Here is a 55410-nt window from a genome sequence, read left to right as displayed (position 1 = left end):
CCGTGTCGCCGACCCGGATGAACCATTCGGCTTCGTCCTCGCCGGCGCCGATCTCGATGGTGCCCGGGCGGCGGGTTGCCTCGATCGCCTGGCGGGCGTTGCGCACCAGGTTCGACAGCACGCGGAACATCTGGTCGCGGTCGGCCCGCACCATCAGGCCGGGCGGCACGTCGGTCAGGAACTCGATCGGGGCGGCGCCGTCCTGGGCGGCGCCCTCGGCGGCCAGGGCCTCGGCCTCGGCCACCTCGGCGACCAGCGCCGCCAGGTTGAAGCGCGACAGCGACGGCGCGGGCTCCTCGGCCTTGCCGAAGGCCAGGGTGGTCTCGCACAGGTTCACCGCGCGGCTGATCGAATTGACCAGCTTGGGCGCGGCGCGGCGCACGGCGGGGTCGGCGCTGGTTTCCAGCCGGTCGGCGAAGATCTGCGCCGTGGTCAGGATGTTGCGCAGGTCGTGGCTGATGCGCGCCACGGCCTGACCAAGCTGGGCCAGCCGTTCCTTTTGCTTCAGCGACGACGTGACGGTGCGCTGCATGGCGGCCAGCGCCGTCTCGGCCTCGTTCAGTTCGCTCAGGCGCGCGGTGGGGGTGATGATCAGCCGCGCGTCCTCGGGCGCGCTGGCATAGGCGGTCATGTGGTTGATGACGCGCCGGATCGGCACCAGCAGCAGCCGCTGCGCCGCCACGTTCAGCAAAAACGCCGTCAGGATCGAGAAGGCGGCCGAAATCAACAGCAGGCGCAGGCCATAGTCGATCATCTCGGTGCGCAGCCGGGCGGTGTCCATGGTGATCTCGATCAGCTGGCCGGCCTGGTTGACCGGCGCGCCGATCACGCGGATCACGCGGTTCTGCGGGTCCATCAGCTGCGCCAGGGCATCGCGCGCCGAGGTCAGGAAGGGCTGGTCGCGCAGGTCGTAGGTGGCCGCGATGGGCCCGGGAATGGGCGAGGACAGCACCAGCTGGCGCACGTCGTTGCGCCGCAGCACCACGTTGAACACGCCCGCGTTCTCCAGCAGCTCCGATTCCAGGTCCGAGGCCAGCGATTCATCGGTCGCCAGCAGCGCGAGACTGGCGATCTGCGCGCGTTCCAGGCGCGATTCCAGGTAGTCCTGGCGATAATTCGCAAGCGAGGGCAGCAGAATCAGCAGTTCGGCCAGAATCACGAAGATCCCGGTCAGGACCGCAAAGCGCCCGGAGAGGGTATTCAGGGACATGGTGACCTTATGCAGTTCTTCTCCAGGGCCGTGCCTTTGCCAGACACATAAGGCGTTGCAGGCCGCAGTTCAAACATTCGTGACCGGCCCAGGGTTCCGTGCCGGGCCGCCGCGCCGGCTCGCGGCCGGTCCGGCGCCGGCATTTCCTTCACGGTCATGAACACGCGCAGCCCGGCGTGGTCAATGTGGTTGACTTGCGGGCGGGGCGGGACTATGCAGCGGGCCTCGAATAGACCGGCGCGTCTTGCGTGGGCCGATGGCCCATACCCCGTACGCGCCTTGACCCCGGAGTTTGAAGATGTCGAAACGCACTTTCCAGCCGTCGAACCTGGTTCGCGCCCGCCGTCACGGTTTCCGCGCGCGCATGGCGACCAAGGGCGGCCGCCGCGTTCTGAACGCCCGCCGCGCCAAGGGCCGCAAGGTTCTCAGCGCATAAGCGCCGACGCGCCACGGCGCGGGCCGACGCTGATGCCAGAGGCAGCCGAAAACGCCGCCGCTGACCGGAATGCTCAAGAGGGCGTGCCGGGCAGGGCGGCTTCCGGCATTTCCGGGGACGCCGGCCGGCCGAAGCTTGTCACCCTGCGTCAGCGGGCGGATTTCCTGCGCGCGGCCTCGGCCCGGCGGCAGGGAACGGCGGGCTTCCTGCTGCAGGCGCGCTATCGCGACGACGGGTCGGACGCGGTGCGGGTGGGCTTTACCTGCTCGAAGAAGATCGGCAATGCGGTGGCCCGCAACCGCGCCAAGCGCCGGCTGCGGGCCTTGGCGCGCGAGATCCTGCCCGCGCGGTCCCGACCCGGCTGGGACTATGTACTGGTCGGACGGCCCGAGGCCACCATCGCCCGCGACTTCGCCGAGCTGCGGGGCGATCTGGAACAGGCGCTGGCCCGGGTGCACGAGGCGCGTGCCGCCGCGTCGCGCAAGGGATCGCGGTCGTGACGCCGCTGGCCCATCTGCTGGCGCTGCCGGTCCGGGCCTATCGGCTGGCCGCAAGCCCTTGGGTTGGCCACGCCTGTCGGTTCCAGCCGACCTGCTCGGCCTATGCGCTCGAGGCGCTGGAGCGGCACGGCGGGTTGCGCGGCGCCTGGCTGACAACGCGCCGCCTGTGCCGCTGCCACCCCTGGGGCGGGCAGGGCTTCGACCCGGTGCCGGAACCCCGGGGCTGCGGGCGGGACTGACGCCCCGGCCATCCACGCCATCAGACCCCAAAGGATGCACCGATGCGGGACGACACCCACGACCAAGACGAGCCGGCCGAGGACATCCACCCGCTGTTTCGCGGCGCCCCGTCCTCGACCGAGTTCCGCAAGCTGAGAAAGCGCCTGGTGCGCGAGACCCGCGCCGCCATCGAGACCTATGCCATGGTGCGCCCTGGCGAGCGCTGGCTGGTCTGCCTGTCGGGCGGCAAGGACAGCTACACGCTGCTGGCCGTGCTGCACGAGTTGAAGTGGCGCGGCCTGTTGCCGGTCGATCTGCTGGCCTGCAACCTCGACCAGGGCCAGCCCGGCTTTCCCGCGACGGTCCTGCCCGAATTCCTGACCGAGCGCGGCGTGCCCCATCGCATCGAATACCAGGACACCTATTCCATCGTGAAGGAAAAGGTCCCCGAGGGGCGAACCTATTGCGCGCTGTGTTCGCGGCTGCGGCGCGGCAACCTGTACCGCATCGCGCGCGAGGAGGGGTGCCAGGCCGTCGTCCTCGGCCATCACCGTGACGACATCCTGGAAACCTTCTTCATGAACCTGTTCCACGGCGGCAGGCTGGCCTCGATGCCGCCCAAGCTGCTGAACGAGGACGGCGACCTGAACGTGCTGCGCCCGCTGGCCTTCGTGGCCGAGGCCGATTGCGACCGCTTTGCCCGCGCGATGAACTATCCGGTGATTCCCTGCGATCTGTGCGGCAGCCAGGAGGGGTTGCAGCGCATGCAGGTCAAGCGGCTGCTGGACGAATGGGAAAGCCGCAGCCCCGGCCGGCGCCAGGTGATGTTCCGGGCGCTGACCAATGTGCGCCCGTCGCATCTGCCGGACCCGGCACTGTTCGATTTCGCCGCCCTGACGCCCGATCGGTCGGATTTTAATGAAAAACTGGGCCGTGAAGTGCCGGTGCTGCGCGAACTTTAACGGAACGAAAAGCACCCCGCCGCTAGTCTCGGGTCAGGCAACATGATTCGGATCGGACTATGGCATACGGAATCAATGCGGCGGCCGCGCGCCTTCGGCGGCTGGTCGGCAAGGCGGGCGGAGTGGTGCCGCCGCCGGCGAAAACCCGGGCCGCCCTGGTCCTGCGCATCGAGAATGCCGAGATGCTGCGCGCCAGCCTGGGCCCCCGGGCGCTGGACCGGCTGGTCGAGGCGCTGGCCCTGCGCCTGACGGCCGAACTGCGCTTTGTGCCGCAGGCCCGCTTTCCGGGACAGACCGAACTTTACGGCTTGCTGGCGGTGCGGCGCAGTTCCGCCCTACCGGGCCATCTCGCGCAACTGGGCGCGATCTGCCGCAGCCCCGTGGACCTGGGCGAAATCCGGGTGACGCCGGTCGTCAACGCGGTCATCGTCAGCGATGACGGCGGGCGGGCCGGCCAGGCGGCGCTTTACGCCTTTGGCCGCGACGCGCTGGACGCCTGCAGCCCGCTGACGCAGGGCGGGCAGTTGCGCTTTGTCGAATATAGCCGAGAGGAACCGCCGCTTCGGGCCGAGCCGCTGTTTTCGCCCGACCAGGTACAGTGCCGCTTTCAGCCGCAGATATGCTGCGACACCGGGCGGGTGGTGGGGCTGTCGGTGCTGGCCGGGGTCGAGCATCCCGAACTGGGCCCGCTGGACCTGGCCGATTTCCAGACCCGCCTGTCCGACGAAGTGCTGGGTGCGGCGCAGCGCGCGGTGCTGCGCCAGGCGCTGAGCGCGCTGCGGGGCTGGGACCGGATGGGGCTGCAGGTGCCGGTGGTCACGCTGCCCCTGGGCGACCGCGTGCTGGCCGACCCCGCCTTCACCGAGGCGGTGCTGTGGGAACTCGACCGGCTGGAGCTGGAGCCCGCGCGGCTTGAGATCGAGGTGACCGAGCCCATCGGCCGCAGCGGCGGCCGGGCGCCGGTGGTCGAGAACCTGCAGCGGCTCTGCTCGAACGGGTGCCGGATCGCGATCGGCGATTTCGGCAGCGGCCAGGCGGGGCTGGACGACATCCGGCTGCTGGGCGTCTCGCGCGTGCGGGTCGGGCACGGCTTCACCGCGGGCTGCGACCGCCGGGTGGACCAGCAAAGGATGATCCTGGCGATCCTGGCCCTGGCCGAGCATCTGCGTCTGGCGACCCTGGCGGACGGCGTCGCCACCATCGACGAGAAATCCTTCCTGTCCCAGATCGGCTTCGGCGCGATCCAGGGCCGTGCCGTGGTTCCGCCACAGACGGCGCGCGAGATGGACGAGGTCCTGACCGCGCTGGAGACGAGCCTGCCGCCCCGGTTCGGCCTGAGCCGCCGGGCCTGAGGCGCGCGCCGGCCGGCGCCCCCGGGGCGCGGACCCTCGCGGCCTCTGTCCAGGGTGGGGAAGGGCCCTGCGCCATGTCGGCCTGCGGCAAATTCCCTTGACCTTTGGCGGTCGCTTCTGTTGAAGCGGCCCGAACCCCACGGGGTCGCAGACGACGAAGGACAGGTCCGGCATGGAAGACAACAACCGCAACCTCATTCTGGCGATGGTGCTTTCGGCCCTCGTCATCCTGGTCTGGTCGATCTTCTTCGCGCCGGAACCCGCGCCGCCCGCGCAACAAACCGCGCAGACACAGACGGTTCCGGGCCAGGCCACGCCGGATGCGCCGCCTGCGGCGAACGCGCCGACGCTCGGCACGGCCAGCGCCGATCCTTCGGCCGGGGCGCAGCGGCTGCGGGTCGAATCGCCCTCGCTCCGGGGCAGCATCTCGCTCGCCGGGGGCCGGATCGACGATCTGGAACTGACCGGCTATCACGAGACGCTGGATCCGAACTCGCCCTATGTCCGCCTGCTGTCGCCGACCGCCCAGCCCGGGATCAAGGCCGACGGCTCGCCCGTGGCGCCCGGCGGCAACCTGTCGGTCACGCTGCAAAAGCCCTATTATGCGGTCTACGGATGGATGCCCGGCCCGGGCACGGACCCCGCGCTGGTGCCGGGGCCGGCGACGGTCTGGCGGGTCGAATCCGGTGACGTGCTGGCGCCCGGCAAGCCGGTGACGCTGGCCTGGGACAACGGCGCGGGCCAGATCTTCCGCCGCACCTATGAACTGGACGACAAGTTCCTGTTCACCATCAGCCAGTCGCTGGAAAACACCGCCGCCACGCCGTTCTCGGCCGCGCCCTACGGGATTCTCGCGCGCCACGGCAGGCCCGACACGCAGAACTTCTTCGTCCTGCACGAAGGCGTCGTCGGCATGACCGACGGCCAGCTTCTGGAAAAGAAATACAAGGCCATCACCGAGCTTGCCGCGACGGGCGCCGAGGGGCCGGCCCTGCTGACCGACGTGGCCGAGAACGGCTGGATCGGCTTTACCGACAAGTACTGGATGACGACGCTGGCCCCCGCGCCCGGCTCGGCCTTTACCGCCGTGGTGAAATACGCCCCCGGCGCCGACATCTTCCAGACCGAGGCGCGGATGCCGATGCAGACCGTCGCCCCCGGCGCCACCGCGAGCAGTTCCAGCTATCTGTTCGCCGGCGCCAAGGTCTGGGAAACCATCCGCGGCTATCAGGAAAACCCCGGCATCGACCGCTTCGTCGATTCGATCGACTGGGGCTGGTTCTATTTCCTGACCAAGCCGATCTTCCGCCTGCTGCACTGGCTGCACGGCTTCATCGGCAACATGGGCTGGTCGATCATCGGCCTGACCTTCATCCTGAAGCTGCTGGTCTTTCCGCTGGCGCGCAAGTCCTACATCTCGATGGCCAAGATGAAGGAACTGCAGCCCCAGATGGAGGCGATCAAGGAGCGTGTCGGCGACGACCGGATGAAGTACCAGAAAGAGGTGATGGAGCTTTACAAGCGCGAGAAGGTGAACCCCGCCGCGGGCTGCCTGCCGGTGCTGCTGCAGATCCCGATCTTCTTCTCGCTCTACAAGGTGATCTTCGTCACCATCGAACTGCGCCACGCGCCCTGGATCGGCTGGATCCGCGACCTGTCGGCGCCGGATCCGTCCAGCCTGTGGAACCTGTTCGGCCTGCTGCCCTGGGCGACGCCGGGGCAGGGCAGCTTCCTGCACAGCTTCACCCTGCCGGCGCTGGCGATCGTCCTGGGCATCAGCATGTGGATGCAGCAAAAGCTGAACCCGGCCCCCGCCGATCCGGCGCAGAAGATGATCTTTGCCTGGATGCCCTGGATCTTCATGTTCATGCTGGGCGGCTTTGCCTCGGGTCTGGTGCTTTACTGGATCACCAACAACCTGATCACGATTGCCCAGCAGTACACGATCATGTCGATGCACGGCCACCGGCCCGACCTGTTCGGCAACATCCGCTCCAGCCTGCCGGCGCGCGGCAAGGCCGAGGCCAAGCCCGCCGGAAAGCCTGCCGCCAAGGGCGGCGACAAGCCCGGCGGCAAGGCGGGCAAATGACCGGCCGCATCGCCCGGATCCGGCGCCACCCGATCAAGTCCGTCGGCGGCGAGGATCTGGGCCGGGCCACCCTGCGCGCCGCGCAGCGCCTGGCCGGCGACCGGCAATGGGCGCTGCTGACCGAGGCCGGCGAACGCCACGCCGGGGACGGTCCGCGCCCGGCGCGCTGGCTGCCGAAATCCTGCTTCGTGCGTGGCGTGGCCTCGGCACCCCTGCAGGCCGTCGCGGGCGGCTGGGACGAGGATGCGGGCCAGCTGTCCCTGACCCATCCCGACCGCCCCCCGCTGCGGTTCGACCCCGAGACCGAAGGATCGCGCTTGGTCGAATGGATCGCGCCGCTGTGGCCCGCCGACAAGCCCGCACCCACGCGGCTGGTCCAGGGCCCGACCGGCTGGACCGACGTCAGCCAGCCCTGGCTGTCGATCCTGTCGCTGGCAAGCCTTCGCGACCTTGAAACCCGGCTGGGCCTGCCCCTGGGCGTCGAACGCTGGCGCGCGAACCTGTGGATCGACGGCTGGCAGCCTTGGGCCGAGCGTGACCTGATCGGCCGCATCCTGACCGTGGGCGGGGTCGAACTGCGCGTGACCGAGACCATTGGCCGCTGCGCCGCCACCAGCGCCGATACCGCGTCCGGCTGCATCGACATCGACATGCCGCAGGCGCTGCAGGCGCAGTTCGGCCATTCCGACTTCGGCATCTACGCCGAGGTCGTCACCGGCGGCGAGATCGCCCTGAACGACGAGATTTGCGCATGAAGGTGGCCTTTCCCGTCGCCCCCGAGCCCGATCCCGACACCGCCGAGGCGGCGCGCAAGCTGTTCGCGGGCCCGGTCGATTTCCTGAAGGGCGTGGTCGGCATGGACGGCCTGCCCCCCGCCGACCGGCCCGAGGTCTGCTTCGCCGGCCGCTCGAACGTCGGCAAGTCCAGCCTGATCAACGCGCTGACGGGGCGGAACGGGCTTGCCCGCGCCTCGAACACGCCGGGCCGCACGCAAGAGGTGAACTATTTCACCCTGGGCGACCGCGCCTATCTGGTCGACCTGCCGGGCTACGGCTTTGCCAAGGCCCCCGTCGCGGTGGTGGCGAAATGGCAGGCGCTGCTGAAATCCTATCTGTCGGGCCGCCCGACGCTGCGCCGGGCCTTCGCGCTGATCGACGCCCGCCACGGCGTCAAGGATGTCGACCACGAGATCATGAAGCTGCTGGACCGCGCCGCCGTGCCCTTCCAGGTGGTTCTGACCAAGGCCGACAAGATCGGCACCCAGGCGATGGAGACGACCGTGGCCCAGGTCGCCGAGGCCTTGCAGAAGCATCCCGCCGCCTATCCCGAACTTGTGATCACAAGCTCGGACAAGGGGCAGGGCATCGCAACCCTGCGCGCCATCATCGCGGGCCTGGACTGACGGGGCGGGCCCCCGCAGCCAGATCCCTGCCGGGAATGGACCTGCGGGCGCCTGCCGGACCCATCGCGGTGCCGCGCTGCGGGCGCCCCTTGCCGCGCCGGGCAGCCCATCCCGGATGGTCTGGACCTTGGCGCCGGTGCGGCCTAGGCTCGGCCGCGACGAACAGGGGCTCTCGATGAGAAAGCAAGACATGAACCGTGACTGGACCGCCACTGCCCGCACCCTATCCGAGGCGCTGCCCTATATGCAGCGCTATTCGGGCGCGGTCGTCGTGGTGAAATTCGGCGGCAATGCCATGGGCGACGACGAGGCGATGGCCGAATTCGCCCGCGACATCGTGCTGATGAAGCAGGTCGGCATCCACCCGGTCGTCTGCCACGGCGGCGGCCCCATGATCAACGAATTGCTGGGCAAGCTGGGCATCGAAAGCCATTTCGTGCGCGGCAAGCGCGTCACCACCCGCGAGACGGTCGAGGTGGTCGAGATGGTCCTGTCGGGCCTTGTCAACAAGCGCATCGTCCAGGCGATCAACGACGCCGGCGGGCGTGCGGTCGGCATCTCGGGCAAGGACGACGACCTGATGGTGTGCGAGGCGGACGACCCCGAACTGGGCTTCGTCGGCCGCCCGGTGGAAATGAACGTCCAGATCATCCGCGACCTCTACAATGCCGGGCTGATCCCGGTGATCGCCCCCGTCGCCACGGGGATGGAGGACAACGAGACCTTCAACGTCAACGGCGACACCGCCGCGGGCGCCATCGCCGGCGCGCTCAAGGCCGACCGGCTGCTGCTGCTGACCGACGTGGCGGGCGTCAAGAACGCCGAGGGCGAGGTGGTGACCGCGATGACCCCGGCCCAGGTCCGCGCCATGATCGAGGACGGCACCATCGCCGGCGGCATGATCCCCAAGACCGAAACCGCCCTGCAGGCCATCGACGAGGGCGTGCGCGCCGTCGTCATCCTGGACGGCCGGGTGCCGAACGCCACGCTGCTGGAGCTGTTCACCGAACATGGCGCCGGGTCGCTGATCCGCTCGACCGAGCCCCGGGTCAAGCCGCGCGGCCTGCGCCAGGGCGGCAGCGAGCTTTGAGGGCGCCCCCCACGCAAAGGCTTGCCGGCCAAAGGAAAGCTGTGGCAGGCTGCCGATACACCAACCCAAAGGCCGCAAAGGCGCGCGCATGACCCCCTCTGGACATTGCAGACTGATCCTGACCCGCCATGCGAAATCGTCCTGGGACGACGCCGCGCAGCCCGATCACGAACGGCCGCTGAACGACCGCGGCCGGCGCTCGGCCCGGGCGCTCGGCGACTGGCTGGCCAGCCGCGGCTACGAGCCCGAGGAGGTGCTGTGTTCGACCGCGCAGCGCACCCGCGAGACCTGGGAGCGGGTGGCGCTTGCGCCCCTCGAGGTGCGGCCCGCCTTGCGGTTCGAGCCGGGCCTCTACCACGCCACCCCCGAACAGATGCTGGCCATCCTGCGCACGGCGACCGCGCCCACGGTGATGATGCTGGGCCACAACCCCGGCATCGCGGCCTTTGCCGCCGCGCTGCCGGCGCGCGCGCCGATGGACCCGGATTTCCGCCGCTTTCCGACCGCCGCCACGCTGGTCGTGGATTTCCAGGCCGAGAGCTGGGCCCAGATCCAGCCGGGCCAGGGCAGCGTGCTGGATTTCGTCCGCATCGACGGCCGGGGATAGCGTGGCGGCCCCCGAAAAGCCGCCCATCGGACCCGCGACGCAGCTTTGCATGTCGCTGGCCGCCCGGCCGGGGTCCTTCGGATCGCGCTTTCACAACCGGCTTTACGAACGGCTCGGGCTGGATTTCATCTACAAGGCCTTCACCACCCGCGACCTGCCGGCGGCGATCGGCGGCATCCGGGCGCTGGGGGTGCGCGGCTGCGCGATCTCGATGCCCTTCAAGGAGGCGGTCATTCCCCTGCTGGACGGGCTGGCGCCCTCGGCCGCGGCCATCGACAGCGTGAACACCATCGTCAACGATGCCGGCCTTCTGACCGGGCACAACACCGATTACAGCGCCGTGGCCCAGCTTCTGGACCGGGCGGAGATCGATCCCGGCGCGCGGTTCCTGTTGCGCGGGTCGGGCGGAATGGCCAAGGCGGTGGCGGCGGCGCTGCGCGACCGGGGCCACCGCTCTGGCGTGATCGTGGCGCGCAACGCGGCGTCGGGGCCTCGGCTGGCGCAGCTTTACGGGTTCGACTGGGCCGAAAGCGACCGGGGGCTGACGGCGCCGCTGATCGTGAACGTCACCCCACTGGGCATGCAAGGCCCCGATGCCGAGGCGCTGGCCTTTTCGCCCCAGGCCATCGACGCGGCCCTGACGGTCTTCGACGTGGTGGCCCTGCCCGAGGAAACCCCGCTGATGCGCGCGGCGCAGGCGGCGGGCAAGCGCCGCATCTCGGGCGCCGAGGTGGCGGTGCTGCAGGCGCTTGAACAGTTCGTGCTGTACACCGGCATCCGCCCCGATCCCGATCAGCTGCGCGACGCCGCAGCCTTCGCACGCGCCGCCTGAAGCGGAGGAATTGACAAAAGGGGAAGTTGGCGGAGAGGGTGGCCGCCATTATATCGTGGCGACGTGTGGCGAGCGATAAAAATTAACAAAGTGAATACAACGTTTTAAAGCGCCTTCCCTGTTGCGCCCTGTTGCTATCTGTCGCGGGCTGTTGCCATATTTTGGGCAGGCAGTTGGGTAGATAGAATCGGGGTGGTGATGCCTAAGATCGCAAAGGAACTGAAGCCCGCAGCGGTGCAGGCGTTGCGCCATGGTGGTGGGGCCGGTCATGCCTTTCATGCAGTCGGCGGGGTGCAGGGATTGCTGTTGCAGATCACCGCGACGGGCGGGCGGTCCTGGATCATGCGCGCCAGGATGGCCGGGGGCCGCAAGCATTTCGGGCTTGGCAGCTATCCCGAGATTTCGCTTGCCGAGGCGCGGCGGCGCGCTGCTGACGTTCGGGACGCGATCAAGGCCGGGGCGGACCCTGCCGAGGCGTGGCGGATCGGCGCGGCGGCGCGTGACATGATGGCGAAAGGCTTTGCGCAAGGCGAAGCATGGGCAACGGCCCGCGATCAGCGTCAAACCGTCAAGGATGGAGCGTCCGAAGCGCGCAAGATGACGTTCGCAAAGGCTATGGACGAATATCTGAAAACAAAACTTACCGAATTCAGGAATGAAAAGCACCAAAAGCAATGGCGCAGCACGTTGGATAGTTACGCGGTGCCCATTATCGGCAAGCTGAACGTGGACGCGATCACGGTTCACGACATTGAACGAACGTTGAAACCGATCTGGGAAACCAAGACTGAAACCGCGTCCAGATTGCGCGGGCGGATTGAGAACGTTCTTGCTTGGGCAACGGTCAAGAAGCATCGGGTAGGCGACAATCCGGCGCGGTGGAAAGGAAATCTTGATGCGATCATGCCCAAACCATCCAAGGTTGCCGACACGGGAAACCAACCCGCATTGCAACTGACCGATGCGCAAGCATGGTGGAAAGCATTGCAGAGGCGCGAAGGAATCGCCGCGCGCGCTTTGGAATTTCTCACGCTTTGCGCCAGCCGCTCGGGCGAAATACGCGGCGCGCAATGGGATGAATTCGAGGGGCTGGATGGTGACGCGCCCATGTGGACGATACCGGCCAACCGCATGAAGGCGGGAAAGGAACATCGTGTGCCGCTATCGCCTGCCGCCGTTGCGATCCTGAACGCCCTGCCGCGCACCCCTGAATCGCCCTATGTGTTCCCCGCGCCGCGCGGTGGGATGCTGTCGGACATGACGCTTTCTGCGGTCATGCGCAGGATGCAGGACGCAGCCGAGGCGAAGGGCGAAAAGGGCTGGTTGGACCGCGTGAGCAAGCGTCCCGCCGTGCCGCACGGGCTGCGCAGCACGTTCCGCGATTGGACGGCGGAAAACGGCGTGGACTGCGACCTTGCCGAAATCGCCCTGGCTCACACGGTTGGCAGCGAGGTTGAGCGGGCGTATCGGCGCAGCGACATGCTTGCGCGGCGGCGCGCGCTCATGGCCGATTGGGCGGCGTTCCTGAATGGCTGACGACGAACGGGCACAGGTGGACGCGGCGCGGGCGCGCACGGGCTATAAGGGGCCGATCCCCGGCGCGTCCGAGGCGCTGCGCATGGCCCAGCGACATGGGGATTTCTCGGGCGTCAGGCTGCGCTTGCAACTCGGCATTCCGCTATCGCCCGACGAACTGGACGCGCTGGAACTGCTGGACCGTGGCGCGCCCGCCAAGCGCGGCCCGAAAGACCCGTCCACAGCGGCGGCTGAAACAGTGGTGTGCTGGCGGTGGCTGGTTGAACGGGACGGCATGTCGGGACCGGACGCCCGCAAGCTGCTGGCCGCGATCATGGGAACGACCGAAACCACGATCAAGGCTAGGCTGGCGCGCGCCGATGGTCTGGCAGGGAACATCGCGGATCGTTGCTTTGACGTTCACGCGCAACGGGGCGTCGTACCTGCGCTGTTGCGCGATAGGGACGCCGAAGGGCATTGCCTGCATTGCGTGGACAGGATCGGGCGCGCCACGCATGTTGAATGCAAGTGCAATCCCCCGTCGCGCCCAGCGTTCGCTGACACGCCCGAGGGTGCCACGGTCGCGGTGCTGCTGTCGTTTTGGCAAGGCCGTTGGGCAGTCTGAAACGGCAAACCGAAAAATTTTCGTTCATTATCAATCGTGCATGGCGGACGCTATCACCGCCGTCGGAAATACCGTTCCCGCAATATTGTGGCGCGGTGTCCAAATCTGGTCATATTTGGGGGCATCACTTGATCCAGCGAGGATGCACCATGAAACGATTTGTCAGCGTAAAGTTTCTGCAAGAACGATATGAATGTTCGCGCGAAACTATCTACAAATACATGCGCGATTACAACTTTCCAAAACAAATCAAATTAACGCCCGGCGCGGCACGATGGGATTTGGCGGAGGTTGAAGCGTGGGAAGCGCAACGAATCGCAGCGGAGTAAGAAAAACGCCCCGGCTGATGAAACCGGGGCGTTCTATGCTAGATGAAACCAAGGACAGTTATGCGCGAATAATCCGGGGCGTCAAGCATTATCTGCCTTGACCGTCTATATAGAGGCGCGCTATCGTGGAATCACCGCTGATTGAGAGATAGCCGAGGCGGGCGCTACTTTCCCGAAAGGGTCTGCCGCCCGGCACCTTGAAAAACCAGTGGTCGGGCCGATGGTGGATGCCTAGGATGGTCGCCGTAATGGGTTGGATGGCCCTAAATCGGAACATCGCGATTGGTTGGATGGCCGCGCGATCAACCAACGGGTTAGCGCCCGTTTCGTCTCCAATCACACAGCGGGATTCTTCCCAATGAATACTCATGTCACGACGCCCCATGCGGGCGAACAACCGAATATTGACTTAGCAAAGTGGTTTCTTTACGAACTTCTCGGACAAAACGCGCCCGTCACAATCCGGCTCGTTTGGCAAAAAGCCGAACAATTCAAACCGGCAGGCTCCCCGAACACTCATACTTTCCACAATCCAAGCGATGCCGATTGGTGGAACATTTCGTTTCTGAACGTTCAGGGCTATTCGGTCTTTTTCTTTGTCAACGAACTGGATGGATCGGGCGGCACAAGCGATCCGAACGTGGTTCGCATCCGCGCGAACTTTGTTGATCTGGACAACATCAGCACCGCGCGCGCGATGGCGGAAATGATGATTTCGGACCTGCGCCCGTCGCTGATCGTGCAATCCAGTCCCGAAAAATTCCACCTGTACTTGCGCACGTCGCCCCATGCGGACGGGGCAGTTTCCCGGCTGACGCAACAGAAGCTTGCCGCGCGCTATGACGGCGACAGGTCTATCTGCAACCCCGCGCGCATCATGCGCCTGCCGGGATTCCTGCATCAGAAGGGCGCGCCGTTCCTTGTGCCCTGGCAGGCGTTGCAGGGCGGGCAGCACTGGACGCCCGAGGCGCTGACAGCGGCCTTGCAGGGCGTGCAGGTGGCGCAGGAAGGGGCTGACGGCGCGCGCCAGCCGCTCGGAACACTGATGCAAGCCCCGTCGCGCCAATGGCTGCAAGCTGCGATGGACGCCATAGACCCGAACGACCTGGGCCGCGACGAATGGTCCCGCGTCTATTGGGCGTTCATGCAAGCGGGCTGGGGGGTCTGCCAGCCCGAGGAACTGCGGGTCATGCTGGACGCATGGTGCGCCCGCTATGTGCGCCCCTGGGCGTCAGGCAGCGGGCAGGGAAACGACCCGAACGACAACCACGGGCTATGGCTGAACGCGGAACGCCACGGCACCAGCACGGGCCTGCCGACGATCCTGCGCGCCGTGGGGGCCGAGGCGCGGCCCGCGCTTGAAGCCGAGTTGCGCCGGTTCGACCCGGCAGCGGCCTTTGGCGGAATGCGGATTGCATTGCCCGGACAGATTGAACCGAAACGGCGATTGGATTTCTTGGACCACGACACGTCCATGAACACCCACTGCAAACCCGTATCGCAAGAAGCATATCGCATAATTCGGGATGCGCAGTTGCCGATTGGGTTTGATGAATTCAAACGCAAAGTTGCGGTGCGCGCTCAATTACCTTGGGAAAAGATAACAGCAACCAAATATCCCCGAGATTGGACGGATACAGACGATGCTTTCTTGAAAGCATATATGCAATCCGCGCCGGGTATGGCCCGAATTGCAGACAATCAAGTTCGCAACGGCCTAGTGATGTATGTTGACCGCAACAAATTCAATCCTGTTGTTGACTATCTGAACGGATTGGGATGGGACGGGATGCCGCGACTGAATGAACTATTCACGCGATACTTTAATGCGGAAAATGCGGAATTCGCGCGACTGGTTGGACCGAAATTCCTGATTGGCATGGTTGCGCGTGCGATGCAGCCCGGATGCAAGCGCGATGAAATGATTATTCTAGAAGGTGAACAGGGCGCGATGAAATCAACTGCGCTCAACATTCTTGCAGGGGATGAATACTTTTCGGACGGTTTGCCGAACCTGCATGACAAAGACGCCATGCAGCACTTGCAAGGAATGTGGCTGATCGAAATTGGCGAACTATCGGCACTCCGCAAAAGTGAAATTGAGGACGTGAAACGGTTTGTCACATCACGAACCGACAAGTTCCGTCCCGCGTATGGCCGCAACGTTGTGGAAAGCCCGAGAACGTCTGTATTCGCAGGAACCACGAACAACGACACATATTTGAAAGACCCGACCGGGGCGCGGCGGTTCTGGCCCGTTGCCTGCGGGCACATAGACCTGGACGCCCTGCGCCGCGACAGGGACCAACTGTTTGCCGAGGCGGTCGCGCGCTATCGGGCCGGGGAACGCTGGTGGCTGGACGGTGACGCGGAACAGGCGCTTGCCCGAGGCGAGACGGAACAGCGGCAAGAACGGGACGCTTGGCACGATCAGGTGACGCGGTTTGCTGAAGGAGGGGCCGCGCTCGGCTTGCCGGTGACCATGCAAGACGTGATGGCGCAATGCCTGGGCTTGGAAAGCCCGAACCTGCAAGACCGGCGCACGACCGGGCGGATTGCGGACATTCTCCGCAGCGAAGGTTTCCGACGAAAGCGATTGGTTCGTGGCGGGCCGTGGGCCTATCTCAAAAAATAGCGAAATTTCCCGCTTCGGCGGGATTTTTCATGTCTTGGACCGCGCTGCACCCACTGCACCCACTAGCACTAGCGGGTTCCTAAGAGTCAGAATCCCGTATTATGTCGTATCTCAAAAATACGGTAACTGTCACTTATCGCTATATCCCTCTTATACATTCCAGTGGGTGCAGTGGGTGCAGTGGGTGTTGCTATTGATTTAAAACGAAGTTTCTGCGCCCACTAGAAGGCAGTCCAGTGGGTGCAGTGGGTGCACCGTCCATTGGTGAAGTTGTTATAAGTTGTAGTGCTGCGCCGTTCAGCATGTAGCCTTATTGTCGGCGCGCGGCATCGTCGCCTCTATACCGCGCAAGGCGTACAGGGCGCTTTCCGCCATGAAGGGAGTGATGCGGTTACCGACGCCGCCGTCCGCGATATCGTTGAGGCGGTCCAGGATCGCGGCATCGCTGATCGGCCAGCCGTCCCGCATGAGCGACAAGGCGACAAGCCCCACGGTGAAAGCGACCATATCGCGATTCTGCATGGTTCCCCATCCGATCAACTGACGAATGCGCACCGGCTTGCATAGCTGGTCGCCGGTTGTCTGTGCCCTGGCGCACATTCGAGCCAATGGCGGTCCTTGCCTCCGCCACGATCCGCGCGCCCGCGCAGCCCGCGTTGATCGGCGCGCCTGGGCATTCCGTGCCGCCTGCTATCCCGCCTATCCAATAGGCCACTGGCGCGCTGGGGCGGGCCGTTCGAAAGGGGCGCTCCATTACAATAGGTTTGCAATTTTGTCAAGTGGTCTTGTCAGTTTTTATTAATCGTGCTTTTATTTCCGATATAGCCAAGCTGATTCCAGGATAAAAACGATGAATACCCTTAGCACAATCAAACTATCTCGCGCTGTGAACGAGCGTGGAAACATTGTCACCGCAACCGTGCCCGATGGACGAATGGGCTCCCTGTTCGTGGCGAAAGAGATTGCCGACGATCCGAAACTTGGCCCTGCGTTCAAAATGATGGAATCAACCGTAACGGAATCGTCCGAAACGTTGGTTGCACGAAATGAGGACGGTTATCATGGCAAGGCACTTGAAACCGAACGTGATACGTTCCGAGCGAAAGTTACCCCTGCTTTCCATCATGCAATCAAAGTAACGCAGGACGCGCGCTCGAACTATCATGTTCGAGTTGTTCGGACCACCGAATTCAACCGAAACGCCGAACCTAACGCATATCTGCGTCACGACCTGCGCCAACATCTGATGAAGCACGACGCAGCGACCCGCATGAAGATTCTGCTTGATTCTAACTATGACATGGCTGTGGCCGCGCTTGAAATCGGAAACGATGTGATCGGCGTTGACCAACGAGTTTGGGACGATTTCCTAGATCACGCGCGCGCCCTTATTCACATCCGGAATGCGGGAATCGACGCATCGTCGGTTCGCAAATCTACCCCTGAATTCATCAGTGCAGCGGGGACTGACCCCGATGCTGCGATGGCCCAAGCGAAAGATGCCGTCAAACGTCTGCATGAAGACGGCGAAGTTCTGGACCTTGCTGAATCCTGTCTTAAGCACGTCGCAGCGTTTATTTCCCTTTTGGCTGACAAATCAGTCGAGGAAATTTTGCCGAAATGAAAAGCGTTGTCCTAACAGCGTCCGAAACTATCAGTGCGGCACAACTTGCCGCACTGACCGGACTGTATCCGCAAAAGGCATACTATCACCGAAAAACGCGCGGCTTTCCCGCATCGCAAAATGGAATCTATCCGACAAATAGGGTGATTGCGTGGCTCCGCGCGAATGGCTGGGAAGTCAGGATTGTTTAACATGACCGATTCCACAGATGACCACATGTCAAAGGCCGTGCGAAATCCTGATGGGACTTTTGCGCGTGGACCGGGGCGAGTTCGCGGCAGCAGGAACCGTGTATCGCGTGAGGCGCTTGAAAAAGTCAAACAACTGTCCGGACAAGCGTTCGAAAAATTAGAAGAAAATCTTCAGCGCGGCGACATGCGCGCTGTCGAGTACATTCTAAATCGGGTCTTGCCTGCTGGACGCGCGTTGGAAATTGATGCAAGCGCGGAAGGAATTCGCGATCATTTGGAGCATGGCGATTTTTCCGAATCTGAAGCCCTCGCCGTCGCAAGCGTGGTTGAAAAACTGCACCGCCTCGAACGCCTAGAAATCCTAGAAGAACGCTTAAACCAGTTGCAGGCATTGCTTGAAGGTGGGTCGGTTCAATGACTCGGGCAATCGCGAAGCTGCTGGGTCGGGCCGAGGCGGCGCTTGTCGCCGCGCGGCGGCGCGTGCGGCCCGACCCGTTAGCCGGCCTAAGCCCGGTGGCCCGCCGCATGGTCCAGGCTTGGTATGCGGCACGCAGTCCTGAACAGCAGTACGCCGCATGGCTCGACGAATCTCATATTCTCTCGGGTTCGGACGTGGATATTTACGAAATCCCCGAGAACTTATCATCACGACAACTTGCAGAGTTGTACGAAAAGGTTAAAGACAATGATTGATCGCGAACACGTCATTCAAACTCCGACTGGCCAGCGTGTGCTTTATGAATTCCAACATTCGTACTGCATCGTACGAACGGCACACGGCCCGGCCAAAGGCGATATTCCACACCAGAGACTAAATTTCCTCCGTGGAATTAATAAAGCCGGATCGTCGCGCCTCCACTTCGCGCCAGATGGAATATTCCTATCGCTTCGCCAACTGTTTGCGGCAATGTATAGCTGGGTATATCCCCGCAGCGCCGCAACATTGAAAGACGCGATGGACGCCCTTTTTTGGCACCCTGTTGCAGCGCATGACGCATTCGTTCACTTGTTTGCCACCGATAATGAGTTCTTGGCAAATATGTCTCGCATGGGCGGATATGATCGTGCGAATCGCGTAATTTATAATTTCATCAGAAAGTCAGAGGTGAATTGATGCGTCCCGGCGATGGCAGGGCAGACCGCGCGCTTTGGTGCGCGGTCATCGCCACGGCGCTGAACGACGCGCTGAAGGGCCGGGCCGGATCGCTCGATCAAGTGACCGCTGATCGGTGGTTTCGTTCCGGCCCGGATTTGCTGATCGTGTGCGAACTGGCAGGGCTGGACGGTCCCGCGTTGCGTCAGGCTTATCTGGCCGGATCGGTGCGGCCCGAGTTGATGCGCGCCGAACGTCGCCGCGACATGGAAGTTGCGGAATGAGCCTGCCGCTCGGGACCAAACGAACCACCGCTAAGGGACCGCGCATCATCGTGCCCGGAACCAAGATCGCCGCGCCGCCGATCTTGAAGCCGGGCGGTTAGGACGGGGGAACGCATCGGTGAAGGGGCGTGCCTGTGCAATCTGATCGTCCGCCAGTGTCCTTGCGGGGGCTAAAGCACGCCGAAGAAGCAGAATCAACGAGTCCTGACTCTAAGTGCCCGGGGGTCGCTTAACCTGCTGCTGTATCTTTGGCATCAAGTCCTTAATATTGAAGTTTGCCCAACACTTCTGCGACAAGTGGCTACCCTTCGGCGGGAAAGTGGCATGAACAACTTTGATTCCCTTAGTTTGCAGAAACTCTGCAACTGGAACGAAGTCACGGTCTGATGAAACCAAGACGGCAACGTCATAAGCGTTAGCCCAAGCAAGACTGATCATATCGGCGACAATTCGTGTATCTACACCTTTTTCTTCGGTGCCGCGCATGTCAGCTTTGCAAGCAGCGCATTCCGTCGCTTCAGTCTGGCACTGTGGGCACTTGGGATACCCCATCTTCTTTTGACGCTCCACAAGAACGACGTGCGTCCCAGGCATTCGGTCAAGCTTGTTGGTGAACCAGTTTTTCAGCTTCACATCTTGTTGCTTGTTCGGATCAAATGACCCGTAAACATGTATCGCTTCAAAGATAGGCCGGGCTGAGGGGTCAACCAAACGTGCAGCTTCAGCCGTGAACAGCGGCCCGACTGGTCCCCAATCCACCATGAAGGTGTTGTCTTCCCGACGAAGTGAGAGACTGAAGTTCCAGAAATCTACAAAAATTCTTACGCGGAGAGGGCCAGCTTGAGCGGGAACTTGTAACGTCATGGACTTTCACAAATGAATACGGGGACGCCTGAGCGCCCCCGGGGTCATTAAGTTCGGTTACCCGTGACCGACGATGCGGGCGGGTTTCCGACGGGTCGTTATGTGTGGATAGATATCATTCGCATCGCTCTAGTCAAGAGATGGTTGAATAGAATTTTACACTCAGTCCAACGTCGGAGCACACAGATAGCATGTTGCCAGCCGTGGCGAGGCGCATTGAATCCGGGTGGATAGGCGGGATGATGCGCGGTCTGGCCGATGGGCCGTTAAGATGCTGATTTTTATGGGAAATTTTAGCCAAATGGCGGAGAGGGTGGGATTCGAACCCACGGAACCCGTGAAGGCTCAACGGTTTTCGAGACCGCCCCGTTCGACCACTCCGGCACCTCTCCGCGCTTGGGTGGTGGCGGGGATTTAGACGGGGCGGGGTTGAAGCGCAAGGGGCTTTCCGCGAAAAAGCGGCGAAATCCGTCACACCCATGTCCCGCAGGTGCGCCATGCCGAAATCCGTCCTGATCCGCTCCGTTCCGGCGGGCGCGCGATGATCTTTCTGGTGGGGGCGCTGGCCCATCCCGTGCTGCGCATGCGGCTTGCGCCCGGCGCGGTCGAGGTCGAGGGGCTGCCCGGCCATGCGCTGCAGGGCGGGCAGGGCGCGGGCATCGCGCCGGACGGCTGGCCCGCGCTGGTCCCCGCCCAAGGGCGGGTGCCGCTGTGGCGGACCGACTGGACCCCGGCGCTGACCCGCTATGCGCACATCTTCGGCCTCGAGCCGGTGGCGGTCGCCGGGCGCGACATCCTGGGCGTCGCCGCCCGCGCGCGGGAAGGCGCCGGGCGCTGGGACCCCGAGCTTGCCGCCGCGCTGGCCGATCACCTGCTCGCGCTGCCGCCCGACCGGCCGGCCGGGGCGGTGCGGGCGCGGCTGCCCCTGATCGCGGCCTGGGTCGCCTCGACCCTGCGGGCGGCGCGCGACAGCCGCGACCTGCCGGCTCTGGGCCCGGCGGGGGACGACCGGCTGCAGGTGCTGGCGGTCGAGGAGCCCTATGCGGAATTCTTCTCGGTCCAGGAAATCATCCTGCGCCACCGCCGGCACCGGGGCGGCTGGACGCCCGAGGTGCTGCGCGCGGTCTTCGTCTCGGGCGATGCGGCGGTGGTGCTGCCTTGGGACCCGCTGCGCGACCGGGTGCTGCTGATCGACCAGTTCCGCGCCGGGCCCGCCGCGCGGGGCGACCGCCAGCCCTGGTTCTGGGAAGCCCCCGCCGGCCGCGTCGATCCGACCGAGACGCCCGAGCAGGCCGTGTTGCGCGAGGCCATCGAGGAAACCGGCCTGGCCATCGACCGCCTGATCCCCGGTCCCCACAACTATCCCAGCCCCGGCCTGCTGGCCGAGTTCCTGTATCTTTACGTCGGCATCGCCGATCTGCCCGACGACGTGGCGGGCTTCGGTGGCCTCGATACCGAGAACGAGGACATCCGCAGCCAGCTTCTTCCCCGCGCCGAACTGACGCGGATGGCGTTGGCGGGGCAGGTCAGGAACGGGCCCCTGCTATCGCTTGCGCTGTGGCTGGAACTGAACCAGCAGAAGATTCGCATGGAACTTGGGCAGGATAAGCCGGGTTTGATCCCCTGACCCCGGGCGGGGCGGGGTTGCCGCCCGCCGGCGCCCGCGTGTAAACCGGGGCGACCACTTCGCGAAAGGCCACGCCATGCGCATCTGCCCCGACCTCGCCTCTGCCATCGGCAACACGCCCCTGATCCGGCTGCGCCGCGCCTCCGAGGAAACGGGGTGCGAGATCCTGGGCAAGGCCGAGTTCATGAACCCCGGCCAGTCGGTCAAGGACCGCGCCGCGCTTTACATCATCCAGGACGCCGTGGCGCGGGGCGAGCTGAAGCCCGGCGGCACCATCGTCGAGGGCACTGCCGGCAACACCGGCATCGGCCTGGCCTTGGTCGGCGCCTCGATGGGCTTCCGCAGCGTCATCGTGATCCCGGAAACCCAAAGCCAAGAGAAAAAGGACATGCTGCGCCTGGCCGGGGCCGAACTGGTCGAGGTGCCGGCCCAGCCCTACAAGAACCCCAACAACTACGTCCGATACTCGGGCCGGCTGGCCGAGGAACTGGCCAGGACCGAGCCCAACGGCGCGATCTGGGCCAACCAGTTCGACAACACCGCGAACCGCCGCGCCCATCTGGAAACCACCGGGCCCGAGATCTGGGAACAGACCGGCGGCAAGGTCGACGGCTTCATCTGCGCGGTCGGCTCGGGCGGCACGCTGGCGGGCGTCGCCGACGCGCTGCAACCCAAGGGCGTCAAGATCGGCCTGGCCGACCCCGAGGGCGCGGCGCTTTACAGCTTCTACACCGAAGGGGTCTTCGAAAGCCCCGGCTCCTCCATCACCGAGGGCATCGGCCAGGGCCGCATCACCGCGAACCTGGAAGGCCTCACCCCCGATTTCGCCTATCGCATCCCCGATGCCGAGGCGCTGCCGGTGATCTTCGACCTCTTGGAACACGAAGGGCTGTGCCTGGGCGGCTCCTCGGGGATCAACGTCGCGGGGGCCATTCGCATGGCGCGCGACATGGGGCCCGGTCACACCATCGTGACGGTGCTGTGCGATTACGGCACGCGTTACCAGACCAAGCTGTTCAACCCCGACTTCCTGCACGCCAAGGGCCTGCCCGTGCCCCGCTGGATGGCGCGCAAACCCGCCGATCTGCCCGAGGTTTTCGAGGACTGATATCCCGCATGACACGTCTGAATGCTCTGGTCACGGCGCTGCTGCTGTGCCTGTCGATGGTTCTTGGAGGCGCCGCGCTGGCACAGGACCAGCCGCAGGCCCCGAATTACGACGCCTGGAACAAGCTGGCCGACCAGACCGAGGACATTCTGGAATCCGGCCAGGCCAATGATACCCGGCTGCAATCCATCCGCGAACAGGTCGTGCAGTGGCGCGACCGCTTCAAGGCGGCCGAAGGGACGAACAGCACCCGCATCGCGACGCTCAAGGACCAGATCGCCGCCTTGGGGCCAGCCCCTGCCGAAGGCCAGACCGAATCCGACGATATCGCCGCCCGCCGCAAGGAACTGAACGACCAGCTTTCCGAATTGCAGGCGCCGGGGCTGAAGGCGGTCGAGGCCTTTGGCCGCGCCGACGCGATCATCCAGCAGATCGACCAGACCATCCGGCAGCGCCAGACCTATGCGCTGATCCGGCAGACACCCTCGCCGCTGAACCCGGCGAACTGGGCGCCCGCCGTGACCGAGGCGGTGGATATCAGCAGGAATGTCGCGACCGAGGTCAGCGCCCGCTGGGACGACTACGGCTCGGGGCCGGATGGCCGGTCGCGGATGCTGGTGACGCTGGGCTTCCTGCTGGCGGCGCTGCTGCTGTTGTCGCGCGGGCGGCTCTGGGTCGATTCCCTGCCGCAACGCCTGTCGGCGCGGGCCAGCGAACGGTCGCGGGCCGCGGTGGTCTTTGCCGTCTCGCTCAGCCAGATCGCGATTCCGTTCTTCGGCGTGCTGCTGGCGACGGCGGCGCTGGTGTCGACGGGGCTGTTCAGCGACTGGGGCCGGCCGCTGCTGCTGTCCATCCCCGGCGCGGGCCTGTCGCTGTTCGGCGGCATCTGGCTGGTCGGGCGGCTGTTTCCCGAACCCGGGGCGGGCGGCTCGCTCCCGCTGCCCCTGAACGACGACACGCGGCGCCAGGCGGCGTTCCGCGCCTCGATGCTGGCCTTGGCGATGGCGCTGCACCAGCTGTTCTCGCGCTCGGTGCTGCCGCTGGCCGGGTTCCACAGCCAGAACGACAGCGAAACCGTGCCCCAGCGCCTCAGCGAGGCCTCGGCCGGGGTCTGGCACTTCCTGATGATCCTGCTGGGCGCCTTCTTCCTGTTCCAGCTGTGCAACATCCTGCGCCGCATCCGCCCGGTCGAGGGCGAGCCGCAGAACTATCGCATCCGCATCGTGGCCTTCCTGGGCATGGCCGGGCGGATCGTCGCGCTGGCCGCGCCGATCGCTGCGGCGGCGGGCTATGTGACCGGGGCCAACGCGGCGCTCTGGTCGTCGGTCATGACGCTGGGACTGGTCGGCCTGCTCATCATCCTGCAGGACTTCATCGCCGATCTTTACGCCATGGCCACCGGGGGCGACCAGTCGGCGCGCGACGCGCTGATGCCGGTGCTGGTCGGCTTTGCGCTGGTGGTGCTGTCGCTGCCGCTGTTCGCCCTGATCTGGGGCGCCCGGCCCAGCGACCTGGCCGAGGCATGGTCACGCGCGCAGCAGGGCTTCAGCTTTGGCGGCGTGCGCCTGTCGCCCATGGCGATGCTGACCTTCGTCATCGTCTTTGCCATCGGCTATTCGCTGACCAGCTTCGTGCAGGGCGCGTTCCGCAGCTCGATCCTGCCCAAGACGCGGCTGGACACGGGCGGGCAGAACGCGGTCGTGTCGATGATCGGCTATGTGGGCCTCGCGCTCGCGGCGGTCTTTGCCATCACCTCGGCCGGGATCGACCTGACCTCGCTGGCCTTCGTCGCGGGTGCGCTGTCGGTCGGCATCGGTTTCGGCATGCAGCAGGTGGTGTCGAACTTCGTCTCGGGCATCATCCTGCTGGTCGAGCGGCCCATCGCCGTCGGCGACTGGATCGAGGTCGGCGGCCAGCAGGGCGTCGTGAAAAAGATGGCGGTGCGCGCCACCCAGATCCAGACCTTCGACCGCACCCAGATCGTGGTGCCGAACTCGAACCTCATCACCCAGCCGGTGACGAACTGGACGCGCAACAACCTGTCGGGCCGCATCATCGTGCCGCTGACCGTGGGCGTTCCCACCGATCACCGGCTGGTCGCCCAGCTGCTGCGCGAGATCGCCGAGGATCAGCCCACCGTGCTGATCAACCCCGCCCCCGCCGTCCTTTTGCGCAGCATCACGCCCTCGGGGCAGAACTGGGAACTGCGGGCGATGCTGTCGGACATCAACGGCGGGGTGGGCGTGGTCTCGGAAATCAACCAGCAGATCCTGGACCGCTTCCCCGCGGCAGGCATCATCCTGCCGGGCAGCACGCGCGGGGCGCAGGACATCTTCCTGCACCCGGCCGAAAAACCCGCCGCCCCGGCCCCCGACGACCACAAGGGCGACGATGCGGCGGCCCCGGCCGCGCTGCCGGACCCGTCCGAGGATCTGGCCTCGAACGAGGGCGCGGCCTTCGGTCCCTCGGGCCAGCAGCCCGCCCGCGACCGGGGCTGACGCCCGGCACCGCGCCCGCCGTCCCCGGGCGCGGGTGAAGTCCGGGTTCGCGCTGGAAATTCCTGCCGAGGTATGGGCAAATGCCGCCAGTGATTTCGGCTGGACGGGGCAGGCCATGCAGATGACCATCGACGAGGCGCTGGCGCAGGGGGGCGCTGGTTCGTTCCAGCGCCGGCTTCTGGGCATCTTCGGGCTGGTCTGGGCGGCGGATGCGATGCAGGTCATCGCCATCGGCTTCACCGCCGCCTCGATCGCGGCCAGTTTCGGCCTGACCGTGCCGCAGGCGCTCCAGACCGGGACGCTGTTCTTCCTGGGCATGTTCGCGGGCGCGACCCTGTTCGGCCGCATCGCCGACCGGATCGGACGGCGCAACGTCCTGCTTCTGACGGTGGCCTGCGATGCGGTCTTTGGCCTGGCGTCGGTCTTCGCGACCGACTTCACCATGCTTGTGGCGCTGCGCTTCCTGACCGGGATGGCGGTGGGCGGCACGCTGCCCGTCGACTACGCCATGATGGCCGAATTCCTGCCGCCCCGGAACCGGGGCCGCTGGCTGGTCTGGCTGGAAGGCTTCTGGGCGCTGGGCACCATCGTCATCGCCCTGACCGCCTGGGCCGCGCACAGCCTGGGTGCCGAGGAGCCCTGGCGCTGGATCTTTGCCGTCGCCGCGCTGCCCGCGCTGATCGGGGTCTGGCTGCGCCTCTGGGTGCCGGAATCGCCCATGTATCTGCTGCGCAAGGGGGACGAGGCCGGGGCGCGCCGCGTGCTCGACCGGGTGCTGGCGGCGAATGGCGCGCCGGCGCTGCAGGCCGGCACCCGCCTGGTCGCGCCGGTGCTGCCCGGCACGGGCCAGGGGCTGTTCGGCCCCGAACTGCGCAACCGCAGCATCGCGATCTTTGCGACCTGGTTCTTGGTCTCGCTGTCCTATTACGGGGTGTTCGTCTGGCTGCCCTCGGAACTGGTCAAGGGCGGCATGGGCTTCGTGCGCGGCCACGGCTTCCTGGTGCTGCTGGCCTTGGCCCAGATCCCCGGCTATGCGCTGGCCGCCCACGGGGTCGAGGCCTGGGGCCGCAAGCTGACCCTGCAGGTTTTCCTGCTGCTCAGCGCGGTCGCCTGCTTCCTTTTCACCATCGCCGCCAGCCCCTGGCTGATCGCCGCCTCGCTCATGGTGATGAGCTTTGCACTGCTGGGCACCTGGGGCGCGCTTTACGCCTTCACGCCCGAGCTTTACCCGACCGGCCTGCGCGGCACCGGGATGGGCACGGCCAGCGCAGTCGCGCGGGTGGGCGGGCTTCTGGCGCCGTCGCTGCTGGCCAGCGTGGTCGCGCGCGGCTTCGGCGTCGCCATCGGGGTCTTTGCCGCGCTCCTGGTGCTGGCGGCGCTGATGACCCTGCTGATCCGGGCCGAGACGCGCAACCAGGCCATCGGCTAGGGCGCCGCCGCCCCTTGCCTTTCCCCCGCGCGAATGGCTAGTGCGGCGCCATGACCACCGTATCCGTCCTTTACGAGGCCCGCGTCCGCGCCGGCCAGCTGGAACCCGACGCGGCGCAGCGCGGCGTCCTGCCCGCGCTCGACCGCCTGGTGCGCGACCTGGGCGCGGCCGCCCCGCCGCCGCAGCCGCAGAAATCGGGCTGGTTCGGCAAGCTCCTGGGCGGGGGCGCGTCCGATCCCGCGCCGCCGGTCCGCGGCATCTACCTGTGGGGCGGCGTCGGTCGCGGCAAGTCCATGCTGATGGACCTGGTGGCCGAAGCCGCGCCCACCCCGCAAAAGCGGCGCGTGCATTTCCACGAATTCATGCAGGAAATCCAGGCCGGCCTGAACCGCGCCCGCCAGGCCGGCCAGCAGGACGCCGTGCGCCCCGTCGCCCTGGAGGTCGCCGCCACCACCCGGCTTTTGTGCTTTGACGAAATGCAGATCACCGACATCGCCGACGCGATGATCGTGGGCCGGCTGTTCCAGATCCTGTTCGAACAGGGCGTGACCATCGTCACCACCTCGAACCGCGTCCCCGAGGACCTGTACAAGAACGGCCTGAACCGCCAGCTGTTCCTGCCCTTCATCGCGCTGATCCGCGAGCGGCTTGAGGTGATCGAGCTGGCCAGCCCCACCGACCACCGCCAGGACCGGGACGAGGGCGCGCAGGTCTGGTTCTCGCCCGACGACAGCATCGCGCGCGGGGCGCTGGACGCGATCTGGACGCACGAGACGGGCGGCCAGCCGGAAACCCCGCTGGTCCTCGACATCAAGGGCCGCAAGGTCGAACTGCCCCGGCACGTCGGCCGCGCGGCGCGCGCCAGCTTCTGGGACCTCTGCGGCAGGCCGCTCGGGCCCGGCGACTACCTGACCATCGCCCAGGCGCTCGATGTGCTGCTGATCGACGCCATCCCGCGCCTGTCGCAATCGAACTACAACGAGGCCAAGCGTTTCGTCACCCTGATCGACGCGCTTTACGAGGCCCGCGTCCGGTTGATCGCCAGCGCCGCCGACGACCCTGAACGGCTGTATGCCGAGGGCGAGGGCGCCTTCGAATTCGAACGCACCGCCAGCCGCCTGCGCGAGATGCGCGACGCCGACTGGGGGCGCTAGGGGGCCGCCAGGCCTCAGCCGTTCTCGCGCAGCACCCGTCCCGCCAGGTAAAGCGAGCCGCAGATCAGGATGCGCGCGCCGGGATGGGCGGCGGCGATCCCCGCGACCGCCGCGCCCACATCGGGCGCCGTCGTGGCAGGCAGCCCCGCCTGCGCTGCAAAACCGGCGGTCTCCTCGGCGGGCAGGGTGTTCGGCTCGCCAGGAATGGCCACGGCGGTCAGGCTTTGCGCCACGCCCGCCAAGGGGCGCATGTAACCCAGCACGTCCTTGGTGTTCAGCATGCCGCAGACCAGATGCGTCGGCCGTGCGGGCATCGCGGCCAGGGTCGCGGCCACCGCCTCGCCCCCGGCCGGGTTGTGCCCGCCGTCCAGCCACAATTCGCACCCGCCCGCCGCCTCGACCAGCGGGCCGCGCACCAGGCGCTGCATCCGCGCGGGCCATTCGGCGCGGGTCACGGCGGCCACGGCCTCGGGTTCGCCAAAGCCCAACTCGCGCAGCGCGGCGATGGCGGTGCCGGCGTTCTGGAACTGGTGCGGCCCCGGCAGCACCGGTGGCGGCAGGTCCAAAAGCCCGCGCTGGTCGAAATAGACCAGCCGGCCGTGTTCGGCGTAAGCGTCCCAGTCCTGCCGCGCGATCAACAGGGGCGCGCCCAGCGCCTCGGCCCGCGCCTCGATCACCGCACGCGCGGGCGCCTCCTGCGGGCCGACGATCACCGGCACGCCGCGCTTGATGATCCCGGCCTTTTCGCCGGCGATCTCGGGCAGGGTCTCGCCCAGGTATTGCGTGTGGTCGATGCTGATCGGGGTGATGACGCTCAGCCGCGGGGCGGCGATCACGTTCGTCGCGTCCAGCCGCCCGCCCAGGCCCACCTCCAGCAGCGTGTAATCGGCCGCCACGCGCGAGAACGCCAGGAAGGCCGCCGCCGTTGTGATCTCGAAGAAGGTGATCGGCGCGCCGCCGTTCGCCGCCTCGCATTCCTCCAGCGTGGCGGCCAGATCCGCCTCGGCGATCAGCGCGCCCGCCAGCCGGATGCGTTCGTGAAACTGCGCCAGATGCGGCGAGGTATAGGCGTGGACCTGCTTGCCCGCCGCCTCCAGCCCCGCGCGGATCATCGCCTGGGTCGAGCCCTTGCCGTTCGTCCCGGCGATGTGGATGACCGGCGGGATGCGCCGTTCGGGGTGGTCCAGCGCCGCCAGCAGCCGTTCCATCCGGTCCAGCGACAGGTCGATGACCTTCGGGTGCAGCGCCATCAGCCGCGCCAGGATCGCGTCCGACGATGTCATCGCGCGGCTCAGGCCGGGTTCGCTTCGGCCGCCTCGGGGGCGGGGGCGGGGATCGGGCCGGGCGCGGGCAGGTCGCCCGCCACCGGCGCGGGCAGGTTGCCCACCATGCGCAGGATGCCGACCAGCTCCTCGCGCAGCTTCTTGCGATGGGTCACCCGGTCCAGCATGCCGTGCTCCAGCAGGTATTCGGCGCGCTGGAAGCCCTCGGGCAGCTTTTCGCGGATGGTCTGCTCGATCACGCGCGGCCCGGCGAAGCAGATCAGCGCATTGGGCTCGGCGATCTGGATGTCGCCCAGCATGGCATAGCTGGCGGTGACGCCGCCGGTCGTCGGATGGGTCAGCACGACGATATAGGGCAGGCCCGCTTCCTTCAGCATCTCGACGGCGACGGTGGTGCGGGGCATCTGCATCAGGGACAGGATGCCTTCCTGCATCCGCGCGCCGCCCGCAGCGGAAAACAGCACCAGCGGACGGCGCAGCGCCACCGCGCGCTCGGCGGCGGCGATGATGGCGTTGCCGACATACATGCCCATCGACCCGCCCATGAAGGAAAAGTCCTGCGCCGCCATGACGACGGGGGTGCGGCCCATCTCGCCCTCGGCGACCAGCATGGCCTCCTTCTCGCCGGTGGCCTTCTGCGCGGCCTTCATCCGGTCGGGATACTTCTTCTGGTCGCGGAACTGCAGCGGGTCGGCGACCGGCTCGGGGACCTTGACCTCGTTGAACACGCCGCCGTCGAACAGGGCGGCAAAGCGGGCGCGCGGGCTGATCGCCAGGTGGTGGTCGCAGTTGGTGCAGACGTTCAGGTTCTCGGCCAGTTCGCGGTGAAACAGCATGGTCCCGCATTCGGGGCACTTGGTCCACAGGTTCTCGGGCACTTCGCGGCGCGAGAACAGCGAATTGATGCGCGGACGCACATAGTTGGTGATCCAGTTCATCCGGGGGCCCCTTGCGGCTCAGGTCTGGCCCGTGACTTAGGCAAAACCGCGCGGAATTGCAATTCCACGCGGGCCGGGCTTTGATGCGCGGATGTGGACCCAAGCGCTCGTGTTCCTTCACTACGCCGTCGCCCTGGCCGTGTCCGTGCGGGTGCTTCTGCGTCCCCGGCTGGAACCCTCGGTCCGCCTGTCCTGGATCCTGGTGATCGAACTTGTGCCCCTGGTCGGGATCCTCGCCTATGTCCTGTTCGGAGAGATCCGGATGCGCGGCGCCGAGGTCGAGACCATGGCCAACGTCCGCTCGCGCCTGTCGGGCCTGTGGAAGCCCAGCCCCGAACTGGTGCGCCACGCCCCCGATTTCGCGGCCCCGATCATCGCGGCGAATCGCGCGACCACGGGCTTCGGCGCGGTCGCCGGCAACCGCGCGGCGCTGCTGGCCGAGGACGACAGCGCCATCGCCGACCTCGTGGCCGCCATCGACGGGGCGCGCGACCACGTCCACATGCTGTTCTACATCTGGCTCGACGATGCCTCGGGCCGGGCGGTGGCGCAGGCCGCGATCCGCGCCGCCGGGCGCGGCGTCAAGGTCCGCGCGGTGATCGATGCCTTCGGCTCGCGCGCGTTCAGCTACTCGGAAAGCTGGCGGGCGATGCGGGCGGGCGGCGTCGAATGCGTCGAGGCGCTGCCCCTGGGCCTGCCCATCGTCGGCGGGCTGTCCCAGCGCATGGACCTGCGCAACCACCGCAAGATCGTGGTGATCGACCATGCCATCGGCTTTACCGGCAGCCGCAACTGCGCCGACATGGCCTTCGCGATCAAGCCGCGCTTCGCCCCCTGGATCGACATCCTGTTGCGCATCGAGGGGCCGGTGGTGCGCCAGATGCAGGCCGTCTTCCTGCAGGACTGGATGAGCTATACCGGCGAGGACCTGGGCGACATGCTGCTGATGGTGCCCCCGGTTAACGCCCCGGGCGAGATCAGCCAGGTCGTGTCGACCGGCCCGGACGACCGCCAGGGGTCGCTCTCGGACTGCATGGTGACGATGATCCACGCCGCCCGCGACCGGCTGGTCATCACGACGCCCTATTACGTGCCCGACGCCTCGCTGGACACGGCGATCCGCACGGCGGCGCGGCGCGGGGTCGACGTGACCATGATCCTGCCCGCGAGGAACGACAGCCTGGTCGTGCAGGCCACCTCCGAGGGGTTCTACTACGGTCTCGTCTCGGCGGGGGTGAAACTCATGCTGTTCCACGGCGGGCTTCTGCATTCCAAGATCATCACCGTGGACGGCCGCATGGCGATGATCGGCAGCGCCAACATGGACCGCCGCAGCTTCGAGCTGAACTATGAAATGAACATGCTGTTCGTGGGCGACGACCTGACGGCGGTGCTGGACGCCCGCCAGATGACCTATATCGAGCGTGCCGAATCGATCACCATCGGCGAGATCCGCGCCTGGTCGGTGTGGCGCCGGCTGCGCAACAACCTGCTGGCGCTGGCCGCGCCCATCCTGTGACCCGGAAAGGGGGACCCCATGACACTGGCCCGGCAACCGATCACCCAGGGCGCGCACCGGCTGGAGCCCGAAACGCTGGCCGCGCGGCTGGCCGAACTGCCCGGCTGGACGCTGACCCCGGACGGCGACGCCATCCGCCGGACCTGGCGGCTGCGCGACTTCCGCCAGGCGGCGGCCCTGGCCAATGTCGTGGCCTGGCAGGCCGAGGCGGCCAACCACCACCCCGACATCGCCTTCGGCTGGGGCCATGCCAGCGTCGCCTTCACCACCCATTCCGCCAAGGGGGTGACGCTGAACGACCTGATCATGGCCGCCCGGCTGAACCTTGCCCTGCCCGACTAGGCGGCACCCGGCCCGGGCACCCGCGCTTTCGGCGCCGGCCCCCTTGCCCCGGTCGCGGGCTCGCCCTATCCAAATGGCAGACAGCCCAAGGGAAGCCTTTGCGATGACAGACAGCCGCCCCGACCGGACACGCCCCCAGCGCCCGCCGTCCGCAGCCGTCGCGCGCGGCTAGCCCCATGGCGATCCGTCCCCGCAGGTGGCTTGACCGCAGGGCCCGCGAACGCGCGCTCGCCCAATGGGCCGAGATGGCCGAAAGCGTCGAGTTCATGGGCCCCGGCCGCATCCGCGCCCTGACCGACGAGGCGCTGGCCCTGCGCGCCAGCCTGAACCGCTTCATGATGCGCGGCGACCGCAAGGCGGCGGTGTCGCGCGCGGCGCTGGGCGCGGTGCAGCTGCCCGGCGGCACCGACTGGCGCTGGCGTCCCGGCTTCATGGCCGGCCAGATCACGCCGCGCGGCATCGCCGCGCCCGAACCCGGCACGCGGCTGGGGGACCGGGCGGCGGTCTGGCACGACTGCGCCGAACGCACGCTGATCCTCGAACAGGTCCAGAACCCCCGCGCCACCGACCTGTCGCCCTACGGCCTGCGGCTCGAGGTCTTCGGCTTCACCGGCAGCTTCCTGTCGGTCTCGATCGACCTGCCGACCGACGCGCTCGAAGGGCTGACCCGCAACCACATCATCCGGCTGGAAACCACGCTGGCGGTGGAACGCCCGCTGCCCGTCTATGCCCGGCTGAACGTCGGCCACGGTCCCAACATCGACGAGATCCTGCAGCACCTGCGCGGGATGGAGGCCGGGCTGCAAAGCCAGCAGGTCGTCGAATTCGACCTGGCCTATACCGAGATGAACGAAAGGCGGCTGGAAAAGATCTGGCTCGACCTGATCTTCGAGGCGCCCGGCATGAACGCGGTGGACATGCGGGAACTGTTCCTCTCGCGCCACCTGCGCGCCGATTTCTAGGAGAGGCCGATGGACGAGTTCGAATCGCTGGGACTGAAAAGCGGCATCTGGCAGGGCGTCCTGCGCCGCGACACCGCCCCGGGCCGCCTGCTTCTGGTCCATCTGGGCAGCCGCGTGGCCGAGGCCCGCGTCACCCCCCAGGACGACGGCCACTGGCGCGTCGCCGCCGCGATCCCGGCGCAGAAGCTGTCGGACGGGGTGCAGACCTTCCTGCTGCTCGAGGACGCGGGCGAGGGGGCCGAGCCGCCGCTGGCGACCGCGCGCCACCTGGCCAGCCTCAGCCTGGTCGCCGGGGCGCCGCTGGAACAGGACCTGCGCGCCGAGATCGACCTGATGCGCAGCGAACTCGACCTGGTGAAACGGGAACTGCGCCGCGTCGCCGCCCGGCAGGACCAGGCACGGCAGGACCAGGCTCAGCCCGACCAGTAGTCATAGGCGCCGACCTCGGCAAAGCCCAGCTTGTCATAGGCCGCGCGGGCGGCGGTGTTGGCGCGCCCCACGGCCAGCGCCAGCCGGTCCGCGCCGACCGACAGCGCCCAGTCGGCGGCCGCGCCCAGCAGCCATCCGGCCATGCCCTGCCGGCGAAAGGCGGGGGCGACCTCGATGGCATGGATCATTGCCACCGGCCCGTCCGCCGCGACGAAGGCCGCGCCGGCCGCGCGGTCGTGCAGGCGCCCCAGCAGGGCGGCGCGGGGCAGGGCGACGCGCTCCATCACCGCCTGGCGCGCCGCACCGATCCCGCCGGCGGCCCACAGGTCGCGCTGGATCGCCAGCGGCGGCCAGGTCGCGAAGGCGGTCATCCCCGGCAGCTGCCCGGCCAGCGCCGCGCAGCCGCAGACCATGATCGCGGTCGGCGTATGGGGGCGATAGCCGCGCGCCGCCAGCGCGTCCCGCAGCGCGGTGTCGCCCAGGGCCACGCGGAACAGCGGCGCCTGGTCCCAGCCCCGGTGCACCGCCTCGGCCGCGGCGATGTCGGCCGCGCTCCAGCCCGGGCCCAGCGCCCGGCTCGACCCGACCCGGCCCCCGGCCCCCAGGCCCCGGCCCGTGCGCAGCGCGCCGCTGTCCCGCGTCTCGGCGGCGGGCCAGGTGGTTTCGAAGGCGCGCGCCAGGTCCGGGGCGATGTCCGGGTCTGGGGTCACAGGTCCAGCCTCTGGCGCAGCACGGCCATGGCCTCGGCCACGCGGGCCGCGTCCAGGCCCCGCACCACCAGGTTGGTGCCCCAGCCGGTCGGGTCCTGGAACGGATAGGAGCCCAGCGACAGGTCGGGATAAGCCTCGGCCACCGCCTTCAGGTCCTCGGCCACGTCGCTTTCGCCGCGCCGCACCTCGACCGATTGCGACTGCACCGGGCGCCCGCCTGGCAGGCGCGGCACCAGCCAGGCGACCATGGCGCGGAACACCTCGGGGACGCCCGCCATGACATGGGTATTGCCGATGGAAAAGCCCGGCGCGGCCGACACCGCATTGTCGATCAGCGTCGCGCCGACGGGGATGCGCGCCATGCGCAGGCGGTTCTCGGTCATCTCCAGCCCCAGCCAGTCGTAGCGCGCCTGCAGCATGGCGCGGGCCTCGGCGTTCACCTCGACCGGGGTGCCGTGGGCCACGCCCACCGCGTCGGCGGTGATGTCGTCATGCGTGGGCCCGATGCCGCCCGACGTGAACAGCAGGTCATAGGCTCCGCCCAGCGACTTGTCGAAGGCCCGGATCGCGGCGACGATCTGGTCCTGGTCGTCGGCGACCACCCGGATCTCGCGCAGGTCGAACCCGGTCGCGGACAAGACGCCCGCCAGGTGGTGGGCATTGCCCTCGCGCGTGCGGCCGGACAGGATTTCGTCCCCGATGACAAGGATGGCGGCGGTGGGATTGTCGGATTGCATGGCACGCTCCTCGCGGCGCTGGTTCTCGGCCCAAAGGTATAGGCCCGCGCGCGGGGCTGGAACAAGTGGCCGCGCGGGACTATCTGTGGCTCAAGCAATGACGAGGATCCGATGAACGACGCACGCCAGACCCGCGAGGGCATCCGTATTCATGAGCCTCAGGATTTCGAGGGCATGCGCGCGGCCGGCCGCGTCGCGGCGCAGATCCTGGACGAGGTGGGGCCCATGGTCCAGCCCGGCGCCACCACCGGCGCGCTCGACGACTTCATCCGCGCCCGGGTGACGGAACTCGGCACGACCAGCGCCACCATCGGCTATCGCGGCTATCAGCACGCCAGCTGCATCAGCGTGAACCATGTCGTCTGCCACGGCATCCCCGGCGACAAGATCCTGGCCGAGGGCGACATCCTGAACATCGACGTGACGGTGATCCTGGACGGCTGGTACGGCGACAGCTCGCGCATGTATGTGGCCGGAAAGCCCAGCGTCAAGGCCAAGCGCCTGATCCAGGTGACGCATGACGCGCTGATGAAAGGGATCGAGGCGGTGCGCCCCGGCGCCACCTTCGGCGACATCGGCTGGGCGATCCAGAGCTATGTCGAGGCCAACCGCATGTCGGTGGTGCGCGACTTCTGCGGCCACGGGCTGGGCCGCACCTTCCACGCGCCGCCCAACGTCCTGCACTTCGGCCGCCCCGGCAAGGGGCCCGTGCTGGAGGAAGGCATGTTCTTCACCATCGAGCCGATGGTGAACCTCGGCCGCCCCGAAACCAAGATCCTGGCCGACGACTGGACGGCGGTGACGCGCGACAAGTCGCTCTCGGCCCAGTTCGAACATTCGATCGGCGTGACCGCCAGCGGTGCCGACATCTTCACCCTGTCGCCCAGCGGCGTCTTCTACCCCGACCTGGATGGCTAGGCGCCGGTCGCCGGCCCCGCTGCCCTGCCAGCCTCGGGCGTGGGCAAGAATGGGTATTTGAAAAACGGTGAAGGACCAGGCGCCGTCCTGTGTGTTCGGCGCGGCGAACATGGTGCGCGCCGCATCGGGCTTTCACCGTTTTCCCAAATACCCATGCGGCGGCCGCAACCCGCGGCAGCGCCCACCGCGGTGCACATCCTGTGTACGCCCGGTGTACACCCCGTGCACCGTCGGAACAGCGGAAAACCTCAGGTTTTCCGGCGGATGGTGTCGCCCGGGATGAAGGTCGGCGCCAGGGCGATCACCCCCCCTTCGGGCGGCGCCTCCTTGCCCGCGACGATGCGGGCGGCGCGCCGGCCGATATCGACGCGCCGCGCGTCGGTGGTGGCCAGCCGCATCGGCAGCCCGTCCAGCAGATCGACCCCGTTGAAGCCCGCCAGTCCCAGCCGGCCGGGGATGTCCAGCCCGCGCTCAAGGCACCACAAAAGCCCGCCCGCGCCGATCATGTCATTGGAATAGTAAAGGAAATCCAGGTCTGGCTCGCGCGTCAGGATGCGCTCGGTCAACTCGCGTCCCTTGCTCAGGGACGACCCGCCCTGGTAATATTCCCGCGCCGCCAGTTGCACGCCCAATTCGCCCAGCCGCGCCTCGAACCCGGCCAGGCGCTTGCGCGCGCGGTGGTCCTCGGGCATGTGCGTGCCGATGAAGCCGATGCGCCGATAGCCCGCGCCGAAGATCTCGTCCGCGATCTCGCTCCCAGCCCGGCGGTGCGAGATTCCGACAGCCGTATCAATGGGTTCGCCGTCCACGTCCATGATCTCGACGACCGGCAGACCGGCGTTGTCCAGCATCGCCCGCGCCGCCCGGCTGTGCTCCAGCCCGGCCAGGATCACCCCCGAGGGCCGCCAGCTGAGCATGTCGTAAAGCACCGCGTCCTCGCGCGAGGGGCTGTAGTTCGTCACCCCCACCACGGGCTGCAGGCCGGTATCGTCCAGTTCCGCCGAGATGCCGCCCAGGACCTCGGGAAAGACCATGTTCGACAGCGACGGGATCACCACCGCGACCAGGTTGACGCGCTGGCTGGCCAACCCGCCCGCGATCTTGTTCGGGACATAGCCCAGCGTCCGCGCGGCCGTCAGCACCTTCTCGCGTGTCGCGGCCGAGACATCGCCCCGGTTGCGCAGCACGCGGCTGACGGTCATCTCGGAAACCCCGGAAGCTTCCGAGACATCGCGCAAGGTCAAGGGGCGGCGGGGTCTTTTCGTTGTCATCGGGATTCCGGTCGGCGTCATGTTACCGTTACCGCACCTGCCCCTGCGCGGCAAGCTTGCCAATCCCGCCGCCAAAGGGCAAAAGAGGCGCGGCGGCCCCGTGGCTCAACTGGATAGAGCAGCCCCCTCCTAAGGGGCAGGTTACAGGTTCAAGTCCTGTCGGGGTCACCAGGCGTCCTTTTCTCCTTGCGCCGCGATCAAACCGGCAGGCCGGCCACCGCCCGCGCCTCGGGCGTCAGATAGGGGAAATGGCGCTCGACGGCCTTGGTGGCGGCCTCGTCGTCGATCAGGTTCATCTTCTGGCGCCGGATCCGGCCTTCGTCCAGCGTCGTGTCGTTCATCCCGTTGTGGGTGACAAGCGACATGTGCCCCGGGATCGAGATCGAGGTGAACCGCTCGGCCATCCCGTAATGGCCAAAGCCGAAGATGCTGGCGCTGGGGTGGAACAACGCCACGCCCGCGCTGAAGAACGGTGATCGCCACTGATAGACGCCGGCGTGATCGCCGCCGACCGAACAGAACAGCACGTCGCGGAAGCTGGCGGCAAAGGGAAAGGCGTTGGGCACGATCCCTCCGGCCGCCTGGCGCATGCGGCGGATATAGACGTTGCACAGCGCGTCGTCGTCATCCAGCCGGAACTGCAGGGTCTGGCGATAGTCGATTCCCAACTCCTTGAACACCTGGCCTTGGGCGATGCCGGCATGGATGACGGGGAAAAAGCGCAGCACCACCTGGGGCACGGCCGCGCAAAGCGCCGCAAGCCGGTCGCGATAGGGCTGCGGCATCAGTTCCGAGGCCAGCACGACGAAGGTGAAGTCGGGATCAGTCTGCGCCCGGATCGAGGGCAGGGTCAGGTGCTCGAAGGTGGTGAACCGCCGTTCCAGCCGCTCGGGCGCAAAGATCGAAGCCTTGCGCGCCTCGACCGCCTCGGCGTTCTCGTCGGCCTTGTCTGGCGGAATGGTCCTGAAGGCGGCCCAGTCGCCGCGGCCCAGCAGCGAAAAGCGGCAGATGCCGACGATTTGCAAGAAATAGCCCTCCGATCCGCAACCGGGGCGGGATTTCCCCGGGCGGGTCGAGTTAAGGCAAGCCTGCGTAGCAAGGCAATGGCGAAGGACGGATTTTTCCGGTCATTCCTCGGCGGGCTGGTTGCGCGCGCGCTCTTGCCGCCACAGGTCGGGGGTCGTCCCCTCGGTTTCGCGAAAGACGCGGATCAGGTGCGAGGCGTCGCAGAAACCCGTTTCCTCGGCGATGCGGGTAACGGTGCGGTCGGTGCGGGCCAGCAGCATCCGCGCCTGCGCCAGCCGGATGCGCGCCGAAGCATCCGCCGGAGGCAGGCCCAGGTCCGCGTTGAAATGGCGTTCCAGCTTGCGCCGGCCCACGCCCAGGTCGCGCGCGATGCGGGCGATGGGCAGGGGCGCATGCAGGTTCTGCTGCATCGCCAGCAGGGCGCGGCGCACCAGAGGATCGCGGGCATTCAGTTCCAGCGGCAGGCCGGGCTGGGGGCGGTCGCCCTCCATCGGCTCGTCGATCATCAGGATCGACAGCGCCTTGCGCGCGGCCGCCCGGCCCAGATGGCGGTCGATCAGGAAGGCCGCCAGATGTGCTGCGCTGACGCCCCCCGAACAGGACAGCCGGTCGCGGTCGACGACGAAGATCTGGTCCGAGACCGGGCGCATCCGGTCGAATTCGGCCAGGAAATCCTGGTGATGGAACCAGCTGACGCAGCAGCGATAGCCGTCCATCAGCCCCAGCCGCGCCAGGGCGAAGACCCCGGTGCACAGCCCGCCCAGCCCCACCTTGGCCGCCGCCTCCTTTTGCAGGAAGGCGTTCTGTTCCGGCGACAGCCCGCCGCCGCCGTCGATCAGCCCGCCCACGGTGATGATATAGTCGAAGCGGCCCGGATCGCCCAGCCGCTCGTCCGGCTCGATCCGCATGCCGCAGGACGACTGCACGGGCGCAAGGTCATGGGACAGGATCGCCCAGCGGCACCGGATCGGGCGCGAGCCGTCGCCGTCGTCGGCCGCCAGCCGCAGCACGTCGACGAACGTGGCAAAGGCCGACAGCGTGAAGCGCGGCGCCAGCAGAAAGCCGATGCGCAGGCGCGGGGCGGAGGCTTGGGCCTTGCCGGAGGCGGGGATGTCGGATGGATCGGGCATGACGCGAATCAACGATGATTTATGTCGCGATCATGACAGGTGTTGCCCCGCCACGCCATAGGCACGCGCGGCCCGGCGGGCCGCGCGGTTCGACAGGCTTCCCGGATGGTCCGGGGCGTTACAGCGGATGGTCGCCGGTGGCGTCGATCACCCGCGTGGGCAGGCCAAGCTCGCCCAGCAGTTCCAGGAAGGGACGGGCGGGCAGGTCCTCGACATTGGCCATCTTCCTGACGTCCCAGGGTCCGCGCGCGATCAGGATGGCGGCGGCGACCGGGGGAACGCCCGCGGTATAGCTGATGCCCTGGCTGCCCACTTCCTGATAGGCTTCCTTGTGGTCGGCGACGTTGTAGATGAAGACCTCGCCCGGCTTGCCGTCGCGGGTGCCCTTGACCAGATCGCCGATGCAGGTCTTGCCCTGATAGTCGGGCGCCAGGCTTGCCGGGTCGGGCAGCACGGCCTTGACCACCTTCAGCGGCACGACCTCGAGCCCCTCGGCGGTTTTCACCGGCTGTTCGGAGAGAAGCCCGAGGTTCTGCAGGACGGTAAAGACATTGATGTAATGGTCGCCGAAGCCCATCCAGAAGCGCACGTCGGCGTCCTTGTAGCGGGCCGACAGGCTGTGCACCTCGTCATGGCCCGACAGATAGGCGGTCTGCTTGCCGACCACGGGCAAGTCCCATTCGCGGCCGACCTCGAACATCCTGTTTTCCTGCCAGGCGCCATTCTGCCAGGAATAGACCGTGCCGGTGAATTCGCGGAAGTTGATCTCGGGGTCGAAGTTGGTGGCAAAATAGCGGCCGTGGCTACCGGCGTTGATGTCGACGATGTCGATCGAGTCGATCTTGTCGAAATACTCGTCCTCGGCCAGACGGGCATAGGCATTGACCACGCCGGGGTCGAAGCCCGCGCCCAGGATCGCGGTGATCCCGGCCTTGGCCACGTCCTCGCGCCGCTTCCATTCGTAATTGCCGTACCAGGGCGGGGTTTCGCAGACTTTCTTGGGGTCCTCGTGGATGGCGGTGTCGATATAGGCCGCGCCCGCGTCGATGCAGCCCTGCAGCACCGTCATGTTGACGAAGGCCGAGCCCACGTTGATGACGATGCCCGCGTCGATCTTGCGGATCAGCGCGGCGACGGCGGCGCTGTCCATGGCGTCCAGCGGATGGGCGGTGAATGCGACCGAATGGCCCTTGTCACGGATGCTCGCGGCGATCTGCTCGGCCTTGGAGACAGTGCGGCTGGCGATATGCAGCGTTCCGAATTCGCGGGCGTTCTGCGCCAGCTTATGCGCGACCACCTGCGCGACGCCGCCGGCGCCGATGATGAGCACGTTCTTGGGCAATTCGATCTCCTTTTCGGGCAGGGAAGGGGGGCGCCTGTCAGGACAGGCTGGCCTTGTAATCGTCATAGCCGAAGCGGCGCGCCTCGCGGATCGTGCCGTTTTCGTCCCGGATCGCGATTGCGGGCATGGCGACGCCGTTGAACCAGTTCTTCTTGACCATCGTGTAGCCCGCGGCATCCGCGATGCTGATGCGGTCGCCGACCTTCAGGGGGGCGGGAAAGCGCGCCTCGCCGAAGATGTCGCCGGCCAGGCAGGTCTTGCCCGCGACCTGATAGGCGTGCTCGCCCTCCTGCGGCAGCTTGGCGGTTTCGCGATAGATCAGCAGGTCCAGCATATGCGCCTCGATGGAACTGTCCACGATGGCCACGTCCTTGCCGTTGTGGATCAGGTCCAGCACCGTGACTTCCAGGCTGGCGGCCTTGGTGATGCTGGCCTCGCCCGGTTCCAGGTAAAGCTGGACGCCGAACCGCTCCTGAAAGGCGCGCAGCCGCGCGGCCAGCCGGTCCAGCGGATAGTCGTCGCCGGTAAAGTGGATGCCGCCGCCCAGCGATACCCAGTCGAGCTTTTCCAGGAAGTCCCCGAACTCGGCCTCGATCCGCGACAGCTGCGCATCGAACAGGTCGAAGTCGCGGTTTTCGCAGTTGTAGTGGATCATCACGCCGTTGATGCGGTCGAGCGCGGATTCCAGACGCGGCAGGTCCCATTCCCCCAGGCGCGAGAAGGGGCGCGCCGGGTCGGCCAGGTCGAAGCCGCTGGTCGAAAAGCGCGGGTTCAGCCGCAGGCCCATGGCGATGCCGCGATCCCTGGCGCGGGCGCCGAACCGATCCAGCTGGCCCAGCGAGTTGAAGATGATCTTGTCGGCGTAACCCAGCGCCTCGTCGATCTCGTGATCGGCCCAGGCGACGGAATAGGCATGGGTCTCGCCGCCGAACTCCTCGTGTCCCAGCCGCAGTTCGTACAGGCTGGACGAGGTGGTGCCGTCCATGAACGGCCGCATGACGTCGAAGACCGACCAGGTCGCGAAGCATTTCAGCGCCAGCAGGCATTTGGCGCCGGACTGCTGGCGCAGGGTCTGGATGCGTTCCATGTTCACCCGCAGCCGCGCCAGGTCGATCAGGTAATGGGGCGTTTGCAGATCGGGCATGGCGGTCCTCGTAAGGGGGCGGGGCGGATGAAGTGGCTCATTTAGGGGCACCTTGCGGATTTCGCAAGGAATGGTGACGTGACCATGACGGCCCGGACGGATGGCGGGCGGGTCGGGGGCGTGCTGCGGATCAGCCGGATATCGCCGGAGATGCCGGCGGGGTCGGCGCCGCGCCGCCTGCACGGGAACAACCGGCTTGAACCGACTCGGCCGATCTGGCTAGCGGGGCCGCATGACACAAGATGCACATATCAGACCTCATGCCCGCAGGATCGCCGCCGCCGCCGTGCTGGCGCTTGCCGGCCTTGTTCACCCGGCCCTGGCCCAGGACGGCGCGGTCACGCTGACCAGCACCGTGGTCGAGGATTCCGACGACAACCGCTTCTTCATGCGCACCGGCGGCATCGCCCGCGACGATGTGGCGTATGAGGGGCTGGTGCCTGGCCGGACCTATACCCTGGTCGCGCAGCTTTATCACATAGGCGAGCAGCGGCTGGTGGGCGAGCCCGCCTTTGCCGAACTGACGCCCGAGGCGGCCAGCGGCAAGACCAGCCTTCTGTTCCCGGTGCCGCAGAACCGCACCCGCTACAATATCGACTATGCCGTCTACCTGACGCTTTACGACGGCAAGGTCGATGCCGCGAACCTGGCCGATGCCACGCCCATCGCCCAGATCCGCGACACCGAAAGCGCGGCGACGGTGGTGCAGGTCCACGCGATCCAGCGCATCGCGGTGACCGCCAAGGACGCCGCGGACGGCGACCGGGCGCTGCCGGGCGAGGGCGGCAGGATCGTGGCCGAGGTGACATACGAAAACCTGGTCGAGGGCTATCCCTACACCCTGTGGGGCGAGCTGATGAAGACCAGCGGCCAGTCGACCGGGATCTATGCCGCCATCCCGGAATACAAGCCCGAGGGCAAGAACGGCACCGTGACCTTGGAATTCACTGTTCCCGAAGGGTTCGAGGGTGTCGCGCTGATGCCCTCGGTCGGGCTTTATCACCAGAAGCGCGTGGCGATCGGCCAGAATGGCATCCTGTCGATCCTGCCCGATGCGCCCAATCCGGTGATGATCGCCTCTGACCCGAACCTGAACGTCCCGGAAAAGACCGTCGCCATCGGCACGCTGTTCGAAGACCTGCCCGAACAATAGGATTGCCGCGCGCCCCCCACGGGGGGGCGCGGCCTAGTCGTCCACGATGGACAGGATCTTGGGCAGGGCGGGGCAGGGCAGCAACTGGTTCTTGGCCACGTCCGCCAGGGTGTGGTTGTGCAGGAACACATAGACATGCGCCGACAGCCCCTCCCACAGCCGGTTCGACAGGGTCTGCGCGCGCGAGCCCGAGATCCCGCCCGAGGCCCCCGCGCCGATGTGCAGCGCGCTGACGGTTTCGTCCACCGCGCCCAGGATGTCGGCCACGCGGATCGTTTCGGGGGCCCGCGCCAGGCGATAGCCGCCGCCGGGGCCGCGCACCGATTCCACCAGCCCGGCGCGCCGCAGCCGCACGAACAGCTGTTCAAGATAGGGCAGCGAGATGTCCTGGCGCTTGGAAATCTCGGCCAGCGAGGTCAGGTCGTCGCCCTTGGCGATGGCCAGATCGACCAGCGCGACCATTGCATAGCGGCCCTTTGTGGACAGTTTCATCCCGGTCTCCCTTGTTGACGCAAGACAGGGATCAAGCTAATCCGCCAGCGCCGTGCATGACTGCGTCTTGCCGGTGCCCGGTCTTGCCTGATTCAGCCGCGCTTCCCAGATTGACGATCTAGAGCCCAGCCGCCACAGGGTCAAGAAACCCGAGTTTCAAAGGAAGCCCATGCCCGAACTGATTTTCCCCGGTCCCGACGGTCGTCTCGAGGGGCGTTACCACGCGCAGGCCAATCCCGACGCGCCCATCGCCATCGTGCTGCACCCGCATCCGCAATACGGCGGGACGATGAACAACCGGGTCGTCTATAACCTGCACTATGCCTTTCACCGCATGGGTTTCACCGTCATGCGGTTCAACTTTCGCGGCGTGGGCCGAAGCCAGGGCGAATTCGACCAGGGCATCGGCGAACTCAGCGACGCCGCCTCGGCGCTGGATTACCTGCAGGCGATGAACCCCAACAGCAAGCATTGCTGGGTCGCGGGCTTTTCCTTCGGCGCCTGGATCGGCATGCAGCTGCTGATGCGCCGCCCGGAAATCACCGGCTTCATCAGCGTGGCGCCGCCGGCGAACATGTACGATTTCAGCTTCCTTGCGCCGTGCCCGTCCTCGGGGCTGATCATCAACGGCACCGCCGACCGCGTGGCGCCGCCCAAGGACACCCACACCCTGGTCGGCAAGCTGCGCGAGCAGAAGGGCATCACCATTACCCACGAGGAGATCGAGGGCGCGGACCATTTCTTCCGCGACGACGAGGTGCACATGAAGCCGATGATCGACAAGGTGCAGACCTATGTCCGCCGCCGGCTGACCGAAAGCACGCGCTAGGCCATGTCGGACCTGACGGCTCGCTTCGCCTTCCTGACCGAGGCCGACCGGCTGAAGTCGGTCGAGCGGGCGAACGTGCTGATGGACCTGTCGCGGCCCGAGAACAGCGCCGAGCACAGCTGGCACGTCGCGCTTTACGCGCTGGTCTTCGGCGGCTCGGACCGGGCCATCGCGATGATCCTGCTGCACGATCTGGTCGAGATCGACTGCGGCGACCACCCGATCCACCTGGACCACGACGCGGCCGCGGTCGAGGCGGCGGAACGTGCCGCCGCCTGCCGCCTGTTCGGCCTGCTGCCGGATGGCGCGCGCCTGCTGGCGCTGTGGCAGGAGTTCGAGGCCGCCCTGACCCCCGACGCCCGTTTCGCCAAGCGCATGGACCACGTCCAGCCGTTGTTCCAGGTCCTGTCCGCGCCCCGGCCGCTGCCCGGCCATCTGGGCATCGCCCGCGACAACATGACGCGCGGCCGCTGCGCCCGGCTGTGGCAGGAGTGGCCCGAGGCGATGGCGGCGGGGCAGGGGATGCTGGACGGCACCCCTCCGCCCGACGGTCTGGCAGGCCGCCTGGCCTTTCTGGCCGAGGCCGACCGGCTGAAGTCGGTGCTGCGCGCCAGTACGCTTTGCGACGGCTCCCGCCGGGAAAACAGCGCCGAACACAGCTGGCACCTGGCGCTTTACGCGCTAGTCATGGCGCCCGTCGCGGGGCCCGAGGTGGACATCGGCCGGGTCATCCGCATGCTGATCCTGCACGATCTGGTCGAGATCGACGCGGGCGACGTGCCGATCCATGCGCTGAACGGCGCCGCGCTCCATGGCGCGGCCCAACTGGCCGCCGAGGAGGCCGCCGCCGAACGGCTGTTCGGCCTGCTGCCCCAGCCGCTGAAAGCCGAGCTGCATGCGCTTTGGGCCGAGTTCGAGGCGAACGAGACCCCGGATGCGGTCTTTGCCAAGTCTCTGGACCGGGCCCAGCCGGTCATGCAGAACATCGCCTGCGGCGGCGGCTCCTGGATCGAATACCGCGTGACCTATGAGCAGCTGGTCGAGCGCGTGGGCCTGCGCATCCAGCGGGGCGCACCGACCCTGTGGACCTGGCTGGACGAAAGCGCGCGGGGGTTTTTCGCCCGGTAGGCCGGGGACTGTATGCAATCGCATACCAGCCTTTCCTTTGGCGTTCTTTCTCGCTATAGGGCGGTCAGCCGAATCCTAACCGAAGGGACCACCCATGTCGAAGATCAAGGTAGAGAACCCCGTCGTCGAACTCGACGGCGACGAGATGACCCGGATCATCTGGGACTTCATCAAGCAAAAGCTGATCCTTCCCTATCTGGACATCGACCTGAAATACTACGACCTGGGCATCGAGGAGCGCGACCGCACCAACGACCAGATCACCGTGGACGCGGCCAACGCCATCAAGCAGTACGGCGTCGGCGTGAAATGCGCCACCATCACCCCCGATGAGCAGCGGGTCGAGGAATTCGGCCTGAAGCAGATGTGGAAATCGCCCAACGGTACCATCCGCAACATCCTGGGCGGCGTCATCTTCCGTGAGCCGATCATCTGCAAGAACGTGCCGCGCCTGGTTCCCGGCTGGACCCAGCCCATCGTCGTCGGCCGCCACGCCTTCGGCGACCAGTACCGCGCGACCGATTTCCGCTTCCCCGGCAAGGGCACGCTGACGCTGAAATTCGTCGGCGAGGATGGCGAGGTGATCGAGCGCGAGGTGTTCCAGTCGCCCGGTTCCGGCGTCGTCATGGGCATGTACAACCTGGACCAGTCGATCATCGACTTTGCCCGGTCGTCCATGAACTATGGCCTGATGAAGGGCTGGCCGGTCTATCTGTCCACCAAGAACACCATCCTGAAAGCCTATGACGGCCGCTTCAAGGACCTGTTCCAGAAGGTCTATGAGGAAGAGTTCCAGGACAAGTTCAAGGCCGCCGGCATCCATTACGAACACCGGCTGATCGACGACATGGTGGCCAGCGCGCTGAAATGGTCGGGCGGCTATGTCTGGGCCTGCAAGAACTACGATGGCGACGTGCAGTCGGACACCGTCGCGCAGGGTTTCGGCTCGCTCGGGCTGATGACCTCGGTGCTGATGACGCCGGACGGGAAGACCGTCGAGGCCGAGGCCGCGCACGGCACCGTGACGCGCCATTACCGCGAGCACCAGAAGGGCAACCAGACCTCGACCAACTCGATCGCGTCGATCTTTGCCTGGACCGGCGGCCTCAAGCACCGCGCGAAGCTGGACGGCAACGAGGCGCTGAAGACCTTCGCCGAGACGCTGGAGCGCGTGACCGTGCAGACCGTCGAGGACGGCTACATGACCAAGGACCTGGCGCTGCTGGTCGGGCCCGACCAGAAGTGGCTGACCACCATGGGGTATCTGGAAAAGGTCGACGAATACCTGAACAAGGCGCTGGCCTGATCGCTTTCAGGGGCAGGCGCGGGGCCGGGGGAAACCTCGGCCCCTTCCTTTTGTGCGAACGATAGCCCGGCGTTACGGGTGGGACGCGGCCTCGGTCTTCCTCGTTGCAAAATACCCATGCGGCAGTGCCGCTGGCGCGCTCGCATGGGTATTTGGAAAACAGTGAAAGCCGATGTCGCGCGCGTGCCCGTCGGGTTCCGCGCGTTCAAGGCGGCTTAACATGCGGGCGGTCCTGGAGTAAGGGAAGCACGAGCAAAACGGAGTGTCCGCCATGAAAGCCGCCGTCATCACCTTTCCCGGTTCGAATTGCGACCGCGACCTGGCCGTCGCGCTGACGCAGGCGGGGGCGGATGTGGCGCGGGTCTGGCACAAGGACACGGCCCTGCCCCAAGGGGTGGATCTGGTCGCGGTGCCGGGCGGTTTTTCCTTTGGCGACTATCTGCGCTGCGGCGCCATCGCTGCCCATTCGCCCATCGCGCCGGCGATCCGCGACCATGCCGCGCGGGGCGGCTTCGTGCTGGGCATCTGCAACGGCTTCCAGGTCCTGACCGAACTGGGCCTGCTGCCGGGGGCGCTGATGCGCAACTCGGAACTGAAGTTCATCTGCCGCGAGGTCGGGCTGACCGTCACCAGCGCGAGCAGCCCCTATACCCGGGCCTATGCCCCGGGCGAGCATATCCGCCTGCCGGTGGCGCATCACGACGGCAATTACCAGATCGATCCCGAGGGGCTGGCCGCGCTGAAGGACCAGGACCGGATCGCCTTTGCCTATGCACCGGCGATCAACGGCTCGGTTCTGGACATCGCCGGCGTACTGTCGGAAAACCGCCGCGTGCTGGGCATGATGCCCCATCCCGAGCGGGCGGCCGAGCCGGCCCATGGCGGGACGGATGGCGCACGGCTTTTTGCCTCGGTCGTGCAAGAGCTTGCCACCGCCTGACTTGAGCGGGAGCCCTTCGCGCACTAGACTGAATCGTCGCCCGACAAGGCGATGCCGGAGGGATATGCACGAGATCGACCAGTCCAGCGGTTCAGCCGCCGCCAGCCGCGAAGGCCGGGCGGGCCGATGGGGTCTGCGCGGCATCATCGGGGCCCTGCTGGTGCTGGCGGTGGGCACCATCTGGTTCACCAACGGCTGGCTGACGGCGCGGTTTTCGGAAAACACCCGGGTTCGGACGGAACTGCGTTCGGCGCTGTATACGGGCAACCTGCTGTCGGAACTGCAGCGCACTTCGGTCGTGCCCCAACTGCTGGCGCGCGACCCGGCGCTGATTTCGGCACTGATGGCCAAGGATTTCTCGGGCACCTCGGCGCGGCTGATCTCGGCCCAGAAGGAAATCGGCGCGGCCTCGATCCGGCTTTTGGATGCCTCGGGGCGCACGGTGGGGTCGACCGATCGCAACCTGATCGGCACGAACTATGTGCAAGAGCCGTTCTATGTCGAATCGCTGCGGTCCAAGGACACGGTCTTTACCGTCTCGCCTTCACCGCAGGGCGCCTATGAATTCGCCTATTCCCGGGCGGTGGTGGCGGACGGGCGCACGCTGGGCGTGGTCGTCGTCGGCGCGGACCTGACGCGGCTGGTGCGGTCCTGGGCGGGCATTTCCGACGCCATCGCCGTCACCGACAGCGAGGGGCAGATCATCCTGTCCACCGAACCGCGCTGGCGGGGCTTGACCGTTCCCGAGGCGCTGGCGGTGCGTTCCGCCCCCTCGGCCATCGCGCGGGCCTTTCAGGTGACGGCCGACTGGGCCTCGCCCCCGGCCGACGCCTATGTGCAGGGCAAGGCGGTGATGCAGGCCGAGACGCGCATCCCGTTCCGCGGCTGGAAGATGATCGCCTTTACCACCTACGAGTCGGTGCGCGAGCGGGTGAATGCGGTGCTGGCGCTGGTCATCATGGGCTTCGCCATCCTGCTGGCGGCCGTGTTCTACCTGCTGTCGCGCCGCGCCCGGGTGGAATCGGCGGCGTATATGCGCGAATCGGCCGACCTGCGCGCCCTGAACCAGCGCCTGACGCGCGAGATCGCCGAACGCGAGCGGGTCCAGCGCGAGCTGCGCGTGGCCGAGCAGACCGTGCAGCAATCCAGCAAGCTGGCCGCGCTGGGCGAGATGTCTGCCGGCGTCAGCCACGAACTGAACCAGCCCCTGGCCGCGATGAAGACCTATCTGGCGGGCGCGCGGCTGCTCTTGCAGCGCGGCCGGGCCGAGGAGGCGCTGTCGAGCTTCCAGCGCATCGACGACCTGGTCGAGCGGATGGGGGCGATCACCCGGCAGCTGAAGTCCTATGCGCGGAAGGGCGGCGAGGCCTTCGAGCCGGTAGACCTGCGCGCCGCCCTGTCCAGCGCGCTGGTGATGATGGAGCCACAGCTGCGCGGCCGCACGATCCGGCTGCAGCGCAATATCCCGCGCTATCCGGTCATGGTCTATTGCGACCGCATCCGGCTGGAGCAGGTCATCATCAACCTGCTGCGCAACGCGATCGACGCCATCAAGGGCGTCCGCGAACCGGCAATCGAGATCACGGTCAGTTCGGGCTCTCACGCATTCTTGTCTGTTCGGGACAATGGTCCGGGCGTATCCGACCTGGAACGGCTGTTCGAGCCCTTCTTCACGACCAAGAAACCCGGCGAGGGTACGGGCTTGGGGCTGGCGATCTCGTCCGGGATCGCGGCCGATTTCGGAGGACGCCTGACCGCGCACAACGCGGAGGACGAGCGGGGCCGCGGGGCCGTATTCGAACTTGAGCTGCCGCTGCATGATCCGGGCCGACGGGCCGGAACGCAGCTGGCGGCGGAATAAGGAAAGGTAGGCGCGCATGAGCCGCACGATGAAGATTGCCGTTGTTGACGATGAACCCGACATGCGCGAATCGATCAGCCAGTGGCTGGCGCTTTCGGGCTTCGACACTGAGACATTCGCCAGCGCCGACGACGCGCTGAAGGTGATCGGCGCGGACTGGCCGGGGGTCATCATTTCGGACATCCGCATGCCGGGGACGGACGGGATGGCCTTCCTCAAGCGCCTGATGGGGATCGATTCGGGTCTGCCGGTCATCATGATCACCGGCCATGGCGACGTGCCGATGGCGGTCGAGGCCATGCGGATCGGCGCAATGGACTTCATGGAGAAGCCCTTCAACCCCGAACGGCTGACCGAGCTGGTCAAGAAGGCCAGCCAGGCCCGGCGCATGACGCTGGACAACCGCGCCCTGCGCCGCGACCTGTCGGAAGGCCAGCAGGTCATGTCCAAGCTGATCGGTGCAAGCCCGGTGATGGAGCGGCTGCGCGAGGATATCCTGGACCTGGGCCAGGCGGACGGCCATGTCCTGATCGACGGCGAGACCGGGACCGGCAAGACGCTGGTGGCGCACGCCCTGCATGCCGTGGGGCCGCGCGCGTCCAAGAAATTCGTGCCGATCTCCTGCGCCGCCTACAACGACGAGGTTCTGGCGGCGAAGCTGTTCGGCCCGGTCGAGAACGGGCTGCCTGCGGTCGAGGAAGCGCGCGGGGGCACGCTGTGCCTCGAGGACATCGAGGCGCTGTCCGACGGGCTTCAGGCGCGGCTGCTGGCTTTCATCGCCGAGCAGGGCAGCCCGGCCGAAACCCGGATCATCGCCATTTCCAATGCCCGGGGCGAAGGCCGCAAGGCCGAGGATTCGCTGCGCCCCGACCTGTTCTATCGCCTGACCGCGCTGAAGATCACCCTGCCGCCGCTGCGTTCGCGCGGCGAGGACATCCTGGCGCTGTTCACCCGCATGACCGAGCAGTTTTCCGAGGAATACGGCTGCGAGCCGCCCCAGGTCACGGCGCAGGAGGCCGCGCAGCTGTTGCAGGCGCCCTGGCCCGGGAACGTGCGGCAGCTGATCAACGTGGCCGAGCGGGCAGTGTTGCAGAACCGGCGCGGCTCGGGCTCCATCGCCTCGTTGCTGATGGCGGACGGCGAGGATACGCAGGAAGCCACCACGACCGAGGGCAAGCCCTTGAAGGAATACGTCGAAAGCTTCGAGAAGATGCTGATCGACAACACCATGCGCCGCCACAAGGGCAGCATCGCCGCCGTGATGGACGAGCTTTGCCTGCCGCGCCGGACGCTGAACGAGAAGATGGCGAAATACGGGCTGAGCCGCAGCGATTACTTGTAAGGACCCCCGCCCGGGCCGAGGCGTTGAGGCGAATCGGTTTTCATGATAATATTCCAATGAATTTATGGAGGTTATCGTGTGCCGGATTTTTCCCGCTTTGGCCTTCCTATTGGCGCTTTTGCCAGGGTGCCGCTATGAAAGCACGGCCGATCTTAGAAGCTCTGTAACTCCTTATCGGGTAACCGGAGCATTTCCCGAGGGCAATTACCTGTTCCAGACCAAGGATCAGAGCAAGTTGCTGAAACTGACCGTCCAGAAAGACATGGCCCATCTGAGTTTTCAGGATCAGGGCAGAAGTCCGGTGACGGCAACAATTGTCAGCTTGCTTGGGTCGGACAGCTTTCCCAAGTCCCACTACGTCGCCATGGCCATGGGCGGCAAAACCGACAAGGGACAGAGGTATCACTATTATCCGTTCAACTTCAACGATAAGCACATCAAATGGATAAAGCCTGCGACGGAGACCGAGGTCTATGGACTTGCCGATCTGGCTGAGCATATGACGAAAGCGCAGCGGGATGACATCGGGTTGAGTTTTCATCTGGTGCCCGAACAGCATCGCGGCAGTGTCCAGGCCCGCTTTGACGCCTGGCGCGAAAGCACGGCAAGCAAATCCACGACGCCAGAGACCTCGCGGACACCGCCGCCGCAGGTCCAGACCGCGCCGACCGTTCGAGGATATTCCGTGGGCGACGGGGTTTTCGTGCAAGGCTTTCTGAGCGACTCGCCCTCGATCATCCAGGAGATCGACGAGGCCAACGGCCGGGTCAAGGTCATGCGCTATGAGGACGGGATTACCGAATGGGTCAGCAGTGATCGAATCATTTCCCGAGGTCAATCGACGGTCAACAACGTTGGCCGTACCGTGGGAACGATCGGGGTAATCGTCTGTATGGTCAGCCCCGAGACCTGCAAGCCTGAGCCCAAATAACGGCCTTGTCGTCCCGGTCTGTCGGACGCCTTTGCGGGATCGACCGAAAAATCGATTGTAACTGCGTGGTCTTCCCCGCTATCTTCGCCCCAAGGGGCGGCCTGTCGCAATTCATGGTTGTTCGTCCCCGCCAGTTTCGCAGCGTGTCAGCCGGTCACGGCCCGAACAGGGGTGACGGCGGGTGCGCGGAAAAATCAGCGCCCATGCCCCCCGGGGCCTCTGGGCATTCGTATCGCCGTCCGGGGCGCAGGTGCTGCGCTTTGGGCCAAGAAAGGTAAACAGACGCGATGGATCGCGCAGCGCAGCTTGATCGGGAACGGCACCGGGGAAGATTTCCCGATGCCGCGATTGCTGCTGTCAGCGTGCCGCGTCGCGTTCTTACAATGAGCAGCGGGATCATGGCGCCGCCCATGCGCGGACCCGGCCTGCTGCCCGGAAATCGGAAACATGTCAAAAAAAATGCTGATCGACGCCACGCATGCCGAGGAAACTCGGGTTGTCGTGGTCGATGGAACCAAAGTCGAAGAGTTTGACTTCGAGACGGTCAACAAGCGGCAGCTTGCGGGCAACATCTATCTGGCCAAGGTGACGCGGGTCGAACCCTCGCTGCAGGCGGCCTTCGTGGATTACGGCGGCAACCGCCACGGCTTCCTGGCCTTTGCCGAAATCCACCCGGATTACTACCAGATCCCCGCCGCCGACCGTAAGGCGTTGCTGGAGGAAGAGCGTCAGGCCGCCGCCGCCGAGAATGACGAGGCCGAAAAGCCCAAGCGTGGCCAGCGCCGCCGCAAGGGGCCCAAGCCCGCCGTCGCCGATGCGGGCGACGCGGTGGTGTCCGAGGATATCGCGGGCATGGCCATCGTCGATCCGACCGAAGGCGACGGCGGGCCTGCCGAGAGCTTCCACCCCGAGCCCGAGGCGGGAGCCATCGCACCCGATGCCGCCTTGCCCGAGGCTGCGTCCGAGCCCGCCCCCGAGGAGGAGCACGCCGACGAGGAAGCAGCCGAGGACGACGGCATCGAATCCGTCGCCGAGGAGGATGTGGCCGAGGAGATCAGCGCGCCGAAGCGCCAGCCCCGCGCGCGCCGCTACAAGATCCAGGAAGTCATCAAGGTCCGGCAGATCATGCTGGTCCAGGTCGTCAAGGAAGAGCGCGGCAACAAGGGCGCGGCCCTGACCACCTACCTGTCGCTGGCCGGCCGCTATTGCGTGCTGATGCCCAACACGGCGCGCGGCGGCGGCATCAGCCGCAAGATCACCAATGCCGCCGACCGCAAGAAGCTGAAGGAAATCGCGTCCGAGCTGGAGGTGCCGGAAGGCGCCGGGCTGATCATCCGCACCGCCGGCAGCCAGCGCACCCGGACCGAGATCCGCCGCGACTATGAATACCTGATGCGGCTGTGGGAGCAGATCCGCGAACTGACCTTCAAGTCCATCGCCCCTGCGCCGGTCTATGAGGAAGGCGACCTGATCAAGCGCACGATCCGCGACATCTACTCGAAGGAAATCGAGGAGGTTCTGGTCGAGGGCGAGCGCGGCTATCGCACGGCCAAGGACTTCATGAAGATGATCATGCCGTCCCACGCCAAGAACGTGAAGCACTACCAGGACCAGATGCCGCTGTTCGCGCGCTACCAGGTGGAAAGCTATCTGGCGGGCATGTTCAACCCGGTCGTGCAGCTGAAGTCGGGCGGCTACATCGTCATCGGCGTGACCGAGGCGCTGGTCGCCATCGACGTGAACTCGGGCCGGGCCACCAAGGAAGGCTCGATCGAGGACACGGCGCTGAAGACGAACCTGGAGGCCGCCGATGAGGTGGCGCGCCAGTTGCGCCTGCGCGATCTGGCCGGGCTGATCGTCATCGACTTCATCGACATGGAGGAGCGGCGCAACAACGCCGCCGTCGAGAAGCGCTTCAAGGACAAGCTCAAGACCGACCGGGCGCGGATCCAGGTCGGCCGCATCTCGGGCTTTGGCCTGATGGAGATGTCGCGCCAGCGCCTGCGTCCGGGCATGCTAGAATCGACCACGCAGCCCTGCGCGCATTGCCACGGCACCGGGCTGATCCGCTCGGACGACAGCATGGCGCTGACCATCCTGCGCGCCATCGAGGAAGAGGGCACCCGCAAGCGGTCGCGCGAAGTGCTGGTCAAGGCGCCGGTCGCCGTCGCGAACTTCCTGATGAACGCCAAGCGCGAGCATATCGCCGGCATCGAGACGCGCTATGGCATGTCGGTGCGGGTCGAGGCGGACCCGTCGCTGATCTCGCCCGACTATGCCATCGAGAAGTTCAAGACCGCGACACGGAACGTGCCCGAGGTGACGCATCCCGTCGTTTCGGTCGATGCACGGCTGATGGCCCAGATCGACGAGGAGGACACGTCCGAGGATGAGGACGAGGACCTGACCGCCGAAGTCGAGGATGCCGCGGCGGACGAGTCCGGCGCTGCGGGCGATGACGCCCAGTCCGAGGAGCTGCGCGGCGACCGCGACGAGGGTGGCGAGAACGGCAAGCGTCGTCGTCGCCGCCGTCGCCGTCGCAATGGCCGCAATGGCGAAGCCGAAGGGCAGGGGGGTGACGAATCCGCCGAAACCGACGCGCCCGAGGTTGCCGAGGGAGAAGCCGAGGCCGAGGAGCAGGCCGCACCCGAAGCGTCGCCCGAGAGCGACGAGCAGGGCGCCGGTTCGCGCCGCCGCCGGTCGCGCCGCCGCAAGGGCGAGCAGGCCGAGGTTGCCGCGGAACCCGCCGCGCCTGTCGATCTGACCGACCTGCCGATTGCCGACGTGCAGCCCGAGCAGGAGGAGGTCTTGGCAGAGGTTGCGGAAGCTGAGCCTGCGCCCGCGCCGGAACCGGACGCTGAGGCCGTGCCCGCCGAGCCGATGGCCGTGGCCGAAGAGGCGCCCGCCCCCGTCGAGGCGACCCCTGAGCCGATGGCTGTCGAGCCTGAAAGCGCCGAGCCCGAGGTGGCGGAAAGCGTCGAGCCCGCCGCGCCGCAGCCCGAGCCGGAACCCGCGATGACCGCCGAGGAGTCGTCACGGCCCAAGCGGCGCGGCTGGTGGTCGCAGGGCTGATTGTCGCAGATGACACAAGATTGAGGCGCGGGGTCTTTCCCGCGCCTTTTTCATGGCGCAATCTGCGCGGCATGTTGGGAATCGAGCTTGCAGACGCCGCCTTCCTGCCCGCCGCGATGGTTGCGCTGCTGGCTGGCATCCTGTCCTTTCTGTCGCCCTGCGTCCTGCCGGTCGTCCCCCCCTATCTGGCCTATATGACCGGAGTCGGGGTCGGCGGTCTGCGCGCGGGCGAACGCAGCGCGGTGGTTCCGGCGCTGTTCTTCATCCTGGGGCTCTCGACCGTCTTTCTGCTGATGGGCATGGCGGCCTCGGCCTTCGGGCGGGTGTTCCTGCAATGGCAGGAGTGGCTCGCGCGCGGTGCGGGACTGGTCGTGATCGTAATGGGGCTGCATTTCCTGCGCCTGATCCGCATCCCGTTTCTGGATGGCGAGGCGCGGATCGACGCGGGCGACAAGGGGGGCAGTTCCCTTGGGGCCTATCTGCTGGGCCTGGCCTTCGCCTTTGGCTGGACCCCCTGCATCGGCCCCCAGCTTGGCATGATCCTGTCGCTGGCAGCGACGGGGGCCGAGGCGCAGCGGGGCGCCGCGCTGCTGGCGGTCTATGCCTTGGGCCTGGGCATCCCGTTCCTGCTGTCCGCCATCTTCGTCAACCGGGCAATCGGGCTGATGAACCGCATCAAGCCGCATCTGAAGCTGATCGAACGCATCATGGGCGCGCTGCTGGTGGTGGTGGGCCTTGCGCTGCTGACCGGGGCCTTCCCCAGCTTTGCCTATTGGCTGCTGGAAACCTTTCCCTGGCTGGCCGCCCTGGGCTGATCCGGGACCGGGCTCTTGCGCTTTCCAGGCGCGGCCGCCACTCTGCCCGCCGCAGGGCAGGGGAGGGCGACATGGGTCTGGCGATGGATGCGGCGGCGCTGAACGGATTTCTGGA

General features: G+C 66.7%; 54 protein-coding genes and 2 tRNA genes (2 of these 56 cut by a window edge). 42 read left to right on the top strand and 14 right to left on the bottom strand.

The window, feature by feature from the left end; translation table 11 throughout:
- A protein-coding gene (locus BU28_RS0102540; RefSeq protein WP_028718049.1) for a sensor histidine kinase crosses the window boundary here: on the bottom strand, positions 1–1210 show its 5' portion. It extends 227 nt beyond the left edge of the window; 1210 of the gene's 1437 nt are visible here — the first part of the coding sequence; the start codon lies at positions 1208–1210; its stop codon lies off the left edge, out of view.
- A 298-nt stretch (positions 1211–1508) separates the two neighbouring features.
- Between BU28_RS0102540 and rpmH the strand changes: the two genes are divergently transcribed.
- The 15 genes from rpmH (at position 1509) to BU28_RS24085 (ending at position 15803) form a co-directional block, all read left to right on the top strand.
- Positions 1509–1646, top strand: a complete 138-nt coding sequence (gene rpmH, locus BU28_RS0102535; RefSeq protein ID WP_028718048.1) for a 50S ribosomal protein L34 — start codon at positions 1509–1511, stop codon at positions 1644–1646.
- A gap of 32 nt (positions 1647–1678) precedes the next feature.
- Entirely contained in the window at positions 1679–2146 is a 468-nt protein-coding gene (gene rnpA / locus BU28_RS21840; protein ID WP_051577685.1) for a ribonuclease P protein component, read from the top strand.
- Positions 2143–2385 carry a membrane protein insertion efficiency factor YidD gene (gene yidD / locus BU28_RS0102525; RefSeq protein ID WP_028718047.1) on the top strand — a complete coding sequence of 81 codons (243 nt, stop codon included), beginning with the start codon at positions 2143–2145 and terminating at the stop codon, positions 2383–2385. Before rnpA ends, yidD begins: the two co-directional genes overlap by 4 nt.
- Before the next feature lie 42 nt (positions 2386–2427).
- Positions 2428–3327, top strand: a complete 900-nt coding sequence (gene ttcA, locus BU28_RS0102520; protein WP_028718046.1) for a tRNA 2-thiocytidine(32) synthetase TtcA — start codon at positions 2428–2430, stop codon at positions 3325–3327.
- A 59-nt stretch (positions 3328–3386) separates the two neighbouring features.
- Complete coding sequence (locus tag BU28_RS0102515) at positions 3387–4679, top strand: EAL domain-containing protein (protein WP_028718045.1); 1293 nt, start codon at positions 3387–3389, stop codon at positions 4677–4679.
- A 172-nt stretch (positions 4680–4851) separates the two neighbouring features.
- Positions 4852–6768 (top strand): membrane protein insertase YidC, encoded by a 1917-nt coding sequence (yidC, locus tag BU28_RS0102510; RefSeq protein WP_028718044.1) that lies wholly within the window; start codon positions 4852–4854, stop codon positions 6766–6768.
- A complete protein-coding gene (locus tag BU28_RS0102505) occupies positions 6765–7523 on the top strand; it encodes an MOSC domain-containing protein (protein WP_028718043.1) in 759 nt (252 codons plus the stop codon). Before yidC ends, BU28_RS0102505 begins: the two co-directional genes overlap by 4 nt.
- On the top strand, positions 7520–8170 hold the full coding sequence (gene yihA / locus BU28_RS0102500) for a ribosome biogenesis GTP-binding protein YihA/YsxC (protein WP_028718042.1): 651 nt from the start codon (positions 7520–7522) through the stop codon (positions 8168–8170). Before BU28_RS0102505 ends, yihA begins: the two co-directional genes overlap by 4 nt.
- Positions 8171–8360: 190 nt before the next feature.
- Positions 8361–9260, top strand: a complete 900-nt coding sequence (gene argB / locus BU28_RS0102495; protein WP_028718041.1) for an acetylglutamate kinase — start codon at positions 8361–8363, stop codon at positions 9258–9260.
- Between the two features lie 88 nt (positions 9261–9348).
- A complete protein-coding gene (locus BU28_RS0102490; RefSeq protein ID WP_028718040.1) occupies positions 9349–9867 on the top strand; it encodes a SixA phosphatase family protein in 519 nt (172 codons plus the stop codon).
- 1 nt (position 9868) lies between these two features.
- Entirely contained in the window at positions 9869–10699 is an 831-nt protein-coding gene (locus tag BU28_RS0102485; protein ID WP_028718039.1) for a shikimate 5-dehydrogenase, read from the top strand.
- Positions 10700–10897: 198 nt separating this feature from the next.
- Positions 10898–12235 carry a tyrosine-type recombinase/integrase gene (locus BU28_RS21835; protein WP_036761860.1) on the top strand — a complete coding sequence of 446 codons (1338 nt, stop codon included), beginning with the start codon at positions 10898–10900 and terminating at the stop codon, positions 12233–12235.
- Positions 12228–12839, top strand: coding sequence for a hypothetical protein (locus BU28_RS0102475; protein WP_028718038.1), 612 nt, complete (start codon positions 12228–12230; stop codon positions 12837–12839). The genes BU28_RS21835 and BU28_RS0102475 overlap by 8 nt, the downstream gene beginning before the upstream one ends.
- A 149-nt stretch (positions 12840–12988) precedes the next feature.
- The gene (locus tag BU28_RS24460; protein WP_081791255.1) at positions 12989–13168 is read left to right on the top strand and encodes a helix-turn-helix transcriptional regulator; all 180 of its coding nucleotides are present in this window, start codon (positions 12989–12991) and stop codon (positions 13166–13168) included.
- Positions 13169–13526: 358 nt separating this feature from the next.
- On the top strand, positions 13527–15803 hold the full coding sequence (locus tag BU28_RS24085; RefSeq protein ID WP_081791254.1) for a VapE domain-containing protein: 2277 nt from the start codon (positions 13527–13529) through the stop codon (positions 15801–15803).
- Positions 15804–16100: 297 nt separating this feature from the next.
- On the opposite strand, the gene BU28_RS0102465 is transcribed toward BU28_RS24085, so the two are convergent.
- Positions 16101–16325, bottom strand: a complete 225-nt coding sequence (locus BU28_RS0102465; RefSeq protein ID WP_143809758.1) for a hypothetical protein — start codon at positions 16323–16325, stop codon at positions 16101–16103.
- Positions 16326–16653: 328 nt separating this feature from the next.
- Between BU28_RS0102465 and BU28_RS25225 the strand changes: the two genes are divergently transcribed.
- From BU28_RS25225 to BU28_RS0102455, 5 genes are all read left to right on the top strand, one after another.
- The gene (locus tag BU28_RS25225; protein WP_143809759.1) at positions 16654–17427 is read left to right on the top strand and encodes a hypothetical protein; all 774 of its coding nucleotides are present in this window, start codon (positions 16654–16656) and stop codon (positions 17425–17427) included.
- Positions 17428–17619: 192 nt separating this feature from the next.
- On the top strand, positions 17620–18036 hold the full coding sequence (locus BU28_RS25220) for a hypothetical protein (protein ID WP_143809760.1): 417 nt from the start codon (positions 17620–17622) through the stop codon (positions 18034–18036).
- On the top strand, positions 18033–18311 hold the full coding sequence (locus BU28_RS25215; RefSeq protein WP_143809761.1) for a hypothetical protein: 279 nt from the start codon (positions 18033–18035) through the stop codon (positions 18309–18311). The genes BU28_RS25220 and BU28_RS25215 overlap by 4 nt, the downstream gene beginning before the upstream one ends.
- Positions 18304–18732 (top strand): hypothetical protein, encoded by a 429-nt coding sequence (locus BU28_RS25210; protein WP_143809762.1) that lies wholly within the window; start codon positions 18304–18306, stop codon positions 18730–18732. The genes BU28_RS25215 and BU28_RS25210 overlap by 8 nt, the downstream gene beginning before the upstream one ends.
- On the top strand, positions 18732–18995 hold the full coding sequence (locus tag BU28_RS0102455; protein WP_028718035.1) for a hypothetical protein: 264 nt from the start codon (positions 18732–18734) through the stop codon (positions 18993–18995). The genes BU28_RS25210 and BU28_RS0102455 overlap by 1 nt, the downstream gene beginning before the upstream one ends.
- A 210-nt stretch (positions 18996–19205) precedes the next feature.
- Here BU28_RS0102455 and BU28_RS24455 read toward each other — a convergent pair whose 3' ends face one another.
- A complete protein-coding gene (locus tag BU28_RS24455) occupies positions 19206–19859 on the bottom strand; it encodes an NYN domain-containing protein (RefSeq protein ID WP_081791253.1) in 654 nt (217 codons plus the stop codon).
- Positions 19860–20161: 302 nt separating this feature from the next.
- Positions 20162–20251 (bottom strand) — tRNA-Ser (locus BU28_RS0102450).
- Between the two features lie 149 nt (positions 20252–20400).
- On the opposite strand from BU28_RS0102450, the gene BU28_RS0102445 reads away from it, so the two are divergent.
- The 5 genes from BU28_RS0102445 to zapE all read left to right on the top strand — a co-directional run bounded on the left by BU28_RS0102445 (position 20401) and on the right by zapE (position 27675).
- A complete protein-coding gene (locus BU28_RS0102445) occupies positions 20401–21486 on the top strand; it encodes an NUDIX domain-containing protein (RefSeq protein WP_028718034.1) in 1086 nt (361 codons plus the stop codon).
- A 76-nt stretch (positions 21487–21562) separates the two neighbouring features.
- Complete coding sequence (locus BU28_RS0102440) at positions 21563–22594, top strand: cysteine synthase A (RefSeq protein WP_028718033.1); 1032 nt, start codon at positions 21563–21565, stop codon at positions 22592–22594.
- Between the two features lie 8 nt (positions 22595–22602).
- Complete coding sequence (locus BU28_RS0102435; protein WP_028718032.1) at positions 22603–25092, top strand: DUF3772 domain-containing protein; 2490 nt, start codon at positions 22603–22605, stop codon at positions 25090–25092.
- 115 nt (positions 25093–25207) lie between these two features.
- Positions 25208–26521: an MFS transporter gene (locus BU28_RS0102430; protein ID WP_028718031.1), complete on the top strand. Its 1314-nt coding sequence runs from the start codon at positions 25208–25210 to the stop codon at positions 26519–26521.
- A 50-nt stretch (positions 26522–26571) separates the two neighbouring features.
- Positions 26572–27675 carry a cell division protein ZapE gene (zapE, locus tag BU28_RS0102425; protein WP_028718030.1) on the top strand — a complete coding sequence of 368 codons (1104 nt, stop codon included), beginning with the start codon at positions 26572–26574 and terminating at the stop codon, positions 27673–27675.
- Positions 27676–27689: 14 nt separating this feature from the next.
- Here zapE and BU28_RS0102420 read toward each other — a convergent pair whose 3' ends face one another.
- Complete coding sequence (locus BU28_RS0102420; RefSeq protein WP_028718029.1) at positions 27690–28958, bottom strand: bifunctional folylpolyglutamate synthase/dihydrofolate synthase; 1269 nt, start codon at positions 28956–28958, stop codon at positions 27690–27692.
- 8 nt (positions 28959–28966) lie between these two features.
- Positions 28967–29896 carry an acetyl-CoA carboxylase, carboxyltransferase subunit beta gene (gene accD / locus BU28_RS21820; protein WP_036761804.1) on the bottom strand — a complete coding sequence of 310 codons (930 nt, stop codon included), beginning with the start codon at positions 29894–29896 and terminating at the stop codon, positions 28967–28969.
- Between the two features lie 91 nt (positions 29897–29987).
- Between accD and cls the strand changes: the two genes are divergently transcribed.
- The 4 genes from cls (at position 29988) to BU28_RS21815 (ending at position 33148) form a co-directional block, all read left to right on the top strand.
- Positions 29988–31415 carry a cardiolipin synthase gene (cls, locus tag BU28_RS0102410; RefSeq protein ID WP_028718028.1) on the top strand — a complete coding sequence of 476 codons (1428 nt, stop codon included), beginning with the start codon at positions 29988–29990 and terminating at the stop codon, positions 31413–31415.
- A gap of 18 nt (positions 31416–31433) precedes the next feature.
- Positions 31434–31757 (top strand): 4a-hydroxytetrahydrobiopterin dehydratase, encoded by a 324-nt coding sequence (locus BU28_RS0102405; protein ID WP_028718027.1) that lies wholly within the window; start codon positions 31434–31436, stop codon positions 31755–31757.
- A 176-nt stretch (positions 31758–31933) separates the two neighbouring features.
- Positions 31934–32719, top strand: a complete 786-nt coding sequence (locus BU28_RS0102400; RefSeq protein WP_028718026.1) for a DUF6478 family protein — start codon at positions 31934–31936, stop codon at positions 32717–32719.
- 9 nt (positions 32720–32728) lie between these two features.
- A complete protein-coding gene (locus BU28_RS21815) occupies positions 32729–33148 on the top strand; it encodes a hypothetical protein (protein WP_051577683.1) in 420 nt (139 codons plus the stop codon).
- Here BU28_RS21815 and BU28_RS0102390 read toward each other — a convergent pair.
- The gene (locus tag BU28_RS0102390; RefSeq protein ID WP_028718025.1) at positions 33133–33858 is read right to left on the bottom strand and encodes a GNAT family N-acetyltransferase; all 726 of its coding nucleotides are present in this window, start codon (positions 33856–33858) and stop codon (positions 33133–33135) included. The genes BU28_RS21815 and BU28_RS0102390 overlap by 16 nt on opposite strands.
- Complete coding sequence (locus BU28_RS0102385) at positions 33855–34595, bottom strand: competence/damage-inducible protein A (RefSeq protein WP_028718024.1); 741 nt, start codon at positions 34593–34595, stop codon at positions 33855–33857. The genes BU28_RS0102390 and BU28_RS0102385 overlap by 4 nt, the downstream gene beginning before the upstream one ends.
- A gap of 111 nt (positions 34596–34706) precedes the next feature.
- On the opposite strand from BU28_RS0102385, the gene map reads away from it, so the two are divergent.
- Positions 34707–35513 carry a type I methionyl aminopeptidase gene (gene map / locus BU28_RS0102380; RefSeq protein WP_028718023.1) on the top strand — a complete coding sequence of 269 codons (807 nt, stop codon included), beginning with the start codon at positions 34707–34709 and terminating at the stop codon, positions 35511–35513.
- 248 nt (positions 35514–35761) lie between these two features.
- Here the strand turns inward: map and BU28_RS0102375 are convergent, their stop codons facing one another.
- On the bottom strand, positions 35762–36784 hold the full coding sequence (locus tag BU28_RS0102375; RefSeq protein ID WP_028718022.1) for a LacI family DNA-binding transcriptional regulator: 1023 nt from the start codon (positions 36782–36784) through the stop codon (positions 35762–35764).
- 94 nt (positions 36785–36878) lie between these two features.
- Between BU28_RS0102375 and BU28_RS0102370 the strand changes: the two genes are divergently transcribed.
- Positions 36879–36955, top strand: a tRNA-Arg gene (locus BU28_RS0102370).
- A 26-nt stretch (positions 36956–36981) separates the two neighbouring features.
- Here the strand turns inward: BU28_RS0102370 and BU28_RS24080 are convergent.
- The 4 genes from BU28_RS24080 to nspC all read right to left on the bottom strand — a co-directional run bounded on the left by BU28_RS24080 (position 36982) and on the right by nspC (position 41426).
- Positions 36982–37809 carry a glycosyltransferase gene (locus BU28_RS24080; RefSeq protein WP_051577682.1) on the bottom strand — a complete coding sequence of 276 codons (828 nt, stop codon included), beginning with the start codon at positions 37807–37809 and terminating at the stop codon, positions 36982–36984.
- Between the two features lie 102 nt (positions 37810–37911).
- Complete coding sequence (locus BU28_RS0102360) at positions 37912–38940, bottom strand: GlxA family transcriptional regulator (RefSeq protein WP_028718021.1); 1029 nt, start codon at positions 38938–38940, stop codon at positions 37912–37914.
- 118 nt (positions 38941–39058) lie between these two features.
- Positions 39059–40282, bottom strand: coding sequence for a saccharopine dehydrogenase family protein (locus BU28_RS0102355; protein WP_028718020.1), 1224 nt, complete (start codon positions 40280–40282; stop codon positions 39059–39061).
- Between the two features lie 37 nt (positions 40283–40319).
- Positions 40320–41426, bottom strand: a complete 1107-nt coding sequence (gene nspC, locus BU28_RS0102350; protein WP_028718019.1) for a carboxynorspermidine decarboxylase — start codon at positions 41424–41426, stop codon at positions 40320–40322.
- 232 nt (positions 41427–41658) lie between these two features.
- Here nspC and BU28_RS0102345 point away from each other — a divergent pair, with 232 nt between their 5' ends.
- Positions 41659–42579 carry a VaFE repeat-containing surface-anchored protein gene (locus BU28_RS0102345; RefSeq protein WP_143809747.1) on the top strand — a complete coding sequence of 307 codons (921 nt, stop codon included), beginning with the start codon at positions 41659–41661 and terminating at the stop codon, positions 42577–42579.
- A 33-nt stretch (positions 42580–42612) separates the two neighbouring features.
- Here BU28_RS0102345 and iscR read toward each other — a convergent pair whose 3' ends face one another.
- The gene (gene iscR, locus BU28_RS0102340) at positions 42613–43071 is read right to left on the bottom strand and encodes a Fe-S cluster assembly transcriptional regulator IscR (RefSeq protein WP_028718017.1); all 459 of its coding nucleotides are present in this window, start codon (positions 43069–43071) and stop codon (positions 42613–42615) included.
- A 169-nt stretch (positions 43072–43240) separates the two neighbouring features.
- Between iscR and BU28_RS0102335 the strand changes: the two genes are divergently transcribed.
- The 10 genes from BU28_RS0102335 to BU28_RS0102290 form a co-directional block, all read left to right on the top strand.
- Positions 43241–43900 carry an alpha/beta hydrolase gene (locus BU28_RS0102335; RefSeq protein WP_028718016.1) on the top strand — a complete coding sequence of 220 codons (660 nt, stop codon included), beginning with the start codon at positions 43241–43243 and terminating at the stop codon, positions 43898–43900.
- 3 nt (positions 43901–43903) lie between these two features.
- Positions 43904–45028: an HD domain-containing protein gene (locus tag BU28_RS0102330; protein WP_028718015.1), complete on the top strand. Its 1125-nt coding sequence runs from the start codon at positions 43904–43906 to the stop codon at positions 45026–45028.
- 94 nt (positions 45029–45122) lie between these two features.
- Positions 45123–46334: an NADP-dependent isocitrate dehydrogenase gene (locus tag BU28_RS0102325; protein ID WP_028718014.1), complete on the top strand. Its 1212-nt coding sequence runs from the start codon at positions 45123–45125 to the stop codon at positions 46332–46334.
- A 271-nt stretch (positions 46335–46605) separates the two neighbouring features.
- Positions 46606–47274, top strand: coding sequence for a phosphoribosylformylglycinamidine synthase subunit PurQ (gene purQ, locus BU28_RS0102320; RefSeq protein WP_028718013.1), 669 nt, complete (start codon positions 46606–46608; stop codon positions 47272–47274).
- Between the two features lie 64 nt (positions 47275–47338).
- A complete protein-coding gene (locus tag BU28_RS0102315; RefSeq protein ID WP_028718012.1) occupies positions 47339–49135 on the top strand; it encodes a sensor histidine kinase in 1797 nt (598 codons plus the stop codon).
- Between the two features lie 16 nt (positions 49136–49151).
- Positions 49152–50477: a sigma-54-dependent transcriptional regulator gene (locus tag BU28_RS0102310; protein WP_028718011.1), complete on the top strand. Its 1326-nt coding sequence runs from the start codon at positions 49152–49154 to the stop codon at positions 50475–50477.
- A 64-nt stretch (positions 50478–50541) separates the two neighbouring features.
- Positions 50542–51408 carry a hypothetical protein gene (locus tag BU28_RS0102305; RefSeq protein WP_028718010.1) on the top strand — a complete coding sequence of 289 codons (867 nt, stop codon included), beginning with the start codon at positions 50542–50544 and terminating at the stop codon, positions 51406–51408.
- A 447-nt stretch (positions 51409–51855) separates the two neighbouring features.
- Positions 51856–54480, top strand: coding sequence for an Rne/Rng family ribonuclease (locus BU28_RS0102300; RefSeq protein ID WP_028718009.1), 2625 nt, complete (start codon positions 51856–51858; stop codon positions 54478–54480).
- Positions 54481–54551: 71 nt separating this feature from the next.
- Complete coding sequence (locus BU28_RS0102295; RefSeq protein ID WP_028718008.1) at positions 54552–55295, top strand: cytochrome c biogenesis CcdA family protein; 744 nt, start codon at positions 54552–54554, stop codon at positions 55293–55295.
- A gap of 71 nt (positions 55296–55366) precedes the next feature.
- On the top strand, positions 55367–55410 hold the 5' portion of the coding sequence (locus BU28_RS0102290; RefSeq protein WP_028718007.1) for a PaaI family thioesterase. The gene runs 379 nt beyond the window's last position; 44 of the gene's 423 nt are visible here — the first part of the coding sequence; it begins with the start codon at positions 55367–55369; the stop codon falls past the right edge of the window.

The organism is Paracoccus yeei ATCC BAA-599, from assembly GCF_000622145.1.
GTDB classification, from domain to species: Bacteria; Pseudomonadota; Alphaproteobacteria; order Rhodobacterales; family Rhodobacteraceae; genus Paracoccus; species Paracoccus yeei.
Note: the sequence above shows the minus strand (reverse complement) of the source record. Positions and strands in the feature narration are given on the sequence as shown.

Excerpts from the sequence above, each read along its gene's own strand:
- rpmH (WP_028718048.1), top strand. The coding sequence starts at position 1,509 with ATGTCGAAACGCACTTTCCAGCCGTCGAACCTGGTTCGCGCCCGCCGT.
- rnpA (WP_051577685.1), top strand. The coding sequence starts at position 1,679 with ATGCCAGAGGCAGCCGAAAACGCCGCCGCTGACCGGAATGCTCAAGAG.
- ttcA (WP_028718046.1), top strand. The coding sequence starts at position 2,428 with ATGCGGGACGACACCCACGACCAAGACGAGCCGGCCGAGGACATCCAC.
- BU28_RS0102515 (WP_028718045.1), top strand. The coding sequence starts at position 3,387 with ATGGCATACGGAATCAATGCGGCGGCCGCGCGCCTTCGGCGGCTGGTC.
- yidC (WP_028718044.1), top strand. The coding sequence starts at position 4,852 with ATGGAAGACAACAACCGCAACCTCATTCTGGCGATGGTGCTTTCGGCC.
- BU28_RS0102505 (WP_028718043.1), top strand. The coding sequence starts at position 6,765 with ATGACCGGCCGCATCGCCCGGATCCGGCGCCACCCGATCAAGTCCGTC.
- yihA (WP_028718042.1), top strand. The coding sequence starts at position 7,520 with ATGAAGGTGGCCTTTCCCGTCGCCCCCGAGCCCGATCCCGACACCGCC.
- argB (WP_028718041.1), top strand. The coding sequence starts at position 8,361 with ATGAACCGTGACTGGACCGCCACTGCCCGCACCCTATCCGAGGCGCTG.
- BU28_RS0102490 (WP_028718040.1), top strand. The coding sequence starts at position 9,349 with ATGACCCCCTCTGGACATTGCAGACTGATCCTGACCCGCCATGCGAAA.
- BU28_RS21835 (WP_036761860.1), top strand. The coding sequence starts at position 10,898 with ATGCCTAAGATCGCAAAGGAACTGAAGCCCGCAGCGGTGCAGGCGTTG.
- BU28_RS0102475 (WP_028718038.1), top strand. The coding sequence starts at position 12,228 with ATGGCTGACGACGAACGGGCACAGGTGGACGCGGCGCGGGCGCGCACG.
- BU28_RS24460 (WP_081791255.1), top strand. The coding sequence starts at position 12,989 with ATGAAACGATTTGTCAGCGTAAAGTTTCTGCAAGAACGATATGAATGT.
- BU28_RS24085 (WP_081791254.1), top strand. The coding sequence starts at position 13,527 with ATGAATACTCATGTCACGACGCCCCATGCGGGCGAACAACCGAATATT.
- BU28_RS0102465 (WP_143809758.1), bottom strand. The coding sequence starts at position 16,325 with ATGCAGAATCGCGATATGGTCGCTTTCACCGTGGGGCTTGTCGCCTTG.
- BU28_RS25225 (WP_143809759.1), top strand. The coding sequence starts at position 16,654 with ATGAATACCCTTAGCACAATCAAACTATCTCGCGCTGTGAACGAGCGT.
- BU28_RS25220 (WP_143809760.1), top strand. The coding sequence starts at position 17,620 with ATGACCGATTCCACAGATGACCACATGTCAAAGGCCGTGCGAAATCCT.
- BU28_RS25215 (WP_143809761.1), top strand. The coding sequence starts at position 18,033 with ATGACTCGGGCAATCGCGAAGCTGCTGGGTCGGGCCGAGGCGGCGCTT.
- BU28_RS25210 (WP_143809762.1), top strand. The coding sequence starts at position 18,304 with ATGATTGATCGCGAACACGTCATTCAAACTCCGACTGGCCAGCGTGTG.
- BU28_RS0102455 (WP_028718035.1), top strand. The coding sequence starts at position 18,732 with ATGCGTCCCGGCGATGGCAGGGCAGACCGCGCGCTTTGGTGCGCGGTC.
- BU28_RS24455 (WP_081791253.1), bottom strand. The coding sequence starts at position 19,859 with ATGACGTTACAAGTTCCCGCTCAAGCTGGCCCTCTCCGCGTAAGAATT.
- BU28_RS0102445 (WP_028718034.1), top strand. The coding sequence starts at position 20,401 with ATGATCTTTCTGGTGGGGGCGCTGGCCCATCCCGTGCTGCGCATGCGG.
- BU28_RS0102440 (WP_028718033.1), top strand. The coding sequence starts at position 21,563 with ATGCGCATCTGCCCCGACCTCGCCTCTGCCATCGGCAACACGCCCCTG.
- BU28_RS0102435 (WP_028718032.1), top strand. The coding sequence starts at position 22,603 with ATGACACGTCTGAATGCTCTGGTCACGGCGCTGCTGCTGTGCCTGTCG.
- BU28_RS0102430 (WP_028718031.1), top strand. The coding sequence starts at position 25,208 with ATGCAGATGACCATCGACGAGGCGCTGGCGCAGGGGGGCGCTGGTTCG.
- zapE (WP_028718030.1), top strand. The coding sequence starts at position 26,572 with ATGACCACCGTATCCGTCCTTTACGAGGCCCGCGTCCGCGCCGGCCAG.
- BU28_RS0102420 (WP_028718029.1), bottom strand. The coding sequence starts at position 28,958 with ATGACATCGTCGGACGCGATCCTGGCGCGGCTGATGGCGCTGCACCCG.
- accD (WP_036761804.1), bottom strand. The coding sequence starts at position 29,896 with ATGAACTGGATCACCAACTATGTGCGTCCGCGCATCAATTCGCTGTTC.
- cls (WP_028718028.1), top strand. The coding sequence starts at position 29,988 with ATGTGGACCCAAGCGCTCGTGTTCCTTCACTACGCCGTCGCCCTGGCC.
- BU28_RS0102405 (WP_028718027.1), top strand. The coding sequence starts at position 31,434 with ATGACACTGGCCCGGCAACCGATCACCCAGGGCGCGCACCGGCTGGAG.
- BU28_RS0102400 (WP_028718026.1), top strand. The coding sequence starts at position 31,934 with ATGGCGATCCGTCCCCGCAGGTGGCTTGACCGCAGGGCCCGCGAACGC.
- BU28_RS21815 (WP_051577683.1), top strand. The coding sequence starts at position 32,729 with ATGGACGAGTTCGAATCGCTGGGACTGAAAAGCGGCATCTGGCAGGGC.
- BU28_RS0102385 (WP_028718024.1), bottom strand. The coding sequence starts at position 34,595 with ATGCAATCCGACAATCCCACCGCCGCCATCCTTGTCATCGGGGACGAA.
- map (WP_028718023.1), top strand. The coding sequence starts at position 34,707 with ATGAACGACGCACGCCAGACCCGCGAGGGCATCCGTATTCATGAGCCT.
- BU28_RS0102375 (WP_028718022.1), bottom strand. The coding sequence starts at position 36,784 with ATGACAACGAAAAGACCCCGCCGCCCCTTGACCTTGCGCGATGTCTCG.
- BU28_RS0102360 (WP_028718021.1), bottom strand. The coding sequence starts at position 38,940 with ATGCCCGATCCATCCGACATCCCCGCCTCCGGCAAGGCCCAAGCCTCC.
- nspC (WP_028718019.1), bottom strand. The coding sequence starts at position 41,426 with ATGCCCGATCTGCAAACGCCCCATTACCTGATCGACCTGGCGCGGCTG.
- BU28_RS0102345 (WP_143809747.1), top strand. The coding sequence starts at position 41,659 with ATGACACAAGATGCACATATCAGACCTCATGCCCGCAGGATCGCCGCC.
- iscR (WP_028718017.1), bottom strand. The coding sequence starts at position 43,071 with ATGAAACTGTCCACAAAGGGCCGCTATGCAATGGTCGCGCTGGTCGAT.
- BU28_RS0102335 (WP_028718016.1), top strand. The coding sequence starts at position 43,241 with ATGCCCGAACTGATTTTCCCCGGTCCCGACGGTCGTCTCGAGGGGCGT.
- BU28_RS0102330 (WP_028718015.1), top strand. The coding sequence starts at position 43,904 with ATGTCGGACCTGACGGCTCGCTTCGCCTTCCTGACCGAGGCCGACCGG.
- BU28_RS0102325 (WP_028718014.1), top strand. The coding sequence starts at position 45,123 with ATGTCGAAGATCAAGGTAGAGAACCCCGTCGTCGAACTCGACGGCGAC.
- purQ (WP_028718013.1), top strand. The coding sequence starts at position 46,606 with ATGAAAGCCGCCGTCATCACCTTTCCCGGTTCGAATTGCGACCGCGAC.
- BU28_RS0102315 (WP_028718012.1), top strand. The coding sequence starts at position 47,339 with ATGCACGAGATCGACCAGTCCAGCGGTTCAGCCGCCGCCAGCCGCGAA.
- BU28_RS0102310 (WP_028718011.1), top strand. The coding sequence starts at position 49,152 with ATGAGCCGCACGATGAAGATTGCCGTTGTTGACGATGAACCCGACATG.
- BU28_RS0102305 (WP_028718010.1), top strand. The coding sequence starts at position 50,542 with ATGGAGGTTATCGTGTGCCGGATTTTTCCCGCTTTGGCCTTCCTATTG.
- BU28_RS0102300 (WP_028718009.1), top strand. The coding sequence starts at position 51,856 with ATGTCAAAAAAAATGCTGATCGACGCCACGCATGCCGAGGAAACTCGG.
- BU28_RS0102295 (WP_028718008.1), top strand. The coding sequence starts at position 54,552 with ATGTTGGGAATCGAGCTTGCAGACGCCGCCTTCCTGCCCGCCGCGATG.